Origin of the sequence: Nonomuraea sp. NPDC050680, from assembly GCF_040654555.1 — a bacterium.
Lineage (GTDB): Bacteria > Actinomycetota > Actinomycetes > Streptosporangiales > Streptosporangiaceae > Nonomuraea.
In genome coordinates this window covers 576,717-633,928 of record NZ_JBFAIF010000002.1, presented here as the reverse complement: position 1 = coordinate 633,928, position 57,212 = coordinate 576,717, and the positions used below count along the sequence as shown (strand labels likewise).

The 57,212-nt window shown below is 70.9% G+C and carries 48 protein-coding genes (2 of these 48 cut by a window edge); 20 read left to right on the top strand and 28 right to left on the bottom strand.

The genetic code is table 11. The annotated features are described in order from the left end of the window. On the top strand, positions 1-292 hold the 3' end of the coding sequence (locus AB0H88_RS09405; RefSeq protein ID WP_357642813.1) for an HAD family hydrolase. Its footprint begins 332 nt before the window's first position; 292 of the gene's 624 nt are visible here — the last part of the coding sequence; its start codon lies off the left edge, out of view; the stop codon is at positions 290-292. Positions 293-577: 285 nt separating this feature from the next. Next, positions 578-2,011 carry a vanadium-dependent haloperoxidase gene (locus AB0H88_RS09400; protein WP_357642812.1) on the top strand — a complete coding sequence of 478 codons (1,434 nt, stop codon included), beginning with the start codon at positions 578-580 and terminating at the stop codon, positions 2,009-2,011. A 258-nt stretch (positions 2,012-2,269) separates the two neighbouring features. Here AB0H88_RS09400 and AB0H88_RS09395 read toward each other — a convergent pair whose 3' ends face one another. After that, positions 2,270-3,391: a LacI family DNA-binding transcriptional regulator gene (locus AB0H88_RS09395; protein WP_357642811.1), complete on the bottom strand. Its 1,122-nt coding sequence runs from the start codon at positions 3,389-3,391 to the stop codon at positions 2,270-2,272. Positions 3,392-3,552: 161 nt separating this feature from the next. Here AB0H88_RS09395 and AB0H88_RS09390 point away from each other — a divergent pair, with 161 nt between their 5' ends. Genes AB0H88_RS09390 through AB0H88_RS09370 form a run of 5 tightly spaced genes read left to right on the top strand, consistent with a single transcriptional unit; the run spans position 3,553 to position 7,831 of the window. After that, complete coding sequence (locus AB0H88_RS09390) at positions 3,553-4,449, top strand: PfkB family carbohydrate kinase (RefSeq protein WP_357642810.1); 897 nt, start codon at positions 3,553-3,555, stop codon at positions 4,447-4,449. Further along, on the top strand, positions 4,446-5,750 hold the full coding sequence (locus tag AB0H88_RS09385; RefSeq protein ID WP_357642809.1) for an extracellular solute-binding protein: 1,305 nt from the start codon (positions 4,446-4,448) through the stop codon (positions 5,748-5,750). The genes AB0H88_RS09390 and AB0H88_RS09385 overlap by 4 nt, the downstream gene beginning before the upstream one ends. Then, positions 5,747-6,631, top strand: coding sequence for a sugar ABC transporter permease (locus AB0H88_RS09380; RefSeq protein ID WP_357642808.1), 885 nt, complete (start codon positions 5,747-5,749; stop codon positions 6,629-6,631). The genes AB0H88_RS09385 and AB0H88_RS09380 overlap by 4 nt, the downstream gene beginning before the upstream one ends. Next, complete coding sequence (locus tag AB0H88_RS09375; protein WP_357642807.1) at positions 6,628-7,503, top strand: carbohydrate ABC transporter permease; 876 nt, start codon at positions 6,628-6,630, stop codon at positions 7,501-7,503. Before AB0H88_RS09380 ends, AB0H88_RS09375 begins: the two co-directional genes overlap by 4 nt. Before the next feature lie 31 nt (positions 7,504-7,534). Next, positions 7,535-7,831: a DUF6879 family protein gene (locus AB0H88_RS09370; RefSeq protein ID WP_357642806.1), complete on the top strand. Its 297-nt coding sequence runs from the start codon at positions 7,535-7,537 to the stop codon at positions 7,829-7,831. A 112-nt stretch (positions 7,832-7,943) separates the two neighbouring features. Here AB0H88_RS09370 and AB0H88_RS09365 read toward each other — a convergent pair whose 3' ends face one another. From AB0H88_RS09365 to AB0H88_RS09355, 3 genes are all read right to left on the bottom strand, one after another. Next, on the bottom strand, positions 7,944-8,873 hold the full coding sequence (locus AB0H88_RS09365) for a dihydrodipicolinate synthase family protein (RefSeq protein ID WP_357642805.1): 930 nt from the start codon (positions 8,871-8,873) through the stop codon (positions 7,944-7,946). Positions 8,874-8,937: 64 nt separating this feature from the next. Next, complete coding sequence (locus AB0H88_RS09360) at positions 8,938-12,552, bottom strand: SMC family ATPase (RefSeq protein WP_357642804.1); 3,615 nt, start codon at positions 12,550-12,552, stop codon at positions 8,938-8,940. After that, positions 12,553-13,665, bottom strand: coding sequence for an exonuclease SbcCD subunit D (locus tag AB0H88_RS09355; RefSeq protein ID WP_357642803.1), 1,113 nt, complete (start codon positions 13,663-13,665; stop codon positions 12,553-12,555). 106 nt (positions 13,666-13,771) lie between these two features. Here AB0H88_RS09355 and AB0H88_RS09350 point away from each other — a divergent pair, with 106 nt between their 5' ends. Then, positions 13,772-15,265 (top strand): prolyl oligopeptidase family serine peptidase, encoded by a 1,494-nt coding sequence (locus AB0H88_RS09350; RefSeq protein WP_357642802.1) that lies wholly within the window; start codon positions 13,772-13,774, stop codon positions 15,263-15,265. A gap of 9 nt (positions 15,266-15,274) precedes the next feature. On the opposite strand, the gene AB0H88_RS09345 is transcribed toward AB0H88_RS09350, so the two are convergent. Continuing rightward, complete coding sequence (locus tag AB0H88_RS09345) at positions 15,275-16,189, bottom strand: alpha/beta hydrolase (protein WP_357642801.1); 915 nt, start codon at positions 16,187-16,189, stop codon at positions 15,275-15,277. A 1-nt stretch (position 16,190) separates the two neighbouring features. After that, complete coding sequence (locus tag AB0H88_RS09340) at positions 16,191-17,057, bottom strand: enoyl-CoA hydratase-related protein (RefSeq protein ID WP_357642800.1); 867 nt, start codon at positions 17,055-17,057, stop codon at positions 16,191-16,193. Positions 17,058-17,198: 141 nt separating this feature from the next. On the opposite strand from AB0H88_RS09340, the gene AB0H88_RS09335 reads away from it, so the two are divergent. Continuing rightward, positions 17,199-18,617 carry an LCP family protein gene (locus tag AB0H88_RS09335; protein ID WP_357642799.1) on the top strand — a complete coding sequence of 473 codons (1,419 nt, stop codon included), beginning with the start codon at positions 17,199-17,201 and terminating at the stop codon, positions 18,615-18,617. On the opposite strand, the gene AB0H88_RS09330 is transcribed toward AB0H88_RS09335, so the two are convergent. From AB0H88_RS09330 to AB0H88_RS09315, 4 genes are all read right to left on the bottom strand, one after another. Then, positions 18,592-19,548: an asparaginase gene (locus tag AB0H88_RS09330; protein ID WP_357642798.1), complete on the bottom strand. Its 957-nt coding sequence runs from the start codon at positions 19,546-19,548 to the stop codon at positions 18,592-18,594. The two genes, AB0H88_RS09335 and AB0H88_RS09330, sit on opposite strands and share 26 nt — an antisense overlap. Next, positions 19,541-20,380 carry an amino acid ABC transporter permease gene (locus AB0H88_RS09325; RefSeq protein ID WP_357642797.1) on the bottom strand — a complete coding sequence of 280 codons (840 nt, stop codon included), beginning with the start codon at positions 20,378-20,380 and terminating at the stop codon, positions 19,541-19,543. Before AB0H88_RS09325 ends, AB0H88_RS09330 begins: the two co-directional genes overlap by 8 nt. Positions 20,381-20,442: 62 nt before the next feature. Further along, on the bottom strand, positions 20,443-21,087 hold the full coding sequence (locus AB0H88_RS09320; RefSeq protein WP_357642796.1) for an amino acid ABC transporter permease: 645 nt from the start codon (positions 21,085-21,087) through the stop codon (positions 20,443-20,445). Continuing rightward, on the bottom strand, positions 21,087-21,992 hold the full coding sequence (locus tag AB0H88_RS09315; protein ID WP_357642795.1) for a glutamate ABC transporter substrate-binding protein: 906 nt from the start codon (positions 21,990-21,992) through the stop codon (positions 21,087-21,089). Before AB0H88_RS09315 ends, AB0H88_RS09320 begins: the two co-directional genes overlap by 1 nt. 107 nt (positions 21,993-22,099) lie before the next feature. Here AB0H88_RS09315 and AB0H88_RS09310 point away from each other — a divergent pair, with 107 nt between their 5' ends. Both AB0H88_RS09310 and AB0H88_RS09305 read left to right on the top strand, forming a co-directional pair. Further along, complete coding sequence (locus AB0H88_RS09310) at positions 22,100-23,236, top strand: ROK family protein (RefSeq protein WP_357642794.1); 1,137 nt, start codon at positions 22,100-22,102, stop codon at positions 23,234-23,236. Between the two features lie 423 nt (positions 23,237-23,659). Next, positions 23,660-24,223, top strand: a complete 564-nt coding sequence (locus AB0H88_RS09305) for a hypothetical protein (RefSeq protein WP_357642793.1) — start codon at positions 23,660-23,662, stop codon at positions 24,221-24,223. A 4-nt stretch (positions 24,224-24,227) separates the two neighbouring features. Here the strand turns inward: AB0H88_RS09305 and AB0H88_RS09300 are convergent, their stop codons facing one another. After that, positions 24,228-26,363 carry a class I SAM-dependent methyltransferase gene (locus AB0H88_RS09300; protein ID WP_357642792.1) on the bottom strand — a complete coding sequence of 712 codons (2,136 nt, stop codon included), beginning with the start codon at positions 26,361-26,363 and terminating at the stop codon, positions 24,228-24,230. A gap of 309 nt (positions 26,364-26,672) precedes the next feature. Between AB0H88_RS09300 and AB0H88_RS09295 the strand changes: the two genes are divergently transcribed. After that, a complete protein-coding gene (locus AB0H88_RS09295; RefSeq protein ID WP_357642791.1) occupies positions 26,673-27,410 on the top strand; it encodes a GNAT family N-acetyltransferase in 738 nt (245 codons plus the stop codon). 55 nt (positions 27,411-27,465) lie between these two features. On the opposite strand, the gene AB0H88_RS09290 is transcribed toward AB0H88_RS09295, so the two are convergent. The 3 genes from AB0H88_RS09290 to AB0H88_RS09280 all read right to left on the bottom strand — a co-directional run bounded on the left by AB0H88_RS09290 (position 27,466) and on the right by AB0H88_RS09280 (position 30,699). Next, on the bottom strand, positions 27,466-28,470 hold the full coding sequence (locus AB0H88_RS09290; RefSeq protein ID WP_357642790.1) for an enolase C-terminal domain-like protein: 1,005 nt from the start codon (positions 28,468-28,470) through the stop codon (positions 27,466-27,468). Between the two features lie 21 nt (positions 28,471-28,491). After that, the gene (locus tag AB0H88_RS09285; RefSeq protein ID WP_357642789.1) at positions 28,492-29,865 is read right to left on the bottom strand and encodes an MFS transporter; all 1,374 of its coding nucleotides are present in this window, start codon (positions 29,863-29,865) and stop codon (positions 28,492-28,494) included. Between the two features lie 111 nt (positions 29,866-29,976). Further along, a complete protein-coding gene (locus AB0H88_RS09280) occupies positions 29,977-30,699 on the bottom strand; it encodes a TetR/AcrR family transcriptional regulator (protein WP_357642788.1) in 723 nt (240 codons plus the stop codon). A gap of 100 nt (positions 30,700-30,799) precedes the next feature. Between AB0H88_RS09280 and AB0H88_RS09275 the strand changes: the two genes are divergently transcribed. Beyond that, on the top strand, positions 30,800-32,245 hold the full coding sequence (locus AB0H88_RS09275; RefSeq protein WP_357642787.1) for an MFS transporter: 1,446 nt from the start codon (positions 30,800-30,802) through the stop codon (positions 32,243-32,245). A gap of 46 nt (positions 32,246-32,291) precedes the next feature. Here the strand turns inward: AB0H88_RS09275 and AB0H88_RS09270 are convergent, their stop codons facing one another. From AB0H88_RS09270 to AB0H88_RS09250, 5 genes are read right to left on the bottom strand one after another with little or no spacing between them, the layout of a single operon-like run. Then, a complete protein-coding gene (locus AB0H88_RS09270; protein ID WP_357642786.1) occupies positions 32,292-33,464 on the bottom strand; it encodes a VWA domain-containing protein in 1,173 nt (390 codons plus the stop codon). Positions 33,465-33,509: 45 nt separating this feature from the next. Further along, positions 33,510-35,969 carry a DUF5682 family protein gene (locus AB0H88_RS09265; protein WP_357642785.1) on the bottom strand — a complete coding sequence of 820 codons (2,460 nt, stop codon included), beginning with the start codon at positions 35,967-35,969 and terminating at the stop codon, positions 33,510-33,512. After that, positions 35,969-37,030 carry an AAA family ATPase gene (locus AB0H88_RS09260; protein ID WP_357642784.1) on the bottom strand — a complete coding sequence of 354 codons (1,062 nt, stop codon included), beginning with the start codon at positions 37,028-37,030 and terminating at the stop codon, positions 35,969-35,971. Before AB0H88_RS09260 ends, AB0H88_RS09265 begins: the two co-directional genes overlap by 1 nt. Then, a complete protein-coding gene (locus AB0H88_RS09255; RefSeq protein WP_357642783.1) occupies positions 37,027-38,361 on the bottom strand; it encodes a DUF5691 domain-containing protein in 1,335 nt (444 codons plus the stop codon). Before AB0H88_RS09255 ends, AB0H88_RS09260 begins: the two co-directional genes overlap by 4 nt. Then, complete coding sequence (locus AB0H88_RS09250) at positions 38,358-40,076, bottom strand: SWIM zinc finger family protein (RefSeq protein WP_357642782.1); 1,719 nt, start codon at positions 40,074-40,076, stop codon at positions 38,358-38,360. The genes AB0H88_RS09255 and AB0H88_RS09250 overlap by 4 nt, the downstream gene beginning before the upstream one ends. Before the next feature lie 182 nt (positions 40,077-40,258). Between AB0H88_RS09250 and AB0H88_RS09245 the strand changes: the two genes are divergently transcribed. Both AB0H88_RS09245 and AB0H88_RS09240 read left to right on the top strand, forming a co-directional pair. Further along, positions 40,259-40,813, top strand: coding sequence for a cupin domain-containing protein (locus tag AB0H88_RS09245; RefSeq protein WP_357642781.1), 555 nt, complete (start codon positions 40,259-40,261; stop codon positions 40,811-40,813). 41 nt (positions 40,814-40,854) lie between these two features. Further along, a complete protein-coding gene (locus AB0H88_RS09240) occupies positions 40,855-41,412 on the top strand; it encodes an NUDIX hydrolase (protein WP_357642780.1) in 558 nt (185 codons plus the stop codon). 285 nt (positions 41,413-41,697) lie between these two features. On the opposite strand, the gene AB0H88_RS09235 is transcribed toward AB0H88_RS09240, so the two are convergent. Continuing rightward, on the bottom strand, positions 41,698-42,297 hold the full coding sequence (locus AB0H88_RS09235; RefSeq protein ID WP_357642779.1) for a dihydrofolate reductase family protein: 600 nt from the start codon (positions 42,295-42,297) through the stop codon (positions 41,698-41,700). Then, positions 42,294-43,151, bottom strand: a complete 858-nt coding sequence (locus AB0H88_RS09230) for a metalloregulator ArsR/SmtB family transcription factor (protein ID WP_357642778.1) — start codon at positions 43,149-43,151, stop codon at positions 42,294-42,296. The genes AB0H88_RS09235 and AB0H88_RS09230 overlap by 4 nt, the downstream gene beginning before the upstream one ends. Before the next feature lie 327 nt (positions 43,152-43,478). Here AB0H88_RS09230 and AB0H88_RS09225 point away from each other — a divergent pair, with 327 nt between their 5' ends. Beyond that, positions 43,479-44,150 (top strand): response regulator transcription factor, encoded by a 672-nt coding sequence (locus AB0H88_RS09225; protein ID WP_263654476.1) that lies wholly within the window; start codon positions 43,479-43,481, stop codon positions 44,148-44,150. Between the two features lie 132 nt (positions 44,151-44,282). Here AB0H88_RS09225 and AB0H88_RS09220 read toward each other — a convergent pair whose 3' ends face one another. From AB0H88_RS09220 to AB0H88_RS09200, 5 genes are all read right to left on the bottom strand, one after another. Then, positions 44,283-45,413, bottom strand: coding sequence for an MFS transporter (locus tag AB0H88_RS09220; RefSeq protein ID WP_357642777.1), 1,131 nt, complete (start codon positions 45,411-45,413; stop codon positions 44,283-44,285). A 131-nt stretch (positions 45,414-45,544) separates the two neighbouring features. Further along, positions 45,545-46,309, bottom strand: a complete 765-nt coding sequence (locus tag AB0H88_RS09215; RefSeq protein ID WP_357642776.1) for an SDR family oxidoreductase — start codon at positions 46,307-46,309, stop codon at positions 45,545-45,547. A gap of 13 nt (positions 46,310-46,322) precedes the next feature. Next, the gene (locus tag AB0H88_RS09210) at positions 46,323-47,120 is read right to left on the bottom strand and encodes a family 3 encapsulin nanocompartment shell protein (RefSeq protein ID WP_357642775.1); all 798 of its coding nucleotides are present in this window, start codon (positions 47,118-47,120) and stop codon (positions 46,323-46,325) included. A gap of 36 nt (positions 47,121-47,156) precedes the next feature. Then, complete coding sequence (locus AB0H88_RS09205) at positions 47,157-48,941, bottom strand: carbamoyltransferase C-terminal domain-containing protein (RefSeq protein WP_357642774.1); 1,785 nt, start codon at positions 48,939-48,941, stop codon at positions 47,157-47,159. Positions 48,942-49,058: 117 nt separating this feature from the next. After that, positions 49,059-50,423 carry an FAD-binding oxidoreductase gene (locus AB0H88_RS09200; RefSeq protein ID WP_357642773.1) on the bottom strand — a complete coding sequence of 455 codons (1,365 nt, stop codon included), beginning with the start codon at positions 50,421-50,423 and terminating at the stop codon, positions 49,059-49,061. 214 nt (positions 50,424-50,637) lie between these two features. Here AB0H88_RS09200 and AB0H88_RS09195 point away from each other — a divergent pair, with 214 nt between their 5' ends. Genes AB0H88_RS09195 through AB0H88_RS09180 form a run of 4 tightly spaced genes read left to right on the top strand, consistent with a single transcriptional unit; the run spans position 50,638 to position 55,566 of the window. Further along, complete coding sequence (locus tag AB0H88_RS09195) at positions 50,638-51,942, top strand: aminotransferase class I/II-fold pyridoxal phosphate-dependent enzyme (RefSeq protein WP_357642772.1); 1,305 nt, start codon at positions 50,638-50,640, stop codon at positions 51,940-51,942. Continuing rightward, on the top strand, positions 51,939-52,865 hold the full coding sequence (locus tag AB0H88_RS09190; RefSeq protein ID WP_357642771.1) for a sulfotransferase: 927 nt from the start codon (positions 51,939-51,941) through the stop codon (positions 52,863-52,865). Before AB0H88_RS09195 ends, AB0H88_RS09190 begins: the two co-directional genes overlap by 4 nt. Then, positions 52,862-54,424 carry an AMP-binding protein gene (locus AB0H88_RS09185; RefSeq protein WP_357642770.1) on the top strand — a complete coding sequence of 521 codons (1,563 nt, stop codon included), beginning with the start codon at positions 52,862-52,864 and terminating at the stop codon, positions 54,422-54,424. Before AB0H88_RS09190 ends, AB0H88_RS09185 begins: the two co-directional genes overlap by 4 nt. A 2-nt stretch (positions 54,425-54,426) precedes the next feature. After that, positions 54,427-55,566 (top strand): acyl-CoA dehydrogenase family protein, encoded by a 1,140-nt coding sequence (locus AB0H88_RS09180; RefSeq protein ID WP_357642769.1) that lies wholly within the window; start codon positions 54,427-54,429, stop codon positions 55,564-55,566. Here AB0H88_RS09180 and AB0H88_RS09175 read toward each other — a convergent pair. Together AB0H88_RS09175 and AB0H88_RS09170 are read right to left on the bottom strand one after the other, a co-directional pair. After that, positions 55,540-56,217, bottom strand: a complete 678-nt coding sequence (locus tag AB0H88_RS09175; protein ID WP_357642768.1) for a nucleoside monophosphate kinase — start codon at positions 56,215-56,217, stop codon at positions 55,540-55,542. The two genes, AB0H88_RS09180 and AB0H88_RS09175, sit on opposite strands and share 27 nt — an antisense overlap. Positions 56,218-56,220: 3 nt before the next feature. After that, on the bottom strand, positions 56,221-57,212 hold the 3' portion of the coding sequence (locus AB0H88_RS09170) for an ROK family protein (RefSeq protein ID WP_357642767.1). The gene runs 253 nt beyond the window's last position; only the last 992 of its 1,245 coding nucleotides appear in the window; its start codon lies beyond the right edge, outside the window; the stop codon is at positions 56,221-56,223.

Below are 57,212 nucleotides of genomic sequence, written 5' to 3'. Positions count from 1 at the left end.
CCTGGAGCTCACGGGACTGGCGGAGCGCTTCGCCGGGAACGTCTTCAGCGCCGAGGATGTGGAGCGGGGCAAGCCCGCGCCCGATCTGTTCCTGTTCGCGGCGAGTGCGCTCGGGGTGCCAGCGGAGCGGTGCGTGGTGGTGGAGGACAGCGCTTACGGGGTCAGGGCGGCGGAGGCGGCGGGCATGCGCTGCCTGGCGCTGGTCAGCGGCCTGGTCCACCCCTCACGCCTCTCCCCCGCCACCCACGTCACCGACCTGGCTCTCCTGCCGTCTCTGCTGGCTTCTGTCTGAGCGTGGCTCTCCGCTTCCTGCCTTTCTTTGGTACGGCAAGCATGGGCCGGCCCCACCCACCGCACGTGGCTGAGGACCTCCAGGAATACGCCCGCTGAACCCGCACGGGGCGGGCCACCGCTACGTGCGCCTCCTGACCCGGCAACAAGGAGGCGCATCGGGAGTGCCGGACCCATGGGGAAGGCAGCTCTTACCCGCGAGATAGCTCGAAAGTGAGTTCGAGCATGGAAGCCTAGCCTCTCCATACCGGGGCGCACGGGGGCCCACGATGCGAGGAGACTTGCCATGCCCGTCCTGATGTCCTTACGCGCGGCAGCGCTCACCTTGGTGACCGCCACCGCGCTCGTCTTACCGGTCACACCCGCCCACCCGGCGGCGGCCGCGCAGCCCAACGTGGTGGTCAGGTGGAACACGGCGCTGCTGGCGGCGGTGCGCGGCGGCGCGCTGGGACCGCCGCAGGTGGCCAGAGCGCTGGCCACCGTGCACACCTGCGCCTATGACGCGTGGGCCGCCTACGATCCGGTCGCCGTCGGCACCCGGCTGGGCGGCACGCTGCGGCGGCCCGCCGCCGAACGCACGGACGCGAACCGGGCCCAGGCGATCAGCTACGCGGCCCACCAGGCGGCCGTGGACCTCTATCCGGCGCAGCGGGCGGTGTTCGACGGGTTGATGACCGAGCTGGGCTACGACCCGGCCGACCAGTCCGGCCAGCCGGCCCAAACCGGCCTGGCCGCCTGCACGGCCGTGCTCGAATACCGGCACGCCGACGGCTCCAACCAGCTCGGCGGCTACGCCGACACCACCGGCTACGCGCCGGTCAACGCGCCGATGGTGGTCGCCGATCCGCTGACCACGGTCAACGATCCGAGCCACTGGCAGCCGCTCACCTACCGCAACAAGGCGGGCGTGGTGGTCACGCCGCCGTTCCTCGCGCCGCACTGGGGCGGGGTCGCCTCCTTCAGCGGCCACGCGCGCGACCTGGCCGACAAGGTGCCCGCGCCCGCGACGTACGGCACGGCCGCCTACCGCGCCCAGGCCGCCGAGATCGTGGCGGGCACCGCCGCGCTGACCGACCGCCAGAAGGCGATCGCCGAATACTGGGCCGACGGCCCCAACAGCGAGACGCCGCCCGGCCACTGGTGCCTGTTCGCCCAGCAGGTGTCGGCGCGTGACCATCATGGCCTGGACCAGGACGTGAAGATGTTCTTCGCGCTGGCCAACTCGGTGCAGGACGCCGGGATCGCCTCGTGGGAGGTCAAGCGCGTCTTCGACTCCGTACGCCCGATCACCGCGGTCCGCTTCCTTTACCAGGGGCAGCAGATCGCGACCTGGGGCGGCCGGGTGATCGACGGCGCGACGTGGGTGCCCTATCAGGTGCCGACGTTTCCGACGCCGCCGTTCGCCGAGTACGTCTCCGGCCACAGCACGTTCAGCGCGGCGGCGGCCGAGGTGCTGCGGCGCTTCACCGGCGGCGACGCGTTCGGCGGCGAGGCGCTGATCACCAAGGGCTCGTCGCAGGTGGAGCCGGGGGTGAGCCCCGCCGGCGACCTGACGCTGCGCTGGCCTACCTTCAGCGCCGCCGCCGACGAGGCCGGGATATCGCGGAGATACGGCGGCATCCACTTCCGAGCCGGCGACTTGCAGGGCCGGGCCCTCGGCCGGGCGGTGGGCGACGCGGCGTGGCAGCGCGCGGCGGCCTACTGGTCGGGACGCGGCTGAGGCACAACGGCGACTTCTGGGACACCCTCCGTTGACACCCGGCTGACACCCGGCGTCGAGCGCGTCGTGCTCCGGGGAGCGCGGCGCGCCTCGACGCGCCTCGAGGCGGGTCGCCTGCGTCGGCGCACGTCAGCGGGCGGGGCCTGCGTAAGCGCACGTCGGCGGGCGGGGCCTGCGTCAGCGAACGTCGGCGGGCGGGGCCTGCGTCAGCGAACGGGGCCTGCGTCAGCGAACGTCGGCGGGCGGGGCCTGCGTCGCCTACGGGGACGTCGAGTCTCTGCCCGTCAGTCCGGCGGGCGTCCGAACGGATCTGGCCGACTCACGCTCGACGAAGCGGGTGGGCAGGCGGCGGTGTACGGGGCGGCGGTCGGTGCCGTGGACGCGGTCCAGGAGCAGGCGGCCCGCCTCCGCCCCCAGTTCGTACACCGGCTGGGCCACCACACTGAGCGGCGGGGAGATCGCCTCCGCCCAGTCGGCGTCGTCGAAGCCCACCAGCGACACGTCGGCGGGACAGCGCAGTCCCAGCCGCCGCAGCGCCTGGAGCACCCCGAGCGCGAGCAGGCTGTCGAGGGCGAGTATCGCGGTCGGCGGGTCGGGGAGCCCGAGCAGGCGGGTCGTGGCCGCGGCGGCGTCCTCCCTGCGGAAGCCCTCGGCGCTGACCAGCTCGGGCCGGGGCTCGATACCGCTTTCGACCAGGGCGTCGCGGTATCCGGCCGCGCGGGCGCCGACCGTGGTGGCGCCCAGGCGCTCGACGCCGCGCAGCCCCGGACGGGCGAGCCGGGGCCGCAGCTTCTCATCCCCGCCGGTCAGTAAGGCGATGCTGCGGTGTCCCAGCGCGAGCAGGCGTTCGGTGGCGTCCTTGGCGGCGGCGCGGTTGTCGATGCCGACCGTGTCGGCGTCGAGCCCCGGGACCCGCCGGTCGAGCAGGACGACCGGGATGCCGGCATCGATGACGTCCTGAAGGGCGTCGCGGTCGGCGGTGTCGGTGGGCGCGACGACCAGGCCGTCGACGCGCCGCTCGGTGAGCACGCCGAGCGCCTTGCGCTCCAGCGAGAGGTCCTCGTCGGTGTTGACCAGCAGCACCTCCCAGCCGCGCTCGTGCGCCACGTCCGCGATGCCGCGCAGGGCCCGGGAGAAGAACGGGTTCTCGATGTCGGGTACGAGCACGCCGAGCGTGTGGGTCAGCCCGGTGATCATGCTGCGCGCCAGGCTGTTGGCCCGGTAGCCGAGGCGTTCGGCCGCGGCCAGCACCGCCTCGCGGCTCTTGCCGCTCACCGAGCCGTAGCCGCCGAGTGCCCGCCCGGCCGTCGCGGTGGAGACCCCTGCCTCCTTGGCGACGACCTCGATCGACGGCATGCTCCGCCGAGCGCTGCCGCTCATCCGCACCCCCGGTGCTGCTAGATCGTGTCCACACCATCATGCTCCCACTGACGGGAGGCGATCACCGTAGCGGATTTCGCGAGGGCTATTGACATGCGTCTCAGCGATTGAGAACGTTCTCACTCAAGCGAGTGAGAACCTTCCCAGTCACAGGAGACCGTGTGGAGCCACGCTTGATTCGCCTGGTGGCCGTCGGGGACAACGTCGTCGACCGCTATCCCGATCTCGGCGTCATGTATCCGGGCGGCAACGCCGTGAACGTCGCCGTGCACGCCCGCCGTACGGGCGCCGAGTCGGGCTACCTGGGCGCGGTCGGCACCGACGAGGCCGGGCGCGTGGTGCGCGACGCCCTGGCCGCCGAAGGCGTGGACCTGTCACTGCTGCGGACGGTGGACGGGCCGAACGCCTTCGCCACCGTCCGTCTCGTCGCGGGCGAGCGCAAGTTCACCGGCGGGCGCGAGGGCGTCTCGCGCTTCCGCCTCTCCCCCGCGGATCTGGTACGGCTGGCGGCGGCCGACATCGTGCACACCGGCGAGTGCTCGTTCCTGGAGGGCCAGCTCGACCAGCTGGCCGCGCACACCAGGCGGCTGTCGTTCGACTTCTCCGAACGCCCGTGGGACTACGTCGAGGAGCATGCCCGGCACGCCGGGATCGCGATCCTGTCCAGCCCGTCCGGCTCGCGGGAGGAGGCGCTCGCGCTGGCGCGGCGGGTCAGGGCGCTGGGCCCGGCCACGGTGGCGGTCACCCTCGGCGCCCACGGCGCCGTCCTGGTCTCTGAAGCGGCCGAAGCCGCCGAAGCCGCCAGAGCCGCCAGAGCCGCTGGAGTCTTAGAGGGCGACGAGGACGTGGTCGCCTGGGGTGCCGCCGAGGCCGTCGCCGTGGTGGACACGCTCGGCGCCGGTGACGCGTTCATCGCCCGCCTGCTGGTCGGCCTGGCCCGCGGCGAGGACCTGGCCGCGCTGGCCGTCGCGGCCACCGCCTACGCCTCCCACGCCTGCACCTCCTACGGCGCCTTCGGACACGAAGCCCCCCTGCCAAGCACCAAGGAGACTCCATGAACACGCATCGCTGGACCGCCCTACTGCTGGGCACGGCGCTGGTCACCGCCGGTTGCGGGGGCGGCTCGGCCGGCGCGCCCGCCAAGGCCGACCTGTCCGCGCCCAAGGACAAGTCGGGCACCCTGACGATGGTCACCAAGTTCGCCGATCCGAAGTACGCGCCTTACTTCGAGAAGGTCGTGGCGGCGTACAAGGCGGCCAATCCGAAGGTGGACATCAAGCTCGAGCAGGTCGGCGACCAGCCGTACAAGGACAAGATCCGGGTGCTCACGGCGTCGAAGGACCTGCCGGACATCTACTTCTCCTGGGCCGGCGACTTCGCCAACAAGTTCGTCCGGGCCGGGCTGGCCGCCGACCTGACCGGCGTCATCGGGCCGGACACCCCATGGGGCTCGACGTTCGCGCCGGCCGCGCTGAAGGCGTTCCAGTACAACGGCAAGTACTACGGCATGCCGGTCGACCTCGACGGCAAGTACCTCGCCTACAACAAGGCGGTCTTCACCAAGGCGGGCGTACAGGTGCCCAAGACGTTCGAGGAGTTGCTGACCGCCTGCGACACGCTCAGGTCCGGGGGCGTGCAGCCGATCGCCTTCGGCAACCAGTACGGCTGGGCGGCCATCCACTTCATCACCCAGCTGAACACCTACGACGTATCCCCCAAGACGCTGGAGACCGACTACGCCCCGGCGACGGGCGCCTTCACCGATCCCGGGTACGTCACGGCGCTCAAGCAGTTCGGCGATCTGGTGTCCCGCTGCGGCACCAAGGACGCCAACGGGCTGTCGCACGAGACCGCGCAGGCGCAGTTCCTGTCCGGGAAGGCGGCCATGCACTACCTGGAGTCGGTCGAGTTCGACGTGCTCGATAGGTCGGAGCTCGACTGGAGCTTCCTGCGCCTGCCTGCCCCGGCGAACGCCCCTGGCGACACGAACGCGCTGACCGGCGCCCCCGACGGCTTCCTGGTCAACGGCCAGAGCAAGAACGCGGGCCTGGCCGTGGACTTCCTGAAGTTCCTGTCCAGCAAGGAGAACGCGGCCACGATGACCAAGGACATCGGCTGGCTCAGCCCGGTCAAGGACTCGGCCACCTCCGCGAACTCCTACCCGCAGCTCACGGACGCCCTGCGGGACATCGGCCAGGCCGGCAGCTTCGCCATCTGGCTGGACACGATCACCAACGCCGAGGTCGCCGGCGCGTACCTGTCCGGAGTCGAGGGTATGCTGTCCGGCTCCCGTACTCCCGAGCAGGTCATGGCCGGCGTCCAGAAGGCGGCGGCCAAGGCCAGGAAGGAAGTCGGGTGACCGTGGTGAGGCGGTGGCGGACCTGGGCCTGGGTGCTGCCCGCCGTCGTCCTCCTGCTGGTGTTCGTCTACTACCCGATCGCCGACAACCTGCGGCTGAGCCTGTTCTCCTGGAACGCCTTCTCGCCCGAGCCCCGGTTCGTGGGCCTGGACAACTACGCCGAGGCGTTCGGCGACCCGGTGTTCTGGCGGGCGCTGAGCAACAACGCCGCCTACGCCGTGGTCTCACTGGTCTTCCAGGGCGGCCTGTCGCTGGTGCTGGCCGCGCTGCTGGAGGAGCTCGTCGGGCGGCGGACGCGCGGCCTGCTGCGCACGCTGTACTTCATCCCGGCCGCTATGTCGATCACGGTCGTGGGCGTGCTGTTCTCCTTCCTGTACAACCCCCGGTACGGCCTGCTGAACGAGGCGCTCAACGGCCTCGGTCTCGGCCACCTGGCCAGGGCCTGGCTGGGCGAGGAAGGCTCGGCCATCTGGAGCGTCATCGCGATGAGCCAGTGGCAGTCCGTCGGCTACACCGCCGTGCTGTTCGTGGTGGCCATCCAGCGCATCCCCCGCGAGTACTACGAGGCCGCCAAGGTCGACGGCGGCGGCCCGGTGCGTACGTTCTTCTCCATCACGCTGCCGATGGTCAGGGAGATGACGACGCTGGTGGTCATCCTCACGATCTCGGGCGCCTTCCTGGTGTTCAACGAGGTCATGGTGATGACGGCCGGCGGTCCTGACAACTCCAGCCAGGTGCTCGGCACGTGGCTGTACCGCAAGGCGTTCATGGAGGACGACATGGGCTACGCGGCCACCGTGGCCACGGTGATCTTCGTCATCACGTTCGCCATCGCGGCCGTACAACTGGCCGTGTCCCGCCGCCGGAGGTACGACTCGTGATCTCGACCAGCCTGATCCGCCCGGCCGTGGTACGCGCGGAGGCTCCCATACGGCTGCGGGCGGTGGCGGGGCGGCTGCTGGGGTGGAGCCTGCTGGCCGGGTTCGGGATCGCCGTGCTCTATCCGGTGCTGTGGATGGTGCTCAGCGGGTTCAAGGACAACCAGGAGATCTTCAACCAGCCGTGGGGGCTGCCCGGCGAGCTGCGCTGGGACAACTGGGCGCGGGCCTGGGACCTGGGGGTCGTCCGCTACTTCACCAACAGCGTGATCGTCACCTCGGCGTCGATCGTGGCCACGACACTGATCAGCGCGTGGGCGGCTTACGGGATGTGCCGGTTGCGGCTGCCGTTCGGGAACGGGGTGGCGTTGCTGGTGCTGGGCGGGCTGCTGCTGTCGCCGACGGTGGCGCTGATCCCCCTCTTCCGCCTGCTGACGTCGATCGGGCTCTTCGACACGTACTGGGCATTGATCGTGCTTTATACCGCTTTTCGGGTGCCTTTCACGATTTTCCTGATTCGGGCGTACATGATCGAGCTGCCGCGCTCCGTGGACGAGGCGGCCACCATCGACGGCGCGTCCACCACGCAGATCTTCTGGCGGATCATCCTGCCGATGTCGCGGCCCATCCTGGTGTCGGCGGCGCTGCTGCAGGCGCTGTTCGCGTGGAACGAGTTCGCGTTCGCGCTGGTGTTCGTCAGTGACGACTCGCTGAAGACGCTGCCGGTCGGGCTGATGGCCATGCAGAGCCGCCTGCTCACGGACTGGCCGGTGATGATGGCGGGGCTGACCATGGCCGCGCTGCCGACGATCGTGCTGTTCCTGATCGGCCAGCGCCAGTTCCTGCGCGGCCTCACGGAAGGGGTGGGCAAGTGACCCAGGACCTCCTGCCACACTTCCCCCAGGGGTGATCGTGCTTCTGTCCGAGGCAGAGCTGGGCGACCTGCTCGCCACCTTCACCACCAGCGCATTCCGGTTCGAGCTCCGCGAGCGCTACAACAGCACCGTGGGCGCCGAGCCGTTCCGCAAGTGGCAGGCCGGCGAGTCGGACGACTACGCGTGGCATCGGTCTTGGGTGGAGAAGATCAGCCGCGACGTCGCATCCGGGAAGACCTGGCAGCGAGTCCGCATCGTGTCCGTGCCGCCGTCCGACTACACGAGGTACGGCATCAAGGTGGCTCAGCTCGTTGTGAAGGGCGGGTGAGCCCGGCTGGGTGCCGGGCGCAGGCTGCGTCGGCTCTCGACTCTCGGCGCTCGACCCCTGCCCGGCTCCCGGCTCCTTGGCACTCGGCTCTCGGCTCTCGGCTTCCCGCCTGCTACGGCTCGGGGAACAGCTCCGGCAGGGCCGTCCTGGCGATCGGGCGGAGCCGCTCGGCGTGCTCCTGCTCCACCGACCGGTACGGCCAGCGGACCCGGGTACCGATGTCCGCCCAGCCACCGACATGGGCGAGGAACTTGTCAAGCGCCGGATTGGCGTAGCCATCGGACGCCAGCGGCTGGACGTGCTCGGCGAAGAACAGGCCGATCCGGCGCTCCACGTCGCGCGCCGCCGCCGGGTCGGTGCGCATGAGGTGCTGCCAGGCCATGGCGCCGGTCGGGCTGAACGCCGCGATGTTGGAGTAGGACCCCGCCGCGCCCAGTTCCGTACCGGTGGCGAGGGTGTGCCCCGCCACGAACACCGGCAGCTCGGCCGCCTCGTTCCCCATCTCGCGATACCAGCCCGCATCGCCCCCCGCGACCTTCACCCCGACCAGCGCGGGAACCCGTGCGGCCAGCATGCCGAAGTCGGCGGGCGTGAGGCGGGTCTTGGCGTGCGGCGGGTTGTACAGGACCAGCGGCACAGGGTCGGCGACCTCGGCGACCCGCTCGAGGAAGGCCACCACCTCGGCCAACGACGGCGGCGCCCAGTCCGGCAGGATCACCTGGATGGCCCCGGGGTGGAGCTCACGGGCGAGCTCCACCCGCCGCAGGCAGGTGGTGGCGCTCATGTGACTGGCGCCTATCTGGTACGGCAGGCCGGCGCAACGCTCCGCGAGCAGCTCGTTGACCTGCTGGTATTCCTCGTCGGTTATGGCGTGGAACTCCCCCGCCGTGCCGTGGGCGTACACGCCGTCCAGTCCCGCCACGGCCAGCCGGTCCAGCTCGTCGGCCAGCCGGGCGAAGTCGATGGAGTCGTCGGGGCGGAGCGGCAGCAGGATGGTGCCCCACGTGCCACCGAGGGTCTTTCGCGTAAGAAGTGGCGTCATAGGCCGAAATACCATCAGATATCGGTGCGACAGGGACAGGCGATCCAGGAAGCAGGACCGGTCGTCAGCCCACCCCGACTGCCGACAGCGTGGAGCCGGTGCGCGCCTTGGACACCCTGAGCTGCGCCGGGATCCTCGATCGCAGCTCGGCGACGTGGCTGATGATGCCGACCGCCCGCCCTCCGTCGCGTAGCCCGTCGAGGATGTCGAGCACGCCGTCGAGCGTGTCCTCGTCGAGCGTGCCGAAGCCCTCGTCCACGAAGAGCGTGCCGATCTCGGCGCCACCCGCTTCGGCGGTCACCACGTCGGCCAGGCCGAGCGCGAGGGCCAGCGAGGTGATGAAGCTCTCCCCACCCGACAGCGTGGCCGGGTCGCGATCGACGCCCGTCCACCCGTCGGCCACGCGCAGCCCCAGCCCGCCTCCTGAACGCCCCCTCGCCCCGGCCGTCTTCCGCAGGTCGTGCCGCAGCAGGTAACGTCCGGCCGACATGTGGTCGAGGCGCTCGTTGGCGGCGTCGACCACCTGCCGGAGCCGTTCGCCGAGCACGAACGACGACAGGCTCATGTTCCACTGGTTGTCGCTCGACGTACCGCTGGCCAGCGCCGCCAGCCGCTCGGCCAGCCGGTGCCGGTCGGCGGCGGGCTGCCACCGCTCGATGCACGCGGCCAGCTCCGCGCCCAGCTCGGCCACCCGTTCCTCCCGCCGCGCGGCCCGGTCCCTGGCCGACGCCAGCGCCGTGTGCGCCTGCTCGGCCTCGTCGCGCGCCGCCTCGGCGGCGGCCAGATCGGGTACGTCCTGCCGTGCGGCGGCCACCAGTTCGGGATCGGCCAGCGTGCTGGTCACGGCCGCGTGCTGCGCGTCGAGCCGCCGCAGCAGCTCGGCCTTGCCGTCCCGCTCATACTCGCTCCTGGCGGCGGCCTCCACGTCGGCCACGTCGCCGAACCCCGCCTCCAGAGCCACCCGTACGGCCGCCTCCACCGCGCTGACCCGCTCCGCCTCGGTGGCGACGGCCGCCTGCGTGGCTTCCAGGGCCTCCCGTAGCAGTTGGGCCTCGTCGTTCAGCCTGGACAGGCGGGCGGTGAGCGTGGGGTCGTCGCCGCGCGCGCTGTCGAGCCGCGCGGTGAGCCGCCCCGTGTCACCGCTGAGCTCCTCTTGCCTGGTACGGCAGGCGGCCAGGCGGGCGGTGACCCGGCGCGCCCGCTCTTCCAGCGCCACCCGCTCCTGGCTGAGCCCGGCGGCCTCCCGCGCCAGCCCGGCCTCCCGCCCGGCCGACTCCCGAAGCCGCTCCACTTCCTCCTCGACCACGGCCAGCACGGAGGGCGCCAGCTCGGTATCGACGTCGGCTGCACCGCGAACCCGCGTGTCGGTGTCGAGGAGGCCGCTCTGGAGGAGGCGGGTGACGATGCGGGCGCGTTCGGCCTGGAAGTGGGTGCGGTGGGTGCGGTGGGCCGTGAGTAGTTCGCCGAGCTCGCGGGCCTGGTCCCGGACGCGGTCGCGCTCCGTCTCGACGCGGTCCAGCTCGGCGGCCAGTGCGGGCTCGCGTTCGGCGATCGCCTCCAGGCGGGCCAGCTCCTCCTTGGCCTGGAGCGCCGCGGTCTCCGCGGTGCCGGTGTCGAGGCCGCCCGCCGCCGACACGGCGTCGGCGTGGCGGGACTCCAGGGAGGCGAGTGCGCGTTCGGCCGCCTCACGTTCGGACAGGGCCGCCTCGTGGGCTCGCTCCGCTGCCAGCTCGTCGTCGGCGGACGGTGCGCTGGGGGCGGGCGAGGCCGGGTGGGGGTGGTCGGCGGAGCCGCACACGGAGCACGGGCTGCCGTCGGACAGGTCGCGCGCCAGCTCGGCGGCCATGCCGTCGATGCGTGCCTGCCGTACGTCCAGCCAGTGCTCGCGCAGGCCCTGGGCCCGGTCCACCAGCGACTGGTGGTCGGCGGCGGCGGACTCCAGCTCGGCGGCCATCGCCTCGGCCCGGTGGGCGGCATCTCGTACGGCCCTGGCCGCGTCGAGTGTCGCGACGGCGGCGGGGATGGCGGCCGTCTCGGCACGTACCTCGGCGAGGCGGGCATTGACGTCGGCCAGCCGTACGGGCAGCTCCGCGTCGGCGGCGGCCACCTCGGCCTCGCGTTGGGTGAGCCCGTCGAGCTCCGCGGCAAGGCCGGCCAGCTCCCGGTCGACGGCGATCAGCTCGGCCGCCGCGGTCCGTACGGCCTCGGCCGCCGGGATCCTGGCAGCGTCCAGCCGGGTCCGCGCCAGCTGGCGTTCGGCCTCCTCGACGAGCGCGGGCAGGGCGGCGAGCCGGGTGGCGGCGGTCTCGTCCTCGGCGGCGAGCCCGGTCAGCTCATCCTCCACGCGCTGCAGGTCCCGGCGGACGACCAGGAGCCTGGCTTCCTCGGTGAGCAGCTCCGACAGGCGGGCGATCTCTGCCTGCCGGTCTCGCTCCATGGCGTGCAGCCGCTCGGGCTCGACCCAGCCGACCAGACTCGGTCCGCTGGGCGGGGTGGCTTTCAGCAGGGGGTGGGCGCGGGCGACGGCGTCCGTGGCCAGGGAGTGGGCCTTGGCGGCGGCTTCGGCGCGCTGGCGGGCGGCCCGGATGAGCGGAAGCACGCGGTCCGCGCGAGCGGCGTCGTCGAGGATGGCCTGGAGCTCGGCGCGTTCCTCGGCTCGCTCGTCGAGGGTGCGGCGCAACGTCAGGGCCTCGGCGTGGCGGCGCTGGCGGTCGGCCAGCGACGTCGCCTGCTCGAAGCGGGAACGCGCCGAGCGCAGGGCGTGCCCGGCCGCCGCGTGTTGCTCGGCCGTCCGGACGACGACGGCGCGGGCGGCGGCGAGCAGCGCTCCGGCCCACCCCAGCGGGTCGGTGTCCGAATCAGGCGGCTCGACATCGGCACCGGGCGCGGCGACGCCAGCACCAAGCACGGCGGCATCGGCACCGGGCGCGGCAGCACCAGACGCGGCGGCATCGGCACCGGACAGGGCGACGTCAGCGGCGAGCGCGGCGCCGGCGTCCGCAGCCGAGAGGTCGCCTGCCGCCTCCTCCAGGCGCTGGATCGCGAAGTCCACCTGCTGCCGCAGCTCCTGCTGATCCCGCCAAGCCGCCTTGCGGTGCTCGGCCAGCCAGGTCTCCGTCTGGGTGAACACCTTCACGGTGAACAGCCGCTCCAGCAGCCGCCGCCGGTCATCCCCATCGGCGCGCAGGAACCTGGCGAAATCCCCCTGCGGCAGCATCGCGACCTGGCAGAACTGGTCGGCGTTCATGCCGAGCAGCCCGCCCACCAGGTCGCCGGCCTCGTCGGAGCGGGTCGTCAGGCCGTGCCAGGCGGACCCGACCCGTTCCTCGACGATGACCTTGGCCTTCTCCTCGGTGAACCCGGACCCGCGCAGCTTGGGCCGCTGCCACACCGGAGAACGCTGGATGCGCAGTAACCGGCCCCGCAGCGACACCTCAAGCGAGACCGAGGGCCCGACGGACGGCGGGGCGTGGTCGCAGCGCAGCGCGCGGGCGCTGTTGCGCTGGCCAGGGACCTGGCCGTAGAGGGCGAAGCAGAGGGCGTCGAGGATCGTGGTCTTGCCCGCGCCCGTCGGCCCGTGGACGAGGAACAGACCCGCCTCCGCCAGCGCGTCGAAGTCGACCGTCTCCGAACCGGGGAAGGACCCGAAGGCCGTGAGCGTGAGCCGGTGCGGCCGCATCTACGCCATCGTCTCCTTCACCCTGGATGCCTCGACCGCCTGTCTTAGCAGGTCTTCCTCGTCAGGTCCGGCAGGCTCGCCGCGTACTTCCCGAATGAAGTCGAGCGCCACCTCCGCCTCCGGGCGGCCGCTGAGGCGGGCGGGCTGGGAGACGGGAGCGCCGCCTGAAGGCTCGAAGGACAGCGCCAGCGTGTGGGGGAAGCGGGCGCGCAGCCGATCCATGGCTGATTTGGGGCGGATCGCGTCGGTCAGTATGACCTGCAGCCAATGGTCTTCCACATCGTCGTATGCCGAGGAGGTCAGCAGGTCCTCCAGCTGACCGCGCAGGCGGCCGATCGGCCGGGGCACGGGCGCGGGCACGAAGTCGATCTCCGAAGAGCCGAGCGTGACCAGCCACGACCCCTTCTTCTGGTTGACCTCCGAGAAGGAGTAGGCCAGGGGGGAGCCGGAGTAGCGGACCGTCTCCGACATCCGCTGGCGGCCGTGAAGGTGGCCGAGCGCGACGTAGTCGACCCCCTCGAAGGCCGACAGCGGCACGTGCGCCACCCCGCCCACGCTGATGTCGCGCTCGCTGTCGCTGGCCTCTCCCCCGGTGACGAAGGCATGGGCCAGGACCACCGAGTGGCGGTGCCGCGGGGCGTCGGCGCGGATGTGCGCCATGGCGTGGGACAGCGCGGCGGTGTGGCTGCGGTCGGGCAGCTCCCAGGGGCCGCGCACCAGCTCGGGCTCCAGGTAGGGGATGCCGTAGAAGGCGACGTCGTCCACCAGCACCGGCTCCCAGGCGCGGGACGGATCGGTGCGCAGGTGGACCCCGGCGGCGTCGATCAGGTCGGCACCGAACCCGAGCCGGCGCGCCGAGTCGTGGTTGCCGCTGATCAGCACGGTGCGGGCGCCGGTGCCCATCAGGCGGCGCAGCGCGTCGCCGCAGAGCGCGACCGCGTCGACCGGCGGCAGGGCGCGATCGTAGACGTCGCCCGACACCACCACCACGTCGACCCGCTCGGCGCGCACCGTCTCGATGAGGTGGTCGATGAACGCGGCCTGACCTTCGAGCAGGCTCTCGCGATGGAACGAACGCCCCAGGTGCCAGTCGGAGGTGTGCAGGATCCGCATTCGCAGGAAGCTAACAGGTCTCACCGACAAATGCGGTCCCCTGCGTCACACGCCTCAGGAGTAAGCTGAAAGATCGGCAGGCAATTCAACCCACATGGGGAGGCCGATGCGCACTGGCCGTGGCACCGTGAGCGTCGCCGCAGGTTTGGTGCTGGTGGCCCTGGCCGCCGTCGGCTACGTTCTGCCACCCGCGTTCAACCCTGCGCCACTTCAGGCCGATCACACGATGCAGGCGCTGCCGCCCCAGCCCGCGAACGAGTCGCGGCCTGTGGTCGCGGCGGTTCCCGTGCACCAGGAGGAGATCTCGCTCCCGGCTGAGGGGCAGACACTGTTCGGCACGGTCCGTGCCCCCACGACGCCGGGACGGCATCCGGCGATGGTGTTCGTGTCGGGGTCGGGCAACGGCTCGCGGACGGAGTTCACGCCGCAGGCGGAATTCCTGGCCAAGGCGGGCGTGGTGACGCTGGCGTTCGACAAACGGACGGTCGGCTACAACTTCCGCGACCGGGACTTCGGGCTGCTCGCCGACGACGCGCTGCGCATGGTCGAGTACATGCGCACGCGTCCCGATGTGGACCCCGCGCGCACCGGGCTGTGGGGAGTCAGTGAGGGCGGCTGGGTGGTGCCCATCGCGGCGGCCAAGAGCCGCGACGTGGGGTTCGCGGTGCTGGTCTCGTCGCCGAACGTATCGCCGCTCAGGCAGGTGGCCTGGGCACTGAACGAGCAGCTGCAGCGCCTGCGCGCCCCGATCGGCGTGCGCGACCTGCTCACCAGGGCGATGGGCGGGGTGGGCTTCAACTTCCTCCGCTACGACGCGATGCCCGCGCTGCGCCAGATCAGGCAGCCGGTGCTGGCCTTCTACGGGACGATGGACCCGTCCATCCCGTTCGTGGAGTCGTCCCAATCCCTGATCACCGCGCTCAAGTCGGCGGGCAACGACCAGTACACGATCCGCTTCATGGACAAGGCCGACCACGCCATGCGGATCAGCGGCGGCCCGTTCGCGCACGGCTACCTGGAGACGCTGGCGAACTGGATCATCGGCCTGCCCGGCACGGCGCGGCCCCCGCTGCACGTGGCGGGCACGACGCCGGTGCAGCGCTTCGAGGCCAGCGACGTCCCCGCCGCTCCGTGGTACGCGGGCGGCACGATGCTGGGGCTGACCATCTGCCTGGCCGCCGTCGGCTACGTGGCGGGCCCTGTGGCCGCGATGGTGGTACGCCTGCGCGGCCGTCGGCAGACCCCGGCCGACACGAACGCCAGGCTCTGGCCGCCGATCAGGCGGCGGCTGCGCCGGATGGCGTGGACGGGGCTGGGGCTGCTGGTCTCGGTGCTGGCGTTCATCACGGTGCTGGTGCTGTTCTCGGTGAACCAGGCCGGGGCTTGGCCGGCCGTGCTGGCCGGCTGGCTGGTAGTGCGGGTGCTGGCCGTACTGATGCTGGTGCAGGAGGTCACGGCGGTGGCGGCGGTCGTGGCGGGGCTGCGGGAGGGCCTGCGGCCGAGCCGCTGGCAGCATGTGGCGATCGCGGGCGTGCTCGGCGGCACGGGGCTGCTGCTGGTGGCGGCGGCCTACTACGGGCTGTTCGCGTTCCCCTGGTAAGGGAGACGTTCAACCACCGGTCTGGTGGACGAAGGCGTTCAGCCAGCGGTCGATCTCGGCGAACACCTGCTTGCGCACCGGCTCGGCCGACAGCACCAGGTCGTGCATGCCGTCGGGGATGCGTACGCAGGTGACGTGCGGGCCCACGCAGGTGGCCCAGCGGGCGATGTGGCGGGGATCGAGTACGGTGTCGGCCGAGCGGGCTTCGGGGACGAAGTCGCGTACCCGCAGGCCCGTGGCCGAGGCGAGCACGAGGACCGGCACGTCCACGGCCAGCCCGGCGTGCAGCCGCCGCTGCGCCCGGCGGATGGCGGCCAGCCAGGTGGCGTGCACCGAGAAGCCGCCGAGCGGCTTGAGCTCCAGATCGTAGTCCCATTCGCCCTGTTCGGTGCGGTGCAGGCTCTGGCCGTAGGCAATGTTGACGCCCAGCGGCAGCGCCCGGCTGGAGTACGACAGCGGCGTCTTGAGCAGGTCGGCGGCCAGGCGGAGCGGAGCGGGCACGTTCAGGTCGAAGAACGGGCTGTTGAGCACGAGCCCCTGCACCAGGCCACGGCCGCGGACGCGGTCGGCCCACAGCGGCGCGACCAGGCCACCGGTCGAGTGCGCGTTGATCGTCAGCTCGTCGTGGTCGCGCCTGATGACGCGCACGGCCTCGTCGATCTCCGGGAAGTACTCCGTGACGCTCCTGACCAGGCCCCTGGTCTGGTGCGGCAGGAGCGACCTGCCGTACTTGCGCAGGTCGAGGGCGTAGAAGTCGATGCCGCGGCCGAGGTAGTGGTCGGCGAGGTGGTCCTGGAAGAAGTAGTCGGTGAACCCGTGAAGGTAGAGCACCGCCCTGCGGGAACCGGCTCGGCGGGAGATCAGCGTCGCTACGACGTCGCCTTCGAAGTCGGGCGGCATGGACAGAACGGTGGTGTCGTACATGCTAGACACGATAAGGATTGACCGGCCATGACGGCACACCGCCGGGCAGGTCCTCACTGATCTTCATCGGGAACTCGGCCGGCCGCTTCTCCAGGAACGACGTCACCCCCTCCACGGTGTCGGGCGCGGACCCGAGCTCGGCCATCAGCCGGGAGTCGGCCGCGTGCGCCTCCCAGGGCGACGAGGCCGACAGCCCCGACCACATCAGCCTGCGGATCGCGGCGACCGACACGGCGGAGGTGTTGTCGGCGATCTCCCGGGCCAGCGCGTAGGCGGCGGGCAGCAGTTCCCCGGCGGGCAGTACGCGGGACACCAGACGGCCTTCCAGCGCCTCTGAGGCGGGGAACACGCGCCCGGTGGCCACCCACTCCATGGCCTGCGCGATGCCGACGAGCCTGGGCAGGAACCAGCTCGACGCGGCCTCGGTGACGATCCCCCGGCGGGCGAACACGAAGCCGAACGTCGCCGTGTCGGCGGCCAGCCTGACGTCCATCGGCAGCGTCATCGTGACGCCCACGCCGACGGCCGGGCCGTTGATGGCACCGATGACCGGCTTGAGCGACCGGGCGATGCGCAGCGCGACCGTGCCGCCGCCGTCGCGCGGCGCGCCGTCGACGAGTTCGCCTTCGCCGGGCTCGCGGTGGCTGAAGGTGTCGCCGCCACCGCCCAGATCAGCCCCGGCACAAAACGCCCGGCCCGCGCCGGTGACCACGACGGCGCGTACGTCGTCATCGGCGTCCGCGAGGTCGAACGCCTTTATCAACTCTCCGCGCATGGCAAAGGTGAAGGCGTTCAGCCTCTCGGGGCGCTTCAATGTGATCGTGGCGACCCGGCTGGTCACGCCGTAGTCGATCTGGGAGAAGGACATAGGCCGAATCTTATTCGGTTACCAATGTTCACTCTCCCCTAAAGACATATTTCGCATTCTGTCCGTAGGCTGCCGCCTCGATTCGGCCTACGGTGAGGTTCGCGGGGAAACGGGGATGGCGTGAAGCAGGCAAGGAAACCGGTGAGCGCCGCGGCGGTTCTCGGCTGGCTGGTGCTGGCCGCGCTCGCGCCCGGGGCGGCGCATCTGCGGGCCGGATGGCGCAAGACGGGTCTGATCCTGCTCGGCTGTTACGCGGCGGGGCTGCTCGCACTTCTCGCCGTCAGGCTGAGCACCGACAACCTGCTGGGCGATCTGACCCAGGACAGCTGGCTGACGGGCATCACCGCCGGCGCCGTCGTGCTCGGGGTGGCGTGGTTCGCGCTGATCGTCCACTCGTTCGTCGTGCTGCGGCCCGGCAGTCTGCCGCAGGCCGGCCAGGTCCTGGCGGGCACGTTCGCGGGGCTGCTCGCCGTGGTGGTCGTGCTGCCGTTCGGGATGCTCACGAGCTACGTCTGGACCTCCCGGGAGACGCTCAACAACATCTTCGTGAACGAGGACACCCCCGACCCGCAGGCCGAGGAGACGACGGCCCGCCCCGAGGACCCCTGGGCGGGCCGTACGAGGGTGAACATCCTGCTCATCGGCGGCGACGCCGACGACAACCGGGTCGGCGTACGCACCGACAGCATGAACGTGGCCACGGTCGACGTGAAGACCGGCAACACCGTGCTGGTCAGCCTGCCGCGCAACCTGGAGAACGTCCGGTTCCGTCCGGGCACGCCGATGGCCCAGCACTTCCCGAACGGGTTCCGGCTGCCGCCCGACCCCGGCGGCGGCCGCAGCGACCTGCTCAACAGCGTCTGGGAGTACGCCGACGCGCACCCCGAGCTCTTCGGCGGCAAGCAGCACCAGGGCCCCCAGGTGCTGATGGACACGATCGGCTACACCCTCGGGCTCAAGGTCGACTGGTACGCCCTGGTCAACATGTGGGGGTTCGCCCGGCTGATCGACGCGATCGGCGGAGTCACGCTCACCATCGAGCAGGACGTGGTGTTCGGCCGGTACAACGAGGGCCTGGTCAAGGCGGGCACGCGCAAGCTGAAGGGCGCCGACGCGATGTGGTACGCCCGCTCGCGTACCTACAGCGATGACTTCACCCGGATGCGCCGTCAGCGGTGCGTGATCGGCGCGCTGCTCGACCAGGCCGATCCGGCGACGGTGCTGACCAGGTTCAACCGGATCGCCGGGGCCACCAAGGAGCTGATCAGGACCGACATCCCCCGGCCGATGCTCAAGCACCTGGTGCCGCTGGCGCTGCAGGTCAAGAACGCCAAGGTGACCAGCATCCAGTTCGTGCCGCCGCTGATCAGCACCGTCTCCCCGGACTGGGCGAAGATCCGCGCCATCACCGACAAGGCCATCCGCGATTCGGCGGGCGGCCGGCCAGTCGCGGCCACGGCCTCCCCGGAGTCGACACCTAAGTCCACCAAATCGCCATCCCCCAAGAAGAAGGAGAGCGACCCCACCAAGACCCTTACCGAGGGCTGCGGCTCGCTGTGACGATCCGGCCGACCGGCGCGCCACCGCCGAGCACGGCCACGCTCTCGAACGCGGCGGCCGAGGACACCTCGCAGCCCATCTCGCGCAGCACGGACAGGGCGATGACCGTGGTGGCGCGCGGGCTGCCGTCGATGACCTTCACCGCGACCGCGTGCCCGGACTCCATCGCCACGACCAGCACGCCTTCCGCGCCGCCCTTGGCCAGGGCGCCGGGCAGGGCGCGCATGAGCTCGGTGTTCTGGTGGCCGGTCCCGCCGACGTACTCGGGGTGCTCGCGCATCGCGTCGGCGACCTGGCGCGGCGCGCTGCCGGGCGCGGCCAGCACGAGCGCCTGGACGGCCCGCGCCAGGCCGGTCAGCGAGAGCCCGAACAGGGGCGCCCCGCAGCCGTCCACGGCCACGTGGGCGGCCTTCTCCCCCGCCAGCTCCTCGGTGATCGAGCGCACCCGGCGCTGCACCGGGTGCTCGGCGGCCAGGTAGGAGTCCACGTCCCAGCCGTTGGCCACGGCGGCGGCCAGCATCGCGGCGTGCTTGCCCGAGCAGTTCATCCGCTCGCGGGAGACGCCCTGGTCCTGCCTGATCAGCGCGTGCATGGTGGCCTGGTCCTCGGGCCAGCTCGCCGGACAGCCGAGCGCCCCGAAGTCCAGCCCGTAGTCGGCCAGCAGCTCGCCGACCAGCCGTACGTGGAAATCCTCGCCCGTGTGGCTGCCCGCGGCGATCGCCAGGCGCGGCCCGCTCAGGGCGGCGCCCGCGACCAGGCAGGCCAGCGCCTGGAACGGCTTGGCCGACGAGCGGGGCAGCACCGGCGCCTCGACCCGGCCGAGTTCGACCGCGGCCCGGCCCGACGGGTCGAGGCCGACGGCGCTGCCGTAGTGGAGGCTCTCGACGAATCCGGAGCGCACGACCTCGGCGAGGAGGGCGAGTTCAGGCACGAGCGAATCTCCTTCTGGTTCTGGTTCTGGGGATGGCGGGGGCCGCGCGCCGGCGAGCCTCCAGCGTACGGGCCAGTTTGGACAGCGAGGCGTTGACCACCAGGTAGACCAGTGCGACGACGAGGTAGGTCTGGATGAGGTAGCCGTTGTAGGCGGCCAGGACCTTGCCGCTGTAGAGCAGCTCGGCGTAGCTGACGACGAACCCGAGCGCGGTGTCCTTGAGCAGCCCGACCGACTGGCTGACGATCGACGGCAGCACCCGGCGGGCGGCCTGCGGCAGCACGATCAGGCGCATGGTCTGGCCGTGGGTGAGGCCGACCGCCAGGCCCGCCTCGCCCTGGCCACGCTCGATGGAGCGGATCCCGGCGCGGAAGATCTCGGCGAACGCCGCCGCGTTCGACACCGACAGCGGCACCACGAGCTTCCAGAACAGCGGCAGGTCCAGCCCGTACTTCGGCAGCGCGAACAGCACCACGTACACCAGCAGCAGCGCCGGGATGGTCCTGACCACCTCGACGTAGCCGGCGGCGGGGACGCGCAGGAAACGGTGGCGCGACAGCCGGCCCAGGGCCAGCACCAGCCCGAGCGCCATCGCCAGCGCGGCCGAGACCACCGCGGCCAGCGCGGTGGACCACAGCCCGGTCAGGAGGTAGCGCCACATGGGCCAGGTGGCGTACGGCTGCCAGCGCGCGGCGTCGAGCTGCCCGTTGGCGGCGAACTGCCGGACGGCCAGCGCGAGCAGCGCGAGGGCGGCGAGCGTGCCGGCGACGGTCGCGATCCGGATGCGCCGCCGCGCCCGGGGGCCCGGCTCGTCGAACAGAGCGGTGCTCATGGCCTTACCCCCGTGCTCTCTTGGAATCGCCGGTGCTCATCGCAGGATCACGTTCATCACGTTCATCGCAGGATCGCCAGCCGTCGTTCGAGCCGGCCGGTCACGAAGCCCGCGCAGGCGGCGATCAGCGCGTACGCCGCGCCCGCGCCGACGAAGATCGGGATGGGCTGGGCCTCCAGGAGGTTCACCCGGTTGGCCGCCGCGGTCAGGTCGACGACGCCGACGGCCGCCGCGAGCGCAGTGTTCATGGTGAGCGCGATGAAGATGTTGCCGATCGGCTGCACCACCGTACGCAACGCCTGCGGCAGGATGACGTGCCGCAGCGACTGGGCGAACGTCAGCCCGATCGCGCGGGCCGCCTCGCCCTGCCCCTTGGCCACCGAGTTCACGCCGGACCGCAGCGCCTCGCCGATGTAGGCGGCCTCGTACACGGCGATCACCACGATGGCCGTCACCCGCAGGTCGGCCTGGATGCCGATCTCCGGCAGCCCGAAGACCGCCAGGACGAGCAGCACCAGCAGCGGCAGGTTCTGGAAGGTCTCCACGTACGCGGTGCCGAGGGCGCGCAGCACCCGTACCGGGCTCACCCGCAGGGCGGTGACCAGCACGCCCAGCACCGCCGCGCCGAGGAACGACGCGGCGGTCAGCTGGAACGTCACGAGCAGCCCCTGCCACAGCTCGGGCAGGTGGTCGAGGAGGACGGACATCAAGACCCCGGCACGGAGCCGATCTGGGGCGGCTGCGGAGCCTCGCCCACGACGACCGTGCCGATGGAGTTCTTCCAGATCTTCTGCCAGGCCCCGGCGTCCTGCATCTTCTTCAGCCAAGTGTTGGTGAACGTCTTGAACTGGTCGTCACCGTGCTTGAGCCCGATGCCGTAGGGGTCGACGGTGAAGGGCTTGGTGACGATCTGGATCGACGGGTCCTTCTTGGCGTCGGCGATCAGCAGCGTCTCGTCCTGGACGTAGGCGACGCCCCGGTCCTGCTTGAGCGCCTGGATGCACTCCGGGTCGCTGCCGAACGTGATGATCTCCGCCTGCGGCGCGAACTTCTTGATCGCGGGGATGGCGGGCGTGTTGGCTCCGGCGAGGACCTTCTTGCCGTTCAGGTCCTCGGGCTTGGCGATGCCCGTCGCGCCCTTCTTCACCGCGATGGTCAGGCCGGAGGTGTAGTACGGCCCGGCGAACGCCACCTGCTTCGCCCGTTCCGGCGTGATCGTGTACGTCTGGAAGACGACGTCCACGGTGCCGTTGGCGAGCAGCGCCTCGCGGGTCTCCGAGGCCGAGTTGACGATCTTCACCTTGGGCTGGCCGATGATGTACTTGGCCAGCGCCTTGCCCAGATCGGCGTCGAAGCCCTCGACCTGGCCGGTGGCCGGGTTCTGCTGGGAGAGCAACGGCGCGTCCAGCGAGCCACCGACGATCAGCTCGCCGCGCTTCTTGATCTTCTCCATGGTGGAGCCGGGCAGGATGTCCGCGGCGGCGGCGACCGGCGCCTGCGCGAGGACGTCGTCCTTCTTGGTCTCTCCTCCGGGCACGGCGGGGCTGCTCGTCTCGCCGCAGGCCGCCAGGCCTAACAGGGAAACGGCGACGACAGCGACCAGTCTCTTCATGAGCATCCACTTCCTTCGAAATCGAAGATGAAGCGGAACGTAGTGGCATATTTCGTACGAAGTCAATACGTTGTCGTAGGAAGTCCACACATGATATTCCTCTCAGCATGAACCAGCGGCTGCCCGTGAGCGGGGCACAGGGGGACCTGCTGCGTCTCGTGGCCACCGGCCGGGCCGAGTCGCGGGCCGATCTCGCCCGCTTATCCGGACTGGCCGCCTCCAGCGTCTCGCTGCGGGTCGAGGAGCTGATCTCGCTGGGCCTGCTCGGCGAGGAGGGCTCGGGCACCTCGCGGGGTGGTCGCCGGCCCAGGCGGCTGCGCCTGTCGCCGTCAGCCGGGGTGCTGGCGGTCGCCGACCTCGGCGCGCACCATGCGCGGCTCGGGCTGCTCGACCTCAGCGGCGCCCCTGTGGTGGTCGAGGAGCGGCCCTGCGAGATCGCCCGGGGGCCGGAGGCCACGCTGGACCTGCTGTCGGACGCCTTCGACGAGCTGCTGGCCGTACATGTGCCGGATGACGTGCCGTTACGCGGAGTCGGCACCGGGATCCCCGGCCCGGTCGACCCGGCCACGAGCCGGGTGGTCACGCCGTCGCGGATGCCCGGCTGGAACGGGTTCCCTGTCGCCGAGCATCTGGGCCTGCGCTACGACCTGCCGATCCTCGTCGAGAACGACGCCAACCTGATGGCCGCCGGTGAGGCCCGGCACTGGCCGGGCTGCGACAACCTCATGGTCCTCAAGGCCGGGACCGGCATCGGCTGCGGTGTGATCGTCAACGGCCACCTGCACCGGGGGCGGGGCGCGGCGGGCGACATCAGCCACGTACGGGTACGTTCAGACTCGTCCGTCCTGTGCGCCTGCGGCCACCCCGACTGCCTGGAGGCGTACGCCAGCGGGGCCGCCCTTATGTCGGCCCTCGCCGACTCCGGGATCACCGTGGCCCGTCCCGCGGACATCGTGAGCCTGGTGGACGACGCGATCCCCGAGGCCACCAGCCTGGTCCGGGGCGCGGGCCGGCGGATCGGCGAGGTCCTCACCGTACTGGTCAACTTCTTCAACCCGGACGTGATCGCGGTGGGCGGCAGCCTGTCGGCGGCCGAGCCGCTGATCACCTCCATCAGGGCGGCGGTGTACGAGCGCTGCCTGCCGTTGGCGACCCGCGACCTGGAGATCGCCCCAGCCCGGGCCGGCCGGGACGCCGCCCTTCTGGGCGCCGGAGCGCTCCTGTTGGAAGCGGCGCTGGTTTAGCCGGCCACCTGGTTTAGCCGGCCATCTGGTTCAGGCCGCCATTCGCCTTCGCGACACACCCGAAGCGCCCGTCACCACGGTGGCGGGCGCTTCTGCGCTAACGCACCTCTGATAAATCGAGGTCCCAGTCGTCGCACCATATGAGGTCTGCCGCCCATCCCGTTACGACTCGTTTTCCTCTTCACCTCCATACTCCTGATCGCCGGATGCACCACCACTTCGCCACCGGCTGAGACCGAAACCGCTAATCCGGTCGCCGAACAACCGGTCCCGGAGAGTTCGACGCCGGAAGAAAGCGATGACGACGACGCGGGATTCTTCGAGATCTGCGTCAACAAGAAGACGCTCGTGCGGATCAACTATCGACCGTGTGACGATGCGCGGCCCGGCGCCGCCTGGTACTTCTTCTCGCTGGAAGCGCGGGTGACCGCCACCGGCTCCAAGGCCAAGCACGGCTCGTTCAAGCAGCCACGAGGCGACTCGTACCGAGCTCCCGCCAAGGGCGGCAGCGGCTCGCACGCGATGATCGCCGACGTCGACGACCGCGTGAAGGTCTGCGTGCGAAAGGCCACTCGGATCCGCTTCGCGAACATCAGGTGCGACGACGGCGAGAAGGGATACGGCTGGTATTACATCCGCATCGACGGCACCGTTCCGGCGATGGGCAAGAAAGCCGACGATGGCTCTTTCCGCGAGCCGTACGCCGAGGCGTACAACGCTCGCAGCAAAGGCGGCGACGCCGCCAAGGCAGCGATCGGTTACGAGGATCCGGACGCTCCCGAGCCCGATGCGGAGGAGAGCGATGACGAGGGTGGCGATGACGAGGAATACTGCACCACGACCATCAACAATGAATGCGTCGCCACCAATGAGTGCACAGAAACGGTGAACGGCGTCTGCACCAAGACCGACGACGGTTATCTCGGGACGCCGTCAAGAAAGTGCCGCAACGTCTGGGCCCGCAAGCACTGGACCCGCCGCTGCTGACGCGCTACTCCTCGCCCAAGTCGGCGGGGCGGTGGAAGGTGGCGCGGCAGCGGTGGCGTTCGGGGTCGCGGAGGTCTTCGACGCGGTCCGCGACCAGGCCCTCCGATGCGAAGGACGCGATCTCGGACGGCGTGAGGGGCCACGGCGGCGCGAACACCGGACCGCCCTCCTCCCGAGCAGAAGCGATCACCAGGAGCGTGCCACCCGGCCCGACGAAGTCGGCGACCGAGGCGACGGCCGGCGCGTGGAGGTGCTCCGGCAGAGCTTGGACAGTCATGATCTCCACCACCAGATCGAACGCGTGGCGCCACTCGGCGGGCGGGGCGAGCAGGTCGGCGGCGCGATAGTGCACCGTGGAACCCGGAAAGCGCTCCCGGGCCAGGCGTACGGCCGACTCGCTGACGTCGAAGGCGACCGTGTCGTAGCCGAACCGCGACACGTACTCGGCGTCGTCCCCCAGCCCGCACCCGACCACCAGCGCCCGCCGACCCGCGCCCGTTCCGGTCCTCGCTTCCGCCCCGGAGCCGAGGTCGGAACCCGAGCCGGAAGCGGAGCCGGAGCCTGGACCCGAGGCCGAGCCCGACGCCGAAGGGAGCCACTCGACGAGCAGTGGGTGGGGTGTCTGGGAGTCCCACGGGACTATCGCCTCACCTGTCTCCGACCCCGCGTACAAGCGCTCGAACCAGCCCGTCGGATCGCCGGCCGCCAGCGATTCCGCCGCCAGCCGCCGGGCGTCCTCGTCCCGGTCCCGCTCCGTCAAAGGTCCTCCAAGCTCGAGTCCGTACGGCAAGCCGCGCCCCGCTCTGTCGGCCAGTGCCACCAAGTCGACCGTATCGCCCAGCGGTCCGACAAAGCTGCGTTGCTGGAGAACCGGGGCGACGTACCCCAAACGCCGCAACTCAACGTCGAAGAACGGGATCAGCACGCAGACGGCCGGGCTGGAATGAGGACACGGGAGGTCGGCGTGCCACCAGGAGAGCTCCCCCGCCCGGCCGTCGACGACCAGCTGGACGACGTCCCGCGCGGTGGCCTCCCGCCCGAGCAGCTTGCTCGCGGCGACGATGACCTGGTCCCGCCACTGCCCTTGAAGCAAGCCCCATCCCTCCCAGGGAATGTCATGCAGGGAGTGGCTGGGAATGCGCGGGCCGGCGGCCTTGGCGCGTTCCCAGAGGACGACCTGCCCGAGCCTGCGTTCCAGCTTCTCCGTGACGCCGGCGACGACCGGGTCGGCGACCGGGTCGACGGGCTCGCCGGCGTTCCATCCCAGCTCCTCCAACAGCCTCGCCTCGTGACGCTCGTAATCCTCCGCCACGTAGGAGTCGACATTCGGCTGCATCCGCCCGAGCAGGCCGTCGTCCCTGATCTTCCAGAGGAAACTCTGATAGATGTCGGACACATAACCCATGTCAGGCGACATCGCCGGGCCCGCGTACCGCTCAAGGTGCCAGTTGAAGGCACTGTTGATCATAAGGGCACGCCGCGTGGCGCGGGCCAGAACCTCGCGTCCCACCAGTTCGGCGGTCGCCGACCAGAGGTCACTGCGGATCCGGTGGGCGTGCACACGCAGCCACTCCCGTTGTGGCAGCGGCCTGCCCTCCGCCTCCCGATCGAGGTCCAGGAAATTGACGCGGAGGAGCCAGCGGACCTGCCAGGACGCCGACGGGACGAGGGTCATCTCCCTGATGATCAGAGCGCGCAGGTCATCCTCGTCCAGCCCCATGAGCAGCGGCAGGCCCAGGTAGAGGAGGCAGCTGCCCCGTCGGCCGGCCCAGGCGGCCAAGCGCGCCCTGGGGCTCAGGCGAACCTTGACGGATGTAGGCCACCCTGCCGCCTCGGACGCCGAGTCGAGGACGCGACGCAGCCGCTGATGATCGTCCAGAGACAGGCGAGGGTATCTCCATCTGAGCCGAGGCCGCCAAGCCATGGCTCCGACGATCAGGCAGGTAGCGAGGGCCGGCACCCCCAACAGCGGCACCGGGAAGCCGAGCGGCCACAGCACGTACAGCAGCCCGCCGACCACAGCGCCGACAGCGCCCAGGCGGACGAGCAGTTGCAGCCACTCCGGCCCCAAGCCCCCCGGGTTCACGCGCAGGATGGCGACAAGCGTCCGCCACCTGGTTAACGCGGGTACATCCCCCACATCGAGCCCCTTTATCGCGAAATTTCGGGATAAAGGTAGAGGGGCTAGATCACTTGGCCGTCACGGGGTGTCGGTATGAAGCGTGTCATGGGCCCAAAACGGCGTTGATCTCGTTGTGCCTTGTCGCCCGGACGCCCTGACCGTCCGGTGCTCGGGTCGGTGCGGGGCCGCGAAGGAGAACGTTCCTGCAGCTCAGAACCGTCTCGCAGAACGGGTGGATGGTGAGAGAGGTTGTACGACTGCGACCTGGGGTGAGCGCGGCGGCCACCATGCGGCATGCTGGCCTCGCACGACTTCTCATCCATGACAATGGCCACACACGAGAGGCCCAGCACGATGGTGAACCGCGACGGCGAGGCCGCCGCACTCGACGACCCGGTGGGTGAATCACTGCGCGGTCACCACGCGCACCTCGCCCGCCGGCTCGGCCGGGCCGCCGCCTACCTGCCGGGGGTCGCGACCTTTTCCGCGGCGACCGCCGACCCGGGTCCGCAGGAGTGGGCCGACCTCGCCCGGCTGCTGGGACGAGGCGAGTTCGCCGACATGTTCAGCTGCGCGGCCCCACCGCCGTCGGACTGGGAGCCGATCTTCGTCCTCGAAGGCCGTCAGATGATCTGGCGCAGCGGCAGCCGACCCGATCACCCACACGGGGAGAGCGTCACCGGCGTGGTCGAACTGGGCGCGGACAGCGTGCCAGAGATGCTCGACCTCGTCGCGCGGGCCCAGCCGGGGCCATTCTGGCCGCGCACCCACGAGCTCGGCACCTATCTCGGCATCCGCGACAAGGGCACGCTGGTGGCGATGGCGGGCGAACGACTCCGGCCACCGGGGTGGACCGAGATCAGTGCCGTCTGCACCGCTCCCGAGGCACGCGGGCGAGGCCACGCCGCCCGCCTGGTCAATGCGCTCATCGCGCGTATCGCGGCTCGCGATGAACGTCCCTTTATACACGTGGCCGAGGCCAACACCGGCGCGATCGCCCTCTACGAGCGGCTCGGCTTCGAAACCCGCAAGCACGTGACCTTCCGGGGGTTCCGCACACCGTGACCGCCTGCGCCGGCCGTGAATCGGCGGGCAGGCCCGGACCCTTGTCGCCAGTTGGTCACGCGCGAAACGAGTCCTTGGCCATCCGGCGTACCCGGGCCTCGTCGATGACGTGGCCCAGCCCCGCCTGCGTCAGTGGCACCGCCACCACCCCGCCGTTCGCCCCCACGATCGGCGTCACGATCTGGTTGTTGCGCGGCGGCTGCGTCACGTCGCACGGCAGCGTGCAGCCCGGCAGGCTGGCCACCGCCACCGTGGCCGCCCGGGCCAGTCCGGCGCCCTGGCCGCCCGCGCACTGGATGTCCCAGCCGGCCGCGGCGGCCCGGTCATGCGCCCGGCGGGCCTCGCTGAGTGACGTGAAGGCGGTGGGCCGCAGAATCAGCACCCGCGCGGCCCGCAGGGTCAGGTAATCGTCGAGCTCCGCCGAGGAGCGCACCTCGACCGCCACCGACGCCGCCACCTCGTCCTGCAGCGAGGCGTGCGCGTAGACGTCGCCGACGGGGAAGGGCCGTTCGATGACCTCGATGCCGTAGGAGTCCAGCGCCGCGAGCTGGCCGCCCTCGGAGTAGGAGCCGCCGCCGTCGACGGCCAGCGTCAGAGCCGGATAGGCCAGGCGTACGGCCCGCACCGGCTCGACGTCCCAGCCTGGGCGTACGTCCAGCGTCACGTGGCCGTAGCCCGCGCAGACCTGCTGGTTGACCCGTGAGACCAGGCTTTCGAGTGACGGGTCGGGTTCGAGCCGGACGGTGGCCATCAGGGAGGTGCGGGTGCCGCCGATCGCCTCGGCGAGCGGCACGCCGCGCATCCTGGTCCACAGGTCCCAGCAGGCCATGTCGACGGCCGAATCGCCGCTCGGGACGGCGTCGGGATGCTCCCAGTCGACGCCGATGAGCTGGGCGCCCAGCGACTCCTCCAGCCGGGTCCAGGTCTTGGGCTCCGGATCCAGCGCCTCACCCCAGCCGGTCATGCCGGCGTAGTCGGTGAGCTTGACGAGCAGGCTCTCCGACCGCCTGCCGTACGGCAGGACCAGCCGGAAGACCTCTAGCTCCCGCACTCGCGGCATGTACCCCCCTCTGCGACGAAGCTACGAAACAACTCCTTCCAGTGTGCCTGCCTTCGTGTGCTGGGCAAAACGCGGGGCGATCACGGCGGCCAGGACGGCGAGGGCGAAGGTGAAGGCGAGGCCGACCAGATAGGTCTCGCCGGTGGCGGTGAACAGGGCTCCGGTGACCGCGACGGCGACGACGGTGAACACGGACTCGCCGACGCCGAGGGCCGCGGTGTTCTGGCCCGCCTCTCCCTGCGCGGACATCTCCAGCACCAGTACGGACACCGTGGGGTGCAGCGCGCCGATGCCGAGCCCGGAGATGGCCATGGCCACGTACGCGAGGGCGATCGGCACGGAGTCGATCAGCACGAGCGACATCAGCGCGATGCCGGTGGCGATCATGATGGCGCCACCGCGCAGCGCGGCCAGGTGGCTGATGGCGCCGCGGCCCTTGATCCAGGATCCGGTGGACCAGCCGAGCGCACCGACGGTCAGGACGATTCCGGCGCCGGTGGGCGTCAGGCCACGCTCGCTGATCAGCATGAGCGGGATGAGAACCTGGGCCGCCATCAGCGAGCCGTAGGCCAGGCCGCGCAGCACCGGGGCGCTCGGCAGCCCGCGGGCGGCCCTGAGCGAGCCGCGGGGCAGCAGCCTGGGCAGGGACACGGCCAGTAGGACGATCCCGGCCGCGAGCAGGGGCAGGCCGCGGAGCTGGAGCGCGCTGCCGTACTGGATCAGCGCGGCGGCGACGGCGGTCAGCGTGGCCCAGACCAGCTTGCGCCCGAGGCCGGGGGCGGGCTCGGCGTCGCCGCCACTAAGGCCCGCGCCCGCGGTGCCGCGCCAGAGGAGCAGCGCGCTGGGCACGACGATCAGGGAGACGCCGAGGAAGATCCAGCGCCAGTCGGCGTTCTCCACCACGAACCCCGCGATGGCCGGGCCCACCATGGAGGGCACCACCCAGGCGGCCGAGAACAGCGCGAACACCCTGGGATGCATCTCACCCGGATAGACCCTCGCCACGAGCACATAGAGGGCCACCTGGATCAGGCCCGCGCCGAGCCCCTGGATGAACCGCCCGGCGACGAACACCTCCATGTTCGGCGCGAACCCGGCCACCAGCAGTCCCGCCACGAAACCCGCCACGCCGGTGGCTACCGGCGGCAGCGGGCCCTTCACGTCGCTCCACCTGCCGCCGAGCACGGTGGCGATCACGCTGGCCGCGAGGGTGGCGCTGAAGGCCAGGTTGTACAGGTGCATGCCGCCGAGCTCGCGCGCGACGACGGGCATCGCCGTCGCCACCGCCATCGCCTCGAACGCCACCAACATGACGAGCGCCACCAGCCCCACGCTGAGCGCCCGGTACTTCGCCGACACCACACTGACGGGAGGTGCTTCAAGAGTTGCGGTCATGTCCGGCAAACTATGCCGAACACCCTGCTCAGCACATCGGGCGCCAGCCCTAGGCCCTTGGGCTTAGGGAATCCGGGGCCTGCCGGCCTAAGGCATCCGGGGCCTGCCGGCCTAAGGCATCCGGGCGGCGAGACCGTCGATCATCAGATCGAGACCGTACTCGAAGCGCACCCGCCCGTCGTCGGCGATCAGATCGTCGACGTGCTCGGCGATGTGCGGGAACCGCTCGGCAGGCAGGGCGCGGTAGTGGCTCTCGATGTGGCCGACGAACGACTTGAAGTATTCCTCCAGGCCGAGACCTGTGGCCCGCATCCTGCCGAAGTGCAGCGAGCCTTCGAAGGCGTCGCCGGTGATGTAGAGGGCGATCCGGTCGACGGCGAGCGAGGCGTCACGCGGCGCCATGCCCGCGTCGATGAGCAGGCCGAAGACGTACTCGGCGATGCGCAGTGCGTTCGGGCCGACGGGGATGCTGGCCAGCGCGGCCCTGGCCACGTCGGCATGGCTGCCCAGCACACGGTGGCACTCGATCGCGTACTCGCGCAGTTGCTCCTTCCAGCGGGCCGGGTCGGGGTCGGCCAGCTGGATCTCGCCGAGCACCCGGTCATAGATGAGCTCCAGGAGCTCCTCCTTGTTGGCGACGTGCGCGTAGAGCGAGGCGGGCCCGGTGTCGAGCTCCTGCGCGACGCGGCGCATGCTCAGCCCGTCGAGGCCCTCCGCGTCAAGGATCCGCAGCCCCGCCTCGACGATCAGGTCCTGGCTCAGCTGCCGCTTGAGCTGCACCGGCTTACGCGCCTTGCGCCACGGCGGGGGCGGGACGTTCTCACTGCTACCCATGACGAACACTGTACTTGACACGAACGCTGTTCGCCACTAAAACAGTGTTCGTAGCGAACAGTGTTCGTAGTATAAAACAGCGTTCTACCAAGGAGTCCTCATGACCGTCACCGCCCCCCAGGCGGACTCGGAGGTCCAGCCTTACCGCTGGCGCTGGGTCGCGCTGTTCGTCATCCTGGCCGCCGAGGTCATGGACCTGCTGGACGCGCTGGTCACCTCCATCGCCGCACCGACCATCCAGAAGGATCTGGGCGGCTCGTCGAGCCTGGTGCAGTGGCTGGTGGCCGGTTACACCCTGGCCATGGCCGTCGGCCTGATCACCGGTGGCCGGCTCGGCGACCTCTACGGCCGCAAGCGCATGTTCGTGATCGGCGCCCTGGGCTTCACCGCCGCCTCATTGCTGTGCGGGATCGCCGCGAACCCGGAGATGCTGATCGCCGGCCGCGTTGTGCAGGGCCTGTTCGGCGCCGTGATGCTGCCGCAGGGACTCGGCCTGATCAAGGAGATGTTCCCGCCGCAGGAGATGGGCAAGGCGTTCGGCATGTTCGGCCCGGTCATGACGATCTCGTCCGTGGGCGGCCCGATTCTGGCCGGCTGGCTGATCCACGCCGACCTGTTCGGCACCGGCTGGCGCATGATCTTCCTGATCAACCTACCCCTCGGGCTGGCCGCCGCGCTGGCCGGGATGCGGTTCCTGCCGGAGTTCAGGCTCTCCAACGCCACCCGGCTCGACCTGGTCGGCATGCTGCTGGTGTCGGCCGCCGCGTTCCTGCTCATCTTCCCGCTCATCCAGGGCCGCGAGCTGGACTGGCCCGCCTGGACGTTCGTGTCGATGGCCGCCTCCATCGTGGTGTTCGCCGTCTTCGCCCGGTACGAGAGCCGCCGCGCCGGTTCAGGAAAGGACCCGCTGGTCACGCCGAGCCTGTTCCGCAAGCGCGCCTTCACCGGCGGGCTGGTGGCCGGCCTGGCCTTCTTCTCCGGAATGATCGGCCTCAGCCTCGTCTTCACCCTCTACACCCAGGTCGGGCTCGGCTACAGCCCGCTCAAGGCCGGCCTCACCGGTCTGCCGCAGGCCATCGGCGGCGTCATCGGCTTCGGCCTGGCCATGTCGGGCCTGCAGGAGAAGCTCGGCCGCGGCCTGCTGCAGATCGGCACCGCGGTGATGGCGGTGGGCGCGGGCGTGCTGGGCCTGACCATCCACCTGGTCGGCACCGACGTCAGCCCCTGGCAGCTGTCCCCCGGCCTGGCCTTCGTGGGCATCGGGATGGGCCTGACCATGGCGCCGTTCTTCGACATCGTGCTCTCGGGCGTCGAGCCGCACGAGTCCGGCTCGGCGTCGGGCACGCTGACCGCTACCCAGCAACTCGGCGGCGCGCTCGGCAGCGCCCTGCTCGGCACGCTCTTCTTCAACCTGCTCAAGAGCCGGTGGAGCTTCGGCTCGGCGATGCAGGTCACCATCTGGGTCGAGATCGGGCTGCTGGTGCTGACCTTCCTGCTGGCGTACCTGCTGCCGCGCAAGGCCGACGTGGAGCAAGCGGGGCACTGACGCGTTCAAGGGCCGCGACCTGGCGTCGCGGCCCTTTCGCCACGTTTCAGGAACCCATGCCGACGTGCCGTTCGGCCCACCGGGCGATGTCGCGGCGTTCGATCGCGGCGGCCATCAGGTCCGGGAAGGCGTCGGGCGTACACGCGAAGGCCGGGACCCCCATCGCGGCCAGCGCGGCGGCGTTCTCGTGGTCGTAGAAAGGGGCGCCCTCGTCGGACAGTGCCAGCAGCACGATCACCTGGACGCCCGCCTGGGTCATCGCGGCGACCCTGCGCAGCATCTCCTGCCGTACGCCGCCCTCGTAGAGGTCGCTGATGAGGATGAAGATCGAGTTGGCCGGCCGCGAGATGAGGCCCTGGCTGTAGGCGATGGCCCGGTTGATGTCCGTACCGCCGCCCAGTTGCGTACCGAACAGCAGCTCGACCGGGTCATGTAGCTGCTCCGTCAGGTCCACCACGGCCGTGTCGAACACCACCAGCGACGTCTTGAGCGACCGCATCGAGGCCAGCACCGCGCCGAACACGCTCGAGTAGACCACCGAGGCCGCCATCGACCCGCTCTGGTCGATGGCGAGCACCACCTCACGTTGCACGGACCGCTGCCTGCGCGCGTAGCCGACGAGACGCGAGGGCACGACCGTGTTCTTCTCGGGCAGGTAGTTCTTGAGGTTCGCCCTGATCGTCCGGTCCCAGTCGATGTCGGACACCCGCTTGGGCCGGTGGGTCCTGGCCGAGCGGTCGAGCGCGCCGGTGACGGCGGCCCTGGTCTTCTGGGCGAGCCTGCGTTCGAGCTCCTGCACGACCTTGCGCACCACCGCCCTGGCCGACTCGCGCGCCTGGTCGGGCATGACCCGGTTGAGCGCCAGCAGCGTGCCGACCAGGTGTACGTCGGGCTCGACGGCCTCCAGCATCTCGGGTTCGAGCAGCAGCCTGGTGAGGTTGAGCCGCTGGATCGCGTCCTTCTGCATGACCTGGACGACGGTCGAGGGGAAATAGGTTCTGATGTCGCCCAGCCACCGCGCCACCCGGGGCGCCGAGGCGCCGAGGCCGCCGTCGCGGTCGTACACGGCGGCCAGGGCCCTGTCCATATCCGCGTCCGCGCCCTCGAGCCCGCCCGCCCCGCCCGCGCCTCCTTGGCGGCCGGCGCAGATGCCGTCGGCGTCGCCACCGCCCAGCACCAGCCGCCACCTGCGCAGCCGCTCGTCCATACGCTCAGTCATACTCTCTCCCGCCGATCCGCGCTCTTCCCAAGATCGCCAGCACGCTCAGCCATGCTCTCCCCCGCCGACCCGTGCTCTCCCCAAGATCGCCAGGACGGTCCGCTCGGCCGCCGCCGCCCGCTGTTCGTCCACGGCCTGCTCCCCCGCCCGCTCCGACCGCTCCGACCGCTCCGCCGATCGGACGCGCTGGCCGATCGCCCGGCGTTCGGGTGCGGCGAAGCTCCCGAACGTACGGCGGAGCAGCGGCAGCACGTCGACGAACTGCTCGCCGTCCAGCCCGGTCAGCCAGGTGTCGACCAGGCCGAGCAGCCTCGGGTCGTGCACCAGCAGCAACCCCCCGCCGCCCAGGAAGCCCTCGATCCACGAGGCGGCCCTGGTGGGCGCGTGGCCCCGGGACATCGCCCGCGACATCCGGTCGTCGGCGTCGTCCAGCTCGCCGGCGTCGAGCAGGATCCTGGTCAGTCGGCCCTCGATCAGCCCGTGCAGGTCGGGACGGTCACTCATCCCGCGCAGTGTGACCAGCCACCGGCTACGCGGGGACGCCGCTTGGCGGGAGACCGGCGCCGTCGACTCCTGCCCGACGGGCTTCTCTGGCGGCGTCGGCTCCTGCCCGACAGCCTCCGGTGGTGAGCCGGGCGGCTCCTCTGACATCAGCGCGACGGCCGTGTGGACGGCGTCGACGCCGCTGAGCAGTGCGGCGGCCGCCTCGTCGTCGAGGCCGGTGACCGCGACGGGCAGGCCGACGCAGATGCGGTCGAGCATGGACCGGACGATCACCGCCAGGCCCTCGGCCGAGGTGCCGCGTACGTCGCCGTAGCGGTGGGCGCGGACCATCGCGGGCAGCGCGGCCATCAGGTGGGTGACATCGGTGTCGAGCGCGGCCTTGGCCGAGAGGGCGGCCAGGACCTCCGGCAGCGCCTCCGGCAGGTCGGCCAGCAGGCAGCGTTCGACCAGCCCGGTCAGGTCGGCCAGCGTCACCGACGCCGCCGAGGCGAGGTCGCGGGCCCGCTGGGCGGCGGCGGAGGCGACCGTGATGCCGAGGGCCGCCGCCTCGACGAGCGCCAGGTCGAACTCGGGCCGCCACTGCAGCGTCCACGTCTCCCTGAACGTCCCCTTGCCCCTGGCCTCCCCGAGCACCCCCCACTCCACGTCGAGCAGCCGCAGCCGGTGCAGCAGGTGGCTGCGGTCGAGGTCGAGCGGCTTACGCAGGTCGAGTCCGAACTCGCGGTCCAGCGCCTCCGGCTTCAGCTTGAGCCGTCGCTGCTGCTCACGCAGGTCGCGCTGGAGCGGCACCATGGGCGTGCCGTCGGAGACGTGGCCGAGCCGGTCGCCGACGACCATACGCCGCTGGATCAGCTCCACCGCCAGATCGTCGCCCTCGCACAGCACCGCCCTGGCCGCCTCGGTGACCTCGCCGAGCCCGGCCAGCGGGCGTCCGCGCAGGGTGGCCAGGCTGTGCGCGAGGCGTACGGACTCGATGACGTGCGCGGACGACACGGCGAGACCCTCGTCGCGGAGCACCGCCGCCGCTGCGGCCAGCCACCGCTCCACGGGCCGGTCGGGGGCGGTGAACAGGTGGTGGTACCAGCCGGGCGAGGAGATGCCCGCGCCGTAGCCACTCCACGAGGCCAGCCGCCCGTACGTCCACGGCACCCACGTCATCTGCGCCTTCACCTTGGGCAGGCCGCGCAGGAGGGCGTCGTCGGCCTTGGCCGGGGGCAGCGGGGCGGTCAGGGCGGGGACGTGCCAGGCGCCGCAGATCACCGCGATGCGGTCGTAACCGTGTTTGAGGGCGTTGCGGATGGTTTTGCGCATGTACGCCTCACGCCTGGCCTCACGCTCGTCAGGCTCGTGGCCCTCGCGGACGGCGGCCATGGCCTCGGCGATCACCTCGAACGGGGTGTCACCCCGGTGCTCGACGACGTCCTCCCACCAGCGCTCGGGATCGTCATAACCGGCTGCGGCGGCCAGGGTGCCGATGGGATCGACCCGCAAGCGCTCGGGGTCGGAGCCGGGCACAGACTCGGGAGCCGCCTCGGAGCGGGGCTCAGGGGTGGCGGCCCGAGGGTAGGGGCTGTCGGCGTCAGGGCTGTCGGCGTCGGAGGTGCCGGGAGTGACGGCGCCGGGGGCGTCAGGCGTGGCGGTGTTGGGGGCGTCAGCGTCGGCAATGCCGGGAGTGACGGCTTCGGGGGTGTCGGCCAGGCTGTGGGCTGCCGGGAGGTCGCAGAAGCGTACTGGGATGCCGGCCGCCGTGCCGTACAGGATGGCCTGCCATTCGGGCGAGAACCCGGCGAACGGCCAGAAGGCCGCGCTGGACGCCTGGCCGGGCACGTGCGCGAGCAGCGCGACCGGCGGTTCGAGCTCGGGCGCGAGGGCGACCAGCGCGTCGGCCTCCGGCGGTCCTTCGATGAGGATCAGGTCGGGACGGAGGCGTTCGAGCTCCGCCCGTACGGCGCGCGCCGAGCCGGGGCCGTGGTGCCGGACGCCGAGGATCGAGACGCTCATCAGACCTCGCGGCAGGCACGGTAGAAGTCGCGCCACTCGGAGCGCTCACGGACGACCGTTTCGAGGTATTCGCGCCACACCACCCGATCGGACACCGGCTCCTGCACCACCGCGCCCACGATCCCGGCGGCCACGTCGGAGGGTCGCAGTACGCCGTCGCCGAAGTGGGCCGCGAGGGCGATGCCGCTGGTCAGCACCGAGATGGCCTCGGCCGTGGACAGGGTGCCGCTGGGTGATTTGACCTTGGTGCGGCCGTCCTCCGTCACCCCCGTGCGCAGCTCCCGGAACACCGTCACCACGCGGCGGATCTCCGCCAGCCCCGTGCTCGTCTCGGGCAGCTCCAGCGAGCGGCCGAGCTGGGTGACGCGGCGCGAGACGATGTCCACCTCCTCTTCGGCGGTGGCGGGCACCGGCAGCACGACGGTGTTGAAGCGGCGGCGCAGGGCGCTGGACAGCTCGTTGACGCCCCGGTCGCGGTCGTTGGCGGTGGCGATGACGTTGAAGCCGCGTTCGGCCTGGACCTCGCGGTTGAGCTCGGGGATCGGCAGCGTCTTCTCGGACAGGACGGTGATCAGGGCGTCCTGAACGTCCGAGGGCATGCGCGTGAGCTCCTCGACGCGGGCGATCCGGCCCTCGGCCATGGCCCGCATGACGGGCGAGGGGGTCATCGCCTCGATGGACGGGCCCTCGGCCAGCAGCCGCGCGTAGTTCCAGCCGTAGCGGATGGCTTCTTCTGCCGTTCCGGCCGTACCCTGCACCAAAAGGGTCGAGTCGCCGCTGATCGCGGCGGCCAGGTGTTCGGACAGCCAGGTCTTGGCCGTGCCGGGCACACCGAGCAGCAGCAGCGCGCGGTCGGTGGCCAGGGTGGCGACGGCGACCTCGACGATGCGGCGGGCGCCCACGTATTTCGGGGTGATCTGTCGGCCGTCGCCAAGGATGTACGTGGTCACGGCCCACGGCGACAGCTTCCAGCCGGGCGGTCTGGTCCGGTCGTCGTCCTTGGCGAGCACGGCCAGCTCCTCGGCGTACTGATCTTCCGCATGCGGGCGCAGAACGGTCATGAGAGCTCCTTCATCAGGTCGGCACGGAAGCGCAGCAGGGCGGCGACCTGCTGGATGGGCGGCACGGGCGAGTAGTTCTCGGCCAGCTCGGCGAGCGCCGGGTCGATGTGCTCGCCGGCCAGTTTGATCAGCTCGCCGAGGTTCCACGGCTGGGTGGTGGCCACCTTGGTGATCTTGCGGAGAACGGCCGTCGCCAGCTTCTCCCGCCAGTGCGAGGACACGCCGCCCAGCACCATGATCAATTGGCTGTCCACGTCATGCTTTTTCACGAAATCGGCAGCAAGCTGTTGCTGCTCGTCCGGCCCCAGCGCCTCCAGCAGGTCCGCGATCGGGTCCCACCCGAACATCGCCCGCGCCCACTCCGGATCCCGCTGCAGCACGGCCGCGCGCACCCAGGCGGTCTTCACCTCGCCGTCCCAGTCGGGGATCTTCATCTTGAGCAGCTTGGCGGGGCTGCCCCAGAGCCCGAGAGGCGCGCGGGCGACGACCTGCTGGAGCCACCAGGCCCGCTCACCGGTGCCTCTCGGGGGCTTGGCCCGGATGCCATCGCGCTCCATCGCCTTGTCGCACGCTGCGGGCGCCTCGACGATGATCGTGCCCTTGGTGACGGTCAGGCAGCTTCGCGCGCGTACGGTCATGCGCTGGGCCAGGCGCGACTCGGGGAGGCGGGTGAGGAGGTTGGCGGCCTGCTGGCGTACCTCGCGCCTGCGGTCGTCGAGGGCCTGCTCCAGGAACGGCTCGTCGTCCATGGACAGCCCGTCCGCCAGCACCTCGACGAACGCCGCCCGGTCGTCCGGCCCTTCGCGCTCCCAGCCCGTCTCCAGCAACTCCCGGGCCTGCTTGGGCTCCTGCCTCCGGAGGTGGCTCAGGTAGGCGCGGCGGTCGGCCGGGCTGCCCAGCTCCCACGTCTCGCCGGTCGGCTCTTCGAGCAGGTACGCCCAGTCCGGGTTCAGGGCGGCCAGCCACCTGCCACGCTGCCCGGCGACCAGGCCGAGATGTGCTCTGATCGACTGGTCGCGTCGGCCTCGGTCGAGGAGCTCGGGCAGGACGTACGGGGGCACTCGGCGGCCTGCTGCGGAGGCGGCCGCCAGCCATTCGGGGAGCAGGCGGTCGTACTCACCGCCCAGAATCCTGGCCAGGCGCTCGGCGGCTCGGGCGGTCACGGCGGGCAACTCCTCATCGTTCGCCCGCTCCTGCTCGGCCGTCTCGCCGAGCTGCTGACCGGCGCGGCGGCGCACCACTTCAACGGCGGCGCTTTCCAGCAGGTCTCCCCCGTACGGCCTGCGGTCGGTGCCCACCAGTGCCGTCGATGCCAGGTCGTCCCAGGTCACAGGATCACCGCCGTTCCGTCGTCGGCCCAGGTGGTCAGTGGACGCAGGCCCAGCGGGGTCCATTCAGCGGCCACGGTCACCGGCCGGCCGCCGGAGACGGCGATCAGCCGCCACGGGTCACGTGACCTCGGGTGCAGCGGAAACCCGCCCACAGAAGTGCGGCCGGGAACCACGCCCGCCAGCACCACGGGCCAGGAGTCGGTCCACGGGTCGGCGGCCACGGCGGCGGCGATCTCGCCGAGCGCCTCCTCCGGCGACGTTCCGGGCGGGACCCGGCCGCCAAGATCACTCCGACCACCGAGCTCCGCCCGGTCGTCGAGATCCACCCCGCCACCAAGATCCGCCCCACCGGCGAGATCACTCCGGCCGCCAGGGTCCGCCCGGTCGTCGAGGCCTGCTCGACCGTCGGAGACGCTCCGGTCGGAGGCGTCACCCTGGCCGGTGAAGGTAGTCAGGTCGGCGGGAAGGCTTCGAGGGGTGGCGTGTCGGGTGGCGACCAGGGCGCGGAGGGGTGCGGCGCCCGGGTAGAAGGCGACGTCGGCGTCGATCGTGGTGCCGGTGACCAGCGAGGCGTCGAGTGGCTGGCCGGAGGCGGCGAAGGACAGAACCAGCGCCACCCGGCCCGTGTCGTGGCCTCGGAGCCAGACCCGGCGGGCGGTCAGCCGGTCGTGTTCCTCGTCGCGCCTGCCCACCACGTGCCACCGGTCGCGCACGACCGGCCGAACCAGCACGTCCTCCCGCGCGACGGGGAAGCCCGCGCGGATCAGAACGGTCTGGCGCAACGGCCCCGGCAGCTCGGCCCGCCGCCTGTAGGCGACCGCCAGCAGATTGATCAGCGAGTATTCGGCCAGCAGCCGACTCGGCCAGTCGTCGGCCATGCGCACCTCCCGCAACCGGGAGAGCGCGTTGGCGACGCCCGGCGCCTGGGCGTCGACGAGGCGCTTGGCCAGGTCGTCCCATTCGTCGGCATCGGTCCCCGCCAGGCCCTGCCGCACCTGGTCGGCCAGCCACCGTTCGAGCTCGGCCAGCCCGGCGCTCACCCGCGCATGCCGGACGGACTCGACCCCCGCACCCCGCCCACCACCCGACTTACCAGTGGACGACGCCCCAGCGCCCGGAGCGGAACCGTCACCAGCTGCCAAGTCCGAGCTATGCCCACCTTCCGAACCCAAACCCGTACCCGAGCCCAAACCCGTACCTGAGCCTGAGCCTGAGCCCGAGCCCGTGTCCGTGTCCGACCCCGGGGCCGTGACCGGCTCAGGGCTCTGGTGAGCGTCCGGCCCCTCGTCCGGTGCCTCCCCGTCGGCCGGCTCCGGGTCGCTCTCGGCTTCTGAGGCGGCACGGGCGCGGGCGGCCTCAAGCTTGGCCGCCGACTTGGCGGCGCGTTCCGTACGCATAGCGACCCACTCCGCCGCCCACGAGGGCAGCGCATCGGCTGCGGGCACCCCGTCCGCCGACCACATGAGCAGCAGCCCGAGCGCGTGCTTGCACGGGAACTTCCGGCTGGGGCAACTGCACCGATATGCGGGCTCGGAGAGATCGACGCACGCCATGTAGGGCGTTGCGCCGCTCCCCTTGCACTCACCGAACAGCACGTCGTCAGTCGTGCCGCGCAAGCTCCATTTGCCAGGTGTCGCCACGCCCTGCGCCGCCTTCTGGGACGAGGCGTCGGGGGCGAGAGCGAGCACCTGATCACGGCTCCACCGTTCGATCACTTGCCGCAGACTAGCCAGCTCGACCGACAATTACCGCCGGCTCCGGCCGATCTATCAAGAAGATCCACACGGCGGCTGGTCAGGGTGAGACGACCGGCACGCGGACGATCCGTTCGCCACCAAGAGGGGGTCAGGCGGCGACCTCACCGCCGCCGCAAGCCCCAGCACGTAGGATCACCCACGTGGAGCTGACGATCTACCCCAGCGGCCCGTCCATCCAGGTCGCCGACGAGGCTGAGGCACTGGCCAGCGAGCTGGACGGCCAGCTGGTCCTCGACGGTACCCGTTTCCTGCGCCGCGACGTCACCGGCGCGGCGATCGCGTTCGAGGACCGCCCGCCCATCGCCCGCGCCCTGGACCTGCTGCCCCATCCCGAGGGCGGCTGGTTCCGAGAGACCTGGCGGGCTCCTGTCTCCTTCCTGCCCGCCGGCTACCCCGGTTCCCGTTCCTCCGCCACCGGCATCTACTTCCTGCTGGGCCCCGGCGAGGAGTCGGTTCCGCACGTGGTCCGCTCCGACGAGGTGTGGCTGTGGCATCGGGGCGGCCCACTGGACCTGACGATCGGCGACGAGACCGTCATCCTGGGCCCGCTGGTCGAGGACGGCCAGGTGCCGCAGGCCGTGGTGCCGGGCGGCGTGTGGCAGTCGGCCAGGCCCGCCGGCGGCGAGGAGGTCCTGGTCAGCTGCGTCGTCTCGCCGGGATTCGACTTCGCCGACTTCACCGCGCGGACCGAGTAGGAGCCATGGACGGACTTCACCGCGCGGACCGAGTAGGAGCCATGGACGTACGACCGGACAGCGAGCATCCCATCAGGCGCCTCTCGACCGAGATCGTGTACGAGAGCCCGTACCTGCGCATGCGCGAGGACCGCGTCCGCCGCCTGGACGGTTCCGAAGGCATTTACTCCTACGTCGAAAAACCCGACTACGCGCTGGTCATCCCGATCGAGAACGACGGGCTGCACCTGGTGGAGCAGTATCGCTACCCGATTCGCGCCCGCTCGTGGGAGTTCCCGCAGGGCACGTTCCCGCAGATGCTTACCGGCGACCCCGAGCACCTGGCACGCGAGGAGCTGCGCCAGGAGACCGGCCTGACGGCGGCGGACATGCGGCACCTGGGACGGCTGAGCTGCGCCAAGGGCATGTCGTCACAGGGTTTCGACGTGTTCGTGGCCACGGGGCTGGAGCCGGGGCCCAACGAGCTGGAGGTCGAGGAGCAGGACCTGCTGCACCGGTGGTTCAGGCGCGCGGACTTCGAGGCCATGATCCGCGACGGCGAGATCACCGACGCCGCGACGCTGGCGGCCTACACGCTGTTCCTGCTCTCGAGTCAGTAGGTCATCTCAGGTCGGGCAGGTTGCTGGGATAGGTCGCCGCTTCGTCACGTCTTCGGGGTACTGCAGGGTGAGGCGGCTGACCAGACGGTCGTCCGGCCGTCGATCAAACGTTGGGCGAAGCGTCCGCCTTTTGGGATGAGACAGGATCTTCTGCCGCAAGACGGGCGCTCATGGCCCGTCTTGCTCATCCAGGCAAGCTGACATCTGTCGAAACCCGCATGAATCTGGCGGCCCTATCTGCAAGAAGAGTCGCTCTTATGCCGCCCAAAGTACCAAAACGCCCACTTAGCGGACTCGGTCGTAGACCATGGCGATCTCGCCCAGTTCGCCGCTTTGCTGGTGGGTGAGCATCCACTTTGAAGCTGGCAGGCCGTCGTCGAAAAGTCGCTGCCCACCGCCGGCGATCTCGGGGAAGATCATGAGGTACAGCCGGTCGAGCAAGTCCGCCGCCAGGAGCGGTTTGATGATGCTCGCGCTGCTGTTGACGAGAATGTCGCCCTCACCAGTGGCCTTGAGGTCGGCAACGACGTCGGCGGCGGGGGCGTTCACCACGCGGGTGCGTTCCCACGGGGCCTCGGTCAAGGTGGCGGACAAGACCACCTTTTCCGTGTCGACCAGCCACTTGGCGTATCCGCGATCACGCGGATCGGCGTTCTCGTCTTCGGCGACCGATGGCCAGAAGCCCATGAATCCCTCAGCGTTGATTCGGCCGAGCAGCGCCGTCGTCGCGCTCTCCCAGATGAGGTTCATGTGGTCTCGCGCGATCTCGCTGGTCACATAGGGGGCGAACGCGGCGAAATCGCTGGGGCCGCCGGGACCGTTGTAACGTCCGTCGAGGGTGAGGGTCAGGTTCGCGGTCACCCTGCGGCTGGTCGAGTCCGTCATCTTGCGCTCCTTGTATTGGTGTCGTGCTTGGTGCTGTGCGTGCCCACGGCGAGGGTCGCCGCGAGCTTGTCGAGGCTTTGGCCGAAGCCGATCTCGATGCCGGCGATGAAGTCTGCGGAGTTGATCGTGCTGTCGGCGACTTGGAAGTGAACGTCGAGTTCTGTGCCCGTGTCGGTGGGCTGGAGGTCGAGGTCGAGGTGGGCGGTGAAGGCGAGGCTGCCACCGGTAAGTACTGGGGAGAGCCGGTAGGCCAGACGCTTGCCGGGGCGTACATCCTCGACAAATCCCAGCGCGCGCCCGGCGACCACGTCGGAGCCGTCGGCATCTTCCGCATCGCGGTACTCATGGACGATCCGGCCACCGGGTCGCGCCTCGAAGACGAGCTCGGAGACGCGCAGGTCATCCGGCGTCCACCAGCGGGCGAGCAGGGAGGCCTCGGTCAGGTGGCGCCAGACCTCCTCCGGACCCGCCGTCAGCGACCGGTGGAAACGGAAGGAGCGGCCATCGGCCCAGCCCGGCTCTTTGGCGGCGAGCCGCTCGGCGTGGAGGCTGCGCTCGTAGCGGTCGTAGGTCTCGCGCGAGCCGCCGGCCTGCTCCGCGGTCTCGGCCAGTCGAGTGAGCGCGGCCGCCAGCTCCCGCAAGGGCGCTGCCCGGAGCGCATAAACGCGGCGCTGGCCGGAGCGCTGGGAGGTGACGACGCCGGCACGCTCAAGGGCCTGCAGGTGCTTGGTTGTCTGCGGCTGACGCGCCTCAGCGAGCTGGGCAAGAACACCGACCGGCCGGGGCCGCTCGGCCAGCAGGCCCACGAGCCGCCAGCGGGCCGGGTCGGCCAGTGCGGTGAGCAATGCGTCCATGGACAGAAGTATTCACCACAGCGAATATTCGTGTCAAGGAATATCTATGGGTTGTCCGGTGGTCGTGGCGCTGGGCAGCAGCGGCGGGACGATCACGCGGCCATTGAGCGGGCGACGGGACAGGCCGTGGGGTACGGACAGTGACCATCGCTGCCCCAAGGGTCGGTTCCGTCGCAGCGCCACTGCGCATTACCCACTTGTCCGGCACAAAGTCGGATCAAATGTCAAGATGCCGCAATCCCCTAGAATCCCTGATTTCGCGTGTACTAACACGGCACAACCGAACAGATGTGACATGCTGCCCACAAATCACGGAAAAGAGTTCGCATGTGCGGTGCGTCACTAAGAGTGATTATCTGTGATAAATACGCGATTACCCGGTTCGGCCTACTGTCGATCTTGGCCTCCCGGGATGACGTCAACGTGATCGAGACCACCGACAGCGGAGTCCATGCGATCATGCTCGCCCGCAAGCATCATCCCGAGGTGGTGGTCACCGGGCTGACCCTCGGCGGCCTGTCCGGGCTGGAGCTGATCCAGCGATTACGGGCCGAGAAGCTGGACCCCGAGCCTCGGGTGGTCGTGTTCACCGTCGACCATACCGACCAGACGGTCACCGACGTGTTGCGCGCGGGCGCGAACGGGCTGCTGACCCAGGATTCCACGCAGGACGAGGTCGTCGCCGTCATCAGGGCGGCGGGCCGGGGGCAGACCATGCTCTCGCCCGTCGTGACCCAGCGGCTGGTCGACTGGTTCAGACAGCGGGAGCCCCCTCCCGCCGAGCTGGAACAGCCCACGCTGGCCGGGTTGACGCCGCGCGAGCAGCAGGTGCTGCTCCTGGTCGCGCAGGGGCGGTCGACCGAGGAGGTGGCGGGTGAGTTGTACATCGGGGTCAGTACGGTACGCACCCATTTACACCGGCTCCGAGCGAAGCTGAAGGCCAAGGACCGGGCCCAGCTGGTCTCCTTCGCCTACCGCTCCGGCCTCATGTCAACCTGACCACCACTGATCTCCTTCGCCACCGCCGCTCAGAGCCTCATGTCAACCTGACCACCACTGATCTCCTTCGCCACCGTCGCTCAGAGCCTCATGTCAACCTGACCACCGTTGGTCTCCTTCGCCCACCACCGCTCACCGCCGGGCCGGGCTCTGGCGCGTTGCCAGCGGGCCGAGGGCCAGTGAGCCCAGTACGACGGCCGCCGCCAGCGCGAACGCCCCCGGGTAGCTGATGTCCGCGACCACCCCGCCGACCAGCCCCGCGAGCCCGAAGAAGATGTCGTACAGCGAGCTCAACGCCCCCAGCGCGGCTCCTCGCTCCGCCTCCGGCGCCCGGCTGATCGTGATCATCGCGAGCGACGGGTAGAGCAGGGTGAACCCCGCTCCCGACAACACCGCCCCCGCCGCCGCCACCCACCAGCCGGGCGCGAATCCGATCATGGCCAGGCCGGCGGCCTCCGCGAGGCTCGACGCGACGATCACCGGCATCGGGCCGAGCCGGTCCGGGAGGCGGCCGGCCACGAGCCGGGTGGCGATGTACGCGGCACTGAACACGCTGAGCAGTACGGGCCCGTTGGAGATCCCTCTGGAAGCCAGGGCCAGCGCGCCGAAGCCCACCAGCACGCCGTACCCGAACGCCCCCATGCCCAGTGCCAGCCCCGGCAGCACCGCCGCGCCCGGGATGAGCTTGCGCGACACGTCCGGCAGCCGCGCGCCGGACGGCAGCAGGCTCAGCACCGCGACGGCGACGAGCGGCAGGACCACTGCGCCGGCCCACACCGCCGGGTAGGAGCCGAGACGGTACAGCGACTCGCCCAGGGCGGGCCCGGCCATGAAGCCGCCCCACATCGCCAGGCCGTACCAGCCGACGATCTGTCCCCGGCGGTTCTCGGGCGCGAGCTGGACCGTCCACACCGAGCCCGCCGTGAACAGCAGTGCCTCGGCGACGCCCATGACCAGCCGGGTGGTGATGAGGCCGGGCAGGCCCCACGGGAGCGCGTAGAGGGCGCCGACGACGGCGGCCAGCGCCGAGCCGGCCAGCATCAGTCTGCGGCCGCCGAAGCGCTGCGCGAGCCGGCCGCCGTAGGGGCGCAGCGCCAGGGTCACCGCCGCGGTCGCGGTGAAGGCCGCGCCGACGGCGAACGGCGTGCCGCCCAGTTCCCCGGTCACCAGCCGCGGGATCACCGGCACCGCCGCGCCGAACGCCGTGAACGTGACGAACAGCGCCGCCACCAGCCCGGCGAACGTCCGCGCCCAGGGGGTCATCGGCCGCAGGCGCCGCCGCCCATCAGCAGGACCACACATAGACCGCCGCCGCCCATCAGCAGGACCACACATAGACCGCCGCCGCCCATCAGCAGGACCACTCATAGACCGCCGTCCACCGCGAGCGTCACTCACAGGCCGCGGGTGTTGCCGCCGTCCACCAGCAGCACCACGCCCGTGATGAAGGAGGTGTGCTCACTGGCCAGGAACGCGGCGATCGCCCCGAAGTCGCCGGGTCGGCCGATCCTGCGCATCGGCAGGCCCTCGGCCACCCGCGCCAGCGCCGCGTCCGCCTCGTCGCCGAACTGGTGGTCGAGCGCGGGCGTGCGGTGGAAGCCCTGGGCAAGGACGTTCACGGTGATGCCGCGCGGGCCGAGGCTCGGCACGAGTCCCTTGGCGAAGCCCAGCACGCCCAGCCGGGCGACGGCCGACAGGCCGGTCAGGGGCAGCGGCTGGCGTACCGCCTCGGAGGTGAGCATCAGCACCCTGCCCCAGCCGGTGTCCAGGTGCGGCAGGGCGGACAGGACGACGCTCACGTGCGGGATCGTGTTGTCCTCCAGCGCCCGCCGGTACACGGGCACGTCGAACTCCTCCAGCGACCCGTGCGGCACTCCGCCCGAGCTGCTGACCACGATGTGCAGCGAGCCGAACTCGTCGGCGGTGCGCCCCACCCACTTGGCCACGGCCGCCTCGTCGCGCACGTCCACGCTGGTGCTGAGCACCCGTCCCGGACCCGCGGCGTCGATCTCGGCGTGCGCCCGCGCCAGCCGGTCGGGCTCGCGCGCGCAGATGGACACGTGCGCGCCTTCGGCCGCCAGCGTGCGGGCCACGGCCAGCCCGAGCCCGCTGCTGGCCGCCGCCACGAGCGCGACACGTCCGTTCAATCCAAGGTCCATGACCGGACACCTCTCACGAGACCAGCAGGAAGTGCTGCGGCAGATGTACGGCCAGGCCGACGCGGGTGCTCGCCTCGATGACCTCGGTGTCCCGGCGCAGCCGCAGCGTGGACCGCGCGGGGTCGAGCAGCGTCACGGCCGCGCGGAAGTCGCCGAGCAGCGCGTCCCCCGCGCCGATCATGCGGGTGCGCGAGACGCGGATCCCGGCCGTCGCCAGTCGGTCGAGGGCCCCGTCGCGGACCAGCTTCCAGTACAGGGCGGGGTGGGTGACGATCCCGTCGCACGAGCCGCCGGTCTCCTCGACCTCGGCCGCCGCCGCGGTCAGCACGTCCTCGGGATCGCCGTCGAACGGCGCGTGGCGCGAGTCCGCCAGGTGCAGCAGCCCGTCGATCGCGCCGTCGCCCGAGCCGTGCAGCAGGATCTGGTTCTCGACTGTGGACAGCCGTACGAGCACGCGGTAGTCCACGAAGGCGGCGAGCAGGCCGGGCTCGTCGAGCACGCCCTTCGGCACGGGCACGCCGACCTTGACCTCGGTCAGATCGGCCACGCGGACGCTGGAGGCGAAGACGGACTCGGGCGTCTCGGCGTACGACGTCCCCGACCGCGCCGGCTCGGGCGGTGGCGCCTCGTGGACGTAGGGCACCTGCCCGTCGCCCACCTTCGCGCTCTTCAGCAGGTGCCGGACCGTGTAGCGCGGCCTGGTCTTGAACAGCGGGAACGCCTCGGTCAGCGCCAGCCGGTACGGTACCTCGACGTCGCCGCCGTTCCGCGAGCCCGCCACCGCCCACGCGAACTCCTCGCCAGGAGACATGTCTTGCCCCTCCCCCTCGAATCGTTGAAATGGTGGTCAACGCTGAGCTGATTTGGTGGCTACAAACCGTCCGAGCACGAGGTAATCCATCTCGGTCTTCAGGAAGCAGTCCATGGCGTCGGCCGGGGAGCACACGATGGGCTCGCCGGCCACGTTGAACGAGGTGTTGATGAGACAGGGCACCCCGGTCAGCTCGGTGAAGGCGCGGAGCAGCTCCGCCAGCAGCGGGTTGTCCTCCTCGCGGATCGTCTGAATCCTGGACGTGCCGTCCACGTGCGTGGCTCCGGGAATCAGGTCGCGGTAGCCGGGCCGTACGGGGAAGACGAACGTCATGTACGGCGAGGCCCGCTTCTTTCCCATCTCGAACACCTCGGGGGCCACGTCCTCCAGGACGACGGGCGCGAACGGCCGGAACGGCTCCCGGTGCTTGATCCGGTCGTTGATGATGTCCTTGATATCGCCGAACCGGGGATTGGCCAGAATGCTCCGGTTGCCCAGGGCGCGCGGCCCGTATTCGGTCCGGCCCTGGAACCAGCCGAGCACGCACTTGTCCCGCAGCAGCGCGGCCGTCTCCCGGGCCACGTCGCCGGGCGCCAGCTCACGCCATTCGACGCGCCCCGCGTGAGCGTCGAGCGTGGCGCGGATCTCGTCGTCGCCGTACGCGGGCCCCAGGTACGGCGAGCCGGAGACGCGCGGCTTGTCGCCCGCCTCCTGACTGGCGTAGAAGGCGGCGCCGATGGCCACCCCCGGGTCGCTGGCGCCGAAGCTCACGTCCATCTCGGCGAACCTGGAGCCTTCGAGCAGCTTGGTGTTGTTGACGCAGTTCAGCGCCAGGCCGCCCTCGAACAGCAGCCGCGGGAGCGCGCTGCGCTCCTCCAGCGCGCGCAGTTGGTGGGCCGTCACCGCCTCGACCATCTCCTGGGCGGCCCCGGCGACCCGGACCCGCACGTCGAAGTCCTCTCGGCTGTCCGGGTCCGTGTCGAAGATCCGGTCGAACAGCGCGTAATAGGCGCGTACGGCACGCGGCGCGTAGGGGATGGTGTAGCGGCCGTTGTCCGTCAGCGCCACCACGTGCTTGAGCAGCGGATTGGGCTCCGGCGGCGGGCCGTGGCCGGCCAGGCCCATGACCTTGTACTCGTCGTTGTTGGGCACGAACCCGAGATACCTGGTCAGCACCGCGAACAGCAGGGCGAGCGAGTTGTCCCCGTCCACGGTCGCGTCGTCGAACAGGCGCACCTTGCCGTCGCGTACCTCGCCGAGGATCGCCGACAGCCACTCCGCCCGTCCGTCGCTGACCACGAAGGCCGCGTCCCCGCCCCCGGACAGGTGGTATCCCGTCATCAGGTGGGCGAGGTGATGCGGCACCCTGACCAGCTTCTCGGCGGCCGGCGGGTATCCCGTGTGCTCGTGGAAGTCGGCGAGAATGGCTTCCTGGCTGAATATCCTGGTATAGGTGTCGTCGAGCCGCCGCAGCCGGGCGAATTTCTTGTCCACCGGCGCGTCGGCGTCTACGATCTCGGCGATCATGTTGTTCATGACGTCCTGGGAGAAACGCCAGGAATGCGCGAAGACATCGACCTCGTCGTACGTTTTCCCGGCCTCCCTTAAAACCCATTCGATGGCCTGGGCCGGAAACCGGGCGGTCTTCTTCTCGCGATTGAGCCGCTCTTCCTCGACGGCCGCGACCAATTCCCCGTCCACCATGAGGGCCGCCGAGGAATCGTGGCCGTAGAGCATGTGGCGGTCGATTCCCGTCGACCCGTAATAACGCGCGAAGAGTTCGGCGACCTTACCGAACCCGTTGTATCCGAGGACGATCACGAGAACTCCTTGGCGGTGAAGGACCCGAGTCCCACCAGTGAAGGTCATGCCGCCCTGGACGGCGTCCACCTGGTGATGACCCCGGGGGCGACGCATCGTTGAGCCGGTGGACGCGGCTCAGCGGACGGCCGAGGGCGCGACGTTGTAGTTGGCGCGGAAGAAGTTGTCGGGGTCCAGCCGCCGTTTCACCGAGGTCAGCCGGTCGAAGGCCGCCTCCCCGAAGGTCTTCCTGGCCCGGTCGCCGGTGGACGCATAGTTGATGTAGCCGTCACCCCAGCGGCTGTACGGCTCGGCGGCGGCCGACACGGACCGCGCCCAGGCGATCCGCTCCTCGTCGGCGGCCGGGTCGGTCCAGATCGCCGTGCCCGTGACGTTGAAGGCGGCGCCGCGGAAGGGCACGGCCGTGGCCTCGGCGGGCACCCGTCGCACCGCGCCGTGCAGCGCCTCGACGAGGATTCCGTCCCTGAAGGGCCCCAGCCAGCGGCCGGCCAGGAACCGTTCGACCAGCGCGTCTGCCAGCGCGTCCGGCAGGGCGTCGGCGAAGCGGGCGCTCCAGTGGTGCCGCAGCCCGAAGGCCAGGCGGCCGAGCGCGGCCTGCAGCGACAGGTACGACCTGGGCATGAGCTGCCAGTCGAGGAGCTCCGGCCCGCGCAGCCGCTTCTCCAGGGCCGCCCGGTATCCCTCGTCGTCGCCGCTGTAGGCCACGCAGATCACCGCCGCCGGGACGTGCGTGGGACCGTACCTCTTCAGGAACAGCGTGCAGTTGAGCTCGTCGGGCGCGTCGAGCATGAGGTCGCGGAACAGGCGCACGGCCCGGCCGAGCTCGGCACGCGGGTAGGCCACGCAGCCTCCGTACAGCAGGCCCACCGGGTGCGTACGGAAGCGGAACTCCGTCACCACGCCGAAGTTGTGGCCCGCGCCGCGCAGGGCCCAGTCGAGCTCGGGATCGCGCTCCGCGTCCACCTCGACCACCTCCCCGGCGGCCGTGACGAGCTGGTAGGAGAGCACGTTGTCGCAGGTCAGGCCGTATCTGCCCATCAGGTGTCCGAGGCCGCCGCCCAGGGTCAGGCCGCCGACGCCGGTGGTGTCGAAGGTGCCGCCCGTGGTGGCCAGCCCGTAGGCGGTGGTCGCCAGGTCCACCTGGCTCCAGGTGGCGCCTCCGCCGACCGCGGCGGTGCGCTCGCCCGGATCGACCGTCACCGAGCTCATCAGCCGCAGGTCGATGACCAGCCCGTCCTCGACGGAGGCGTACCCGGCGACGTTGTGCCCGCCGCCGCGCACCGCCGTGACCAGCCCGGCCTCGCGGGCGGTACGGATCACCGCCCGCAGCTCCGCGACGTCACGCGGCAGGCAGATCAGCCGCGGCCGCAGATCGTGCATGCCGTTGAAGAGCAGCCGCACCTCGTCATAAGCGGGGTGGCCGGGTCCGACCACCCGATCGGGGCAGGCGGTGTTCAGGGCGTTCAGCGCGGAGACCGTCACTGGCTCGTTCCTTTCTCGGTCCGAGGTTCTTCGACGGCTTATCACGCATTTGTGACACACGCGAGGGGGGTTGCCTTTCCGGGGACTTGCCGCGATAGTCGGCTCTTAGGTCCATCGCGTGCTCTTAGGTTCATCGCGTGCTCTTAGGTTCTTCGCGCAATTCACTACCCGGCCAATAGCTCACGTTATCTGCACCAACAGATTCGAGGGACCGGTGAATCCACCCCTGACCACCTGGCCCACTTATGACAAGGGTGATGTCTTCCTCAGTCCGGAGGACATCGCCGCGGCGATCGAGGCGCTGCGCGCCCAGTTGTTCTTCCGTTATGATTTCCGGCCGCACGAGGAGACATTTACCGGGCTCCTCGAACGGCGGCTGTGCGAGGTGTTCGGCGCCGGGCATGCGCTGGCCTGCGCCAGCGGCACCACGGCGATCACCTTGAGCCTGCTCGCGCTCCAGCTGCCCGCCGGCTCGCCGATCGCCTGCCCCGCGTTCACCTTCGCGGCCACGCCGAGCGCGATCCTGCTCGCCGGGCACCGGCCGGTGCTCGTGGAGTGCGACGAGAACCTGCATCTGGACGTGCGCGATCTGCGCCGGGTGTTCGACGAGGGCGCCAAGGCGGTCGTCGTGGTGCACATGCGCGGCTTCGCCAGCGACATGCCGGAAATATGCCGACTGGCGGAGGAGTACGGCGCCTTGGTGGTCGAGGACGCGGTGCCCGCCCTCGGCGCGCGGCTCGACGGCCGCTACCTGGGTACGTTCGGCCACTTCGGCGCCTTCAGCACCCAGTCCGACAAGTCGCTCAACACCGGCGAAGGCGGGTTCCTGCTCACTGACGACCCTGAGGCGTACGCCCGTGCGGTGGTCTACAGCGGCGCCTACGAAGGCCGGATGGCCCGCCACTTCCCCGGCAAGGTCCCGGACGTCGATGACCGGGCCTTCCCCATCTTCAGCTTCCGCATGGACGAGATCCGGGCGGCGCTGGCCGCAGCCCTGCTCCAGCGGCTGCCCGACCGGCTGGCCGCCCATCGCCGCAACTACGACTACGTGGCCGAACGGCTGGCCGACCTCGACGGGATCGCGCTGCGGCAGCCGGTGGCGCCCGGCGCCTACCTCGGTGAGGCGCTGGTCTTCCGGCTGCCGGGGGCCACGCCGCGGGAGTGCGTCGCGTTCGCCGGGGCCGTCGCGGCCGAGGGGGTCGACGCCCGCGCGCTCGGGGACCGCGACGACGTCAACGTACGCGCCTTCTGGAACTGGCGCTTCCTGCTCGGCGACAACCCGGAGGCCGCACGGAGCCTCTTCCCGACGTCGGCGCGCTATGTCAGTGAGGCGATCGACATCCCACTCTCGGCGAACCTGGACCTGGCCGACTGCGACAGGCTGGTGACCGCCGTCAGAAAAGCCGCCGCCGGAAGAGCACTCACACAGCCAAACGGTGAGAGCGCCGCCGCCGGAAGAGCACCCGCCACAAAGCCAAACGGTGAGAGCGCCACCGCCGGACGGACCGCGAGCCGATGACGCCCGCAGCGCCGCGAGTGCTCTACGTCACGGGCTGGTGCAGATCGGGCAGCACGCTGCTCGGCAACCTGCTCAACGAGCTGCCGGGCGTCGCGCACGTGGGCGAGCTCAACTACCTGTGGTCCAACGGCGTGCTCGGCACCGGCACCAACAGCACCTGCGGCTGCGGCAAGGACCTGCGGGACTGCGACGTGTGGCGGCAGGTGCTGCGCGAGCTGGACGGTCACACCCTCGCGACGGAGATGATCGGCCTGCACAACACCTGCCTGCGCACCCGCTTCACCCAGGAGCGGCTGCGCGAGGCCCGGGGCCTGGCCCGCCCGCCGCGCGACGTGCGGCGCGTCAGCGAGGTCAAACTGCGGCTCTACACCGCGATCGGCGAGGCGCTGGGCGCCCAGGTGATCGTCGACACCTCCAAGTTCCCAGCCGAGGCGGCCCACCTCATGGGCCTGCCCGACCTGCGCCCCCAGGTGCTGCACATGGTGCGCGACCCCAGGGCGACCGCCTACTCGTGGCACCGCGCCAAGAGCTACATCCCGGCCATGAGCCCCTTGCGCAGCAGCGCGTACTGGACCGGCTTCAACGCCGCGTCGGAGTGGATCGCGCGCGCCTATCCCGGCAGGTGCCTCAGGCTCAGGTACGAGGACTTCGCCGCACGGCCCGCCGAGACGATCGGCCAGGTCATGGCGTGGGCGGGTCTCCCGTCGCCCGGCCCGGTGACCGGCGGAAACACTGTCCGGCTAGGCGTCAATCACACCGTGACCGGCAATCCCGACCGGTTGCGCACCGGGCCCGTGGCCATCAGGCCCGACGACGCCTGGCGCACCGCCCTGCCGGCCTCGAGCGTCGCGCTGAGCACCCTCGCCGCGCTGCCGCTCATGAGCAGGTACGGCTACCGCCTGACCAGGGGGGAGTATCCATGAACTGGCGAAGCGACGCCGAGCACTGCTACCGCGAAGGCTGGTGGCGGGACGGCACGCCCTTGGACGACCTCCGGCGGGCCGTCGAGCGTTCCCCGGGCCGCGTCGCGATCACGGCGCACCAGGCGGGCGCCGCCGACCTGGTCAAATTGACGTACGCGGATTTGTCGCGACTCGTGGAGCGGTTCGCCGGCGCCCTGACCGAGCTGGGCGTCGGCCCGGGCGACGTGGTCGCGCTCCAGCTGCCGAACTGGTGGCAGTTCCCGCCGCTCGCGCTGGCCTGCATGCGGGTCGGCGCGGCGGTCAACCCCATCATCCCGATCCTCCGCAAACGTGAGGTCGGTTTCATGCTGGAACGTACGGAAGCGAAGGTCTGCGTCGCGCCCGCGTCGTTCCGCGGCTTCGACCACGCCGGGATGCTCGCCGAGATCGCCAAGGAGGTGCCGACGCTGCGGCACGCGGTGACCATCGGCGGCGGCCCGCTCGACTTCGACGACGTCTTCATGTCCGGCGGCGAGGTCCGGCTCAGCCGGCCGGAGGCGGGCCCCGACGACCTGGCCCAGGTGATGTTCACCTCGGGCACGACGGGCGAGCCCAAGGGCGTCATGCACACCAACAACACGCTGTACGCCGGCATCCGCACCGAGGCGGAGGCCCTCGGGCTGGATGAGGATCTGGTCGTCCACATGGGCTCGCCGCTCACCCACCAGGCCGGCTACCTCTACTGCTTCCTGATGCCGCTCCAGCTCGGTGGCCGGGCGGTGTTCCAGGACGTGTGGGACCCGGACGTCATGCTCGGCCTGGTGGAGTCGGAGGGCGTCAACTTCGGCATGGGCGCCACCACGTTCGTGGTCGACGCCATCGCCGCCCAGCGGGCCCGGCCCCGGGACCTGCGGACCCTCGGCTCCTTCGCGTGCGGCGGGTCGCCGATCCCGCCGAAGGTCGTGGAGGAGGCGGGCGAGGTGCTCGGCGTGCGCATGTACGCGCTGTGGGGCATGACGGAGAACGCCACGGTCACGATCACCCGCCCCGAGGACCCGCCGGATCTCGCCGCGCGCTCCGACGGCCGCCCCGCCCCCTGGATGCAGGTCCGGATCGCCGGCGACCGGCTGCAGGTACGCGGCGCGAACCAGTGTGTGGGCTACTGGAAACGCCCGGACCTGTACGCCGAGGCCCTCACCGGCGACGGCTGGTTCGACACGGGCGACCTGGCCAGGGACGACGGCGAGGGCGGCATCCGGATCACCGGCCGGGCCAAGGACCTGATCGTCAGGGGCGGGGAGAAGATCCCCGTGGTCGAGGTGGAGGCCGCGCTGTGGCGGCACCCGCGGATCAAGGAGGCCGCGCTGGTGGCCTACCCCGACGAGCGTCTCGGCGAGCGGGCATGCGCCTTCGTCGTCCCGGACGGGGAGCCGCCCTCGCTCGCCGACGTACAGCTGCATCTGGAAGGGCTCGGCATGGCCCGGCAGTTCTGGCCGGAACGCCTGACGGTCGTCGCCGAGCTGCCGAAGACGGCGTCGGGCAAGGTACAGAAGTTCGAGCTGCGCGAAGGGATGGGCTGAGCATGGATTTCGCGTTCGACGACGAGCAGGAGCGGCTGCGCGCCCGGGTACGCGACTTCGCGGCCGAGCGCCTCGCCCCGCACTACCAGTCCGACGACCGGGCCGCGGCCATGCGCCCCGAGCTGCCCGGTGAGCTGGCCCGCATGGGCCTGCTCGGCCTGCGCGTCCGTAAGGAGTACGGCGGCGCGGGCGCCGACGCCGTGACCACCGGCCTGGTGCTCGAAGAGCTCGCCCGCGCCGACGTGAACAGCTGCTACCTGGTGCTCAACGCCGCGCTCGTGGCCGACATCGTGCAGGCCAACGCCTCGCCGGAGCAGCGGGGAGAGTGGCTGCCCGCCCTGGCCTCGGGGGAGCTGATCCCCGCCATCTGCCTGACGGAGCCCGAGCACGGCTCGGACGCCGCCGCCATCGAGTTCCGCGCCACGCTCCAGGACGGAGCCTGGCTGCTGCACGGCGAGAAGACCTCGATCATGCTCGGCATGACCGCCACGCACGGCCTGGTCTTCGCCAGGACGGGCGGTCCGGGCGCGCGCGGCGTCACCGCCTTCCTCGCCGGCCTGGGCGCGGCCAAGCGGGAGGCGTTCACCGACCTCGGCAACCGCGCCGCGGGCCGTGCCCACCTGACCTTCGACGGCCTGAGCACCGGGCCCGAGACGATCGTGGGCGGCGAGGGGCTCGGCTTCGTCCAGGTCATGCGGGGCTTCGACTACTCGCGCGCGCTGATCGCGTTGATGGCGACGGGCACCGCGCAGGCGGCGATCGACGACGCGCTGGAGCGGGCGCGCACCCGCAGCGCCTTCGGCCGCCCGCTCGGCGCCTTCCAGGGGCTCAGTTTCCCCTTGGTCGAGTACGCCACGCAGCTGCGGGCCGGCAGAGCGCTCTGCTACGAGGCGCTGTGGCGCAAGGACCAGGGACTCCCGCACACGACCGAGGCGAACATGGTCAAGTGGTGGGTGCCGAGGATGGCCGCCGACGCCGTCCAGCAGGCGCTGCTCACCTTCGGGCAGGCCGGCTACTCGGAGGAGCTGCGGCAGGCCCAGCGGTTGCGCGACGTGATCGCGCTGCAGATCGCCGACGGCACCGCCCAGATCACCAAGCTGGTGGTCGCCCGGCAGCTACTCGGCCGCGACGCCGCGCCCTGACTTTTCCCGGACGTACGGCGGCAGGTGCAGGCGGGCGCGGATGTTGCGCTGGACGGTGGCCTTGTCGTCGCGGGCGTCGACCGTCATGACGTACTCCTTGCCGCGGAACAGCTCCACGACTGGGTCGATCTTGTCGTGGTATTCGCGCAGCCGCGTGGCGAGCGCGTCCGGGGCGTCGTCCTCGCGGGTGACGAGCTCGCCGCCGCACACGTCGCACCTGCCCTCGGCCTCGGGCCGGTGGGCGATCAGGTTGTAGTCCATGCCGCAGCGCGAGCACAGCCGCCTGGCCAGGACCCGCCGCCACACCTCCTCGTCGGGCAGGTCGAGGTGGATCACGCTGTCGATGTCGTAGCTCTCCAGGAAGAACTCCGCCTGCCGCCGGCTGCGCGGGAAGCCGTCGATGATGAAGCCGTAGTTCCAGTCGTGCTGTTGGAGGCGCTCCCTGACGACGTCCTCGACCAGGTCGTCGCCCACGAGCTCACCGGCCGTGACCAGGCGGCGGACCTGGGCGCCGAGCTTGGTGTGGCTCTTGACGTGCCAGCGGAAGATGTCGCCGACGCTGATGTGCACGAGGTCGAGGTCGGTGGCCAGCAGGGTGCTCTGGGTGCCCTTGCCGCTGCCCTGCACGCCGAGGATCACGTATTTCCGCATGTCTCATTCTCCCCCGGAGACGGGAAGCATGATCTCAGTGCCCGCCGCGCCGCGATCGACGAGCTCCTGAACCCGCTGGGGAGCGTAGATCCCGTCCACGAGGAGCTGCGCGAGCCCGAGTATGCCCGCGTTGGGGTCGAGGTCGCTGCGGACGATCTGGAGATTGCGGGTGGCCAGCGGCAGTGACCGCCGGTAGACGATCTCGCGGATGCCGGCGAAGAGCTGCTCGTCGGTGTGCGCGAGCTGGCCGCCGATCGCGATGATGCGCGGGTTGAACAGGTTGACGGTGTCGGCGAGGGCGCCGCCGAGGATGCGGGCGGCGCGCCGCGCCAGGCGTACCGCCGCCAGGTCGCCCGAGCGGATCAGCCGCACGGCGTCGTCGACGGTGGTGACGTCGCGGCCCGCCGCCTGGAGGTCGCGTACGAGCGCCCAGCCCCCGGCGTGGGCCTCCACGCAGCCGAGGTTGCCGCACCGGCAGAGCGGCGGCTCGGCCACATCGTCGACCACGACCTGGATGTGGCCGATGTCGCCGGCCGCGCCGTCGGCGCCCCGGTGCACCTGGCCACCCGCGATGAGGCCGGTGCCGACACCGGTGCCTATCTTGACCATGAGCAGGTGCGGGACCTCGGGGTAGCGCAGGCGCTGCTCGCCGAAGGCCATCGCGTTGACGTCCTTGTCGACCAGCACCGGGCAGTTGTAGCGGGCGGTGAACCAGCCGGGGATGTCGAAGCGGTCCCAGCCGGTCATGATCGGCGGGCTGACCACCCGCCCGCTCGCGAAGTCGACGGGACCGGGCACGTCGATGCCGATGCCGAGCACGTCGCCCGGCTCGTGGCCGCGCTCGTCGAGCAGTTCGGCGAACAGCCCGGACACGATCGTGAGGATCGCCGCCGGGCCGCTGGTCACGTCGGCGCGGACGTCCTGCTCGGCCCGAACCTCCCCGCCCAGGTCGCACACGGCGGTGCGCAGGCCGGTTGCGCCCACGTCGGCCACCA

Coding starts and splice junctions, on each gene's coding strand:
- AB0H88_RS09400 (WP_357642812.1), top strand. CDS start 578: ATGCCCGTCCTGATGTCCTTACGCGCGGCAGCGCTCACCTTGGTGACC.
- AB0H88_RS09395 (WP_357642811.1), bottom strand. CDS start 3,391: ATGAGCGGCAGCGCTCGGCGGAGCATGCCGTCGATCGAGGTCGTCGCC.
- AB0H88_RS09385 (WP_357642809.1), top strand. CDS start 4,446: ATGAACACGCATCGCTGGACCGCCCTACTGCTGGGCACGGCGCTGGTC.
- AB0H88_RS09365 (WP_357642805.1), bottom strand. CDS start 8,873: ATGACGCCACTTCTTACGCGAAAGACCCTCGGTGGCACGTGGGGCACC.
- AB0H88_RS09360 (WP_357642804.1), bottom strand. CDS start 12,552: ATGCGGCCGCACCGGCTCACGCTCACGGCCTTCGGGTCCTTCCCCGGT.
- AB0H88_RS09355 (WP_357642803.1), bottom strand. CDS start 13,665: ATGCGGATCCTGCACACCTCCGACTGGCACCTGGGGCGTTCGTTCCAT.
- AB0H88_RS09350 (WP_357642802.1), top strand. CDS start 13,772: ATGCGCACTGGCCGTGGCACCGTGAGCGTCGCCGCAGGTTTGGTGCTG.
- AB0H88_RS09345 (WP_357642801.1), bottom strand. CDS start 16,189: ATGTACGACACCACCGTTCTGTCCATGCCGCCCGACTTCGAAGGCGAC.
- AB0H88_RS09340 (WP_357642800.1), bottom strand. CDS start 17,057: ATGTCCTTCTCCCAGATCGACTACGGCGTGACCAGCCGGGTCGCCACG.
- AB0H88_RS09325 (WP_357642797.1), bottom strand. CDS start 20,380: ATGAGCACCGCTCTGTTCGACGAGCCGGGCCCCCGGGCGCGGCGGCGC.
- AB0H88_RS09320 (WP_357642796.1), bottom strand. CDS start 21,087: ATGTCCGTCCTCCTCGACCACCTGCCCGAGCTGTGGCAGGGGCTGCTC.
- AB0H88_RS09315 (WP_357642795.1), bottom strand. CDS start 21,992: ATGAAGAGACTGGTCGCTGTCGTCGCCGTTTCCCTGTTAGGCCTGGCG.
- AB0H88_RS09310 (WP_357642794.1), top strand. CDS start 22,100: ATGAACCAGCGGCTGCCCGTGAGCGGGGCACAGGGGGACCTGCTGCGT.
- AB0H88_RS09295 (WP_357642791.1), top strand. CDS start 26,673: ATGGCCACACACGAGAGGCCCAGCACGATGGTGAACCGCGACGGCGAG.
- AB0H88_RS09290 (WP_357642790.1), bottom strand. CDS start 28,470: ATGCCGCGAGTGCGGGAGCTAGAGGTCTTCCGGCTGGTCCTGCCGTAC.
- AB0H88_RS09285 (WP_357642789.1), bottom strand. CDS start 29,865: ATGACCGCAACTCTTGAAGCACCTCCCGTCAGTGTGGTGTCGGCGAAG.
- AB0H88_RS09280 (WP_357642788.1), bottom strand. CDS start 30,699: ATGGGTAGCAGTGAGAACGTCCCGCCCCCGCCGTGGCGCAAGGCGCGT.
- AB0H88_RS09275 (WP_357642787.1), top strand. CDS start 30,800: ATGACCGTCACCGCCCCCCAGGCGGACTCGGAGGTCCAGCCTTACCGC.
- AB0H88_RS09270 (WP_357642786.1), bottom strand. CDS start 33,464: ATGACTGAGCGTATGGACGAGCGGCTGCGCAGGTGGCGGCTGGTGCTG.
- AB0H88_RS09265 (WP_357642785.1), bottom strand. CDS start 35,969: ATGAGCGTCTCGATCCTCGGCGTCCGGCACCACGGCCCCGGCTCGGCG.
- AB0H88_RS09260 (WP_357642784.1), bottom strand. CDS start 37,030: ATGACCGTTCTGCGCCCGCATGCGGAAGATCAGTACGCCGAGGAGCTG.
- AB0H88_RS09240 (WP_357642780.1), top strand. CDS start 40,855: ATGGACGTACGACCGGACAGCGAGCATCCCATCAGGCGCCTCTCGACC.
- AB0H88_RS09235 (WP_357642779.1), bottom strand. CDS start 42,297: ATGACGGACTCGACCAGCCGCAGGGTGACCGCGAACCTGACCCTCACC.
- AB0H88_RS09230 (WP_357642778.1), bottom strand. CDS start 43,151: ATGGACGCATTGCTCACCGCACTGGCCGACCCGGCCCGCTGGCGGCTC.
- AB0H88_RS09225 (WP_263654476.1), top strand. CDS start 43,479: ATGTGCGGTGCGTCACTAAGAGTGATTATCTGTGATAAATACGCGATT.
- AB0H88_RS09220 (WP_357642777.1), bottom strand. CDS start 45,413: ATGACCCCCTGGGCGCGGACGTTCGCCGGGCTGGTGGCGGCGCTGTTC.
- AB0H88_RS09215 (WP_357642776.1), bottom strand. CDS start 46,309: ATGGACCTTGGATTGAACGGACGTGTCGCGCTCGTGGCGGCGGCCAGC.
- AB0H88_RS09210 (WP_357642775.1), bottom strand. CDS start 47,120: ATGTCTCCTGGCGAGGAGTTCGCGTGGGCGGTGGCGGGCTCGCGGAAC.
- AB0H88_RS09190 (WP_357642771.1), top strand. CDS start 51,939: ATGACGCCCGCAGCGCCGCGAGTGCTCTACGTCACGGGCTGGTGCAGA.
- AB0H88_RS09185 (WP_357642770.1), top strand. CDS start 52,862: ATGAACTGGCGAAGCGACGCCGAGCACTGCTACCGCGAAGGCTGGTGG.
- AB0H88_RS09180 (WP_357642769.1), top strand. CDS start 54,427: ATGGATTTCGCGTTCGACGACGAGCAGGAGCGGCTGCGCGCCCGGGTA.
- AB0H88_RS09175 (WP_357642768.1), bottom strand. CDS start 56,217: ATGCGGAAATACGTGATCCTCGGCGTGCAGGGCAGCGGCAAGGGCACC.